Origin of the sequence: Neisseria perflava (assembly GCF_024170405.1) — a bacterium.
GTDB classification, from domain to species: Bacteria; Pseudomonadota; Gammaproteobacteria; order Burkholderiales; family Neisseriaceae; genus Neisseria; species Neisseria perflava_B.
Genome location: NZ_JALJYC010000015.1, coordinates 1 through 57,671, shown reverse-complemented (window position 1 = coordinate 57,671; position 57,671 = coordinate 1). Strand labels below are relative to the sequence as shown.

General features: G+C 53.6%; 50 protein-coding genes, 3 tRNA genes and 1 pseudogene (1 of these 54 running past the window's edge). 30 read left to right on the top strand and 24 right to left on the bottom strand.

All coding sequences use genetic code 11. From position 1 onward, the window contains the following. Positions 1–628 carry the beginning of an MFS transporter gene (locus J2T37_RS06900; protein ID WP_253354824.1) on the bottom strand. It extends 707 nt beyond the left edge of the window, so only the first 628 of its 1,335 coding nucleotides appear in the window; its start codon is at positions 626–628; its stop codon lies beyond the left edge, outside the window. 282 nt (positions 629–910) lie between these two features. Between J2T37_RS06900 and J2T37_RS06895 the strand changes: the two genes are divergently transcribed. The 4 genes from J2T37_RS06895 (at position 911) to J2T37_RS06880 (ending at position 6,499) form a co-directional block, all read left to right on the top strand. Then, positions 911–2,725, top strand: coding sequence for an FAD-dependent oxidoreductase (locus J2T37_RS06895; RefSeq protein WP_253354822.1), 1,815 nt, complete (start codon positions 911–913; stop codon positions 2,723–2,725). Positions 2,726–2,749: 24 nt separating this feature from the next. Continuing rightward, positions 2,750–3,538 carry a shikimate dehydrogenase family protein gene (locus J2T37_RS06890; RefSeq protein WP_253354820.1) on the top strand — a complete coding sequence of 263 codons (789 nt, stop codon included), beginning with the start codon at positions 2,750–2,752 and terminating at the stop codon, positions 3,536–3,538. Positions 3,539–3,655: 117 nt separating this feature from the next. Then, positions 3,656–5,350, top strand: coding sequence for an FAD-dependent oxidoreductase (locus tag J2T37_RS06885; RefSeq protein ID WP_253354818.1), 1,695 nt, complete (start codon positions 3,656–3,658; stop codon positions 5,348–5,350). A 336-nt stretch (positions 5,351–5,686) separates the two neighbouring features. Next, on the top strand, positions 5,687–6,499 hold the full coding sequence (locus tag J2T37_RS06880; RefSeq protein WP_253354816.1) for a sugar phosphate isomerase/epimerase family protein: 813 nt from the start codon (positions 5,687–5,689) through the stop codon (positions 6,497–6,499). Between the two features lie 164 nt (positions 6,500–6,663). Here J2T37_RS06880 and J2T37_RS06875 read toward each other — a convergent pair. From J2T37_RS06875 to J2T37_RS06865, 3 genes are all read right to left on the bottom strand, one after another. Then, a tRNA-Ser gene (locus J2T37_RS06875) sits at positions 6,664–6,754 on the bottom strand. Between the two features lie 54 nt (positions 6,755–6,808). After that, positions 6,809–6,895: transfer RNA gene (locus J2T37_RS06870), tRNA-Leu, on the bottom strand. 39 nt (positions 6,896–6,934) lie between these two features. Next, positions 6,935–7,021, bottom strand: a tRNA-Leu gene (locus J2T37_RS06865). A gap of 91 nt (positions 7,022–7,112) precedes the next feature. On the opposite strand from J2T37_RS06865, the gene rnr reads away from it, so the two are divergent. The 3 genes from rnr to J2T37_RS06850 all read left to right on the top strand — a co-directional run bounded on the left by rnr (position 7,113) and on the right by J2T37_RS06850 (position 11,039). Further along, the gene (gene rnr / locus J2T37_RS06860; RefSeq protein WP_253354814.1) at positions 7,113–9,710 is read left to right on the top strand and encodes a ribonuclease R; all 2,598 of its coding nucleotides are present in this window, start codon (positions 7,113–7,115) and stop codon (positions 9,708–9,710) included. A 134-nt stretch (positions 9,711–9,844) separates the two neighbouring features. Then, entirely contained in the window at positions 9,845–10,558 is a 714-nt protein-coding gene (trmB, locus tag J2T37_RS06855) for a tRNA (guanosine(46)-N7)-methyltransferase TrmB (protein ID WP_253354812.1), read from the top strand. 193 nt (positions 10,559–10,751) lie between these two features. After that, positions 10,752–11,039 (top strand): hypothetical protein, encoded by a 288-nt coding sequence (locus J2T37_RS06850; RefSeq protein ID WP_253354810.1) that lies wholly within the window; start codon positions 10,752–10,754, stop codon positions 11,037–11,039. A gap of 141 nt (positions 11,040–11,180) precedes the next feature. Here the strand turns inward: J2T37_RS06850 and J2T37_RS06845 are convergent, their stop codons facing one another. From J2T37_RS06845 to J2T37_RS06830, 4 genes are all read right to left on the bottom strand, one after another. Next, complete coding sequence (locus J2T37_RS06845; protein WP_253354808.1) at positions 11,181–11,684, bottom strand: RICIN domain-containing protein; 504 nt, start codon at positions 11,682–11,684, stop codon at positions 11,181–11,183. A 113-nt stretch (positions 11,685–11,797) separates the two neighbouring features. After that, positions 11,798–12,409, bottom strand: coding sequence for a recombination mediator RecR (gene recR, locus J2T37_RS06840; RefSeq protein ID WP_253354806.1), 612 nt, complete (start codon positions 12,407–12,409; stop codon positions 11,798–11,800). A 72-nt stretch (positions 12,410–12,481) separates the two neighbouring features. Then, complete coding sequence (locus J2T37_RS06835) at positions 12,482–14,311, bottom strand: SurA N-terminal domain-containing protein (protein WP_253354804.1); 1,830 nt, start codon at positions 14,309–14,311, stop codon at positions 12,482–12,484. Positions 14,312–14,429: 118 nt separating this feature from the next. Beyond that, complete coding sequence (locus tag J2T37_RS06830; RefSeq protein WP_253354802.1) at positions 14,430–14,780, bottom strand: Spx/MgsR family RNA polymerase-binding regulatory protein; 351 nt, start codon at positions 14,778–14,780, stop codon at positions 14,430–14,432. Positions 14,781–14,940: 160 nt separating this feature from the next. Between J2T37_RS06830 and J2T37_RS06825 the strand changes: the two genes are divergently transcribed. From J2T37_RS06825 to ubiE, 10 genes are all read left to right on the top strand, one after another. Then, the gene (locus J2T37_RS06825; protein WP_253354801.1) at positions 14,941–15,597 is read left to right on the top strand and encodes a hypothetical protein; all 657 of its coding nucleotides are present in this window, start codon (positions 14,941–14,943) and stop codon (positions 15,595–15,597) included. Positions 15,598–15,894: 297 nt separating this feature from the next. Further along, complete coding sequence (locus tag J2T37_RS06820; RefSeq protein WP_253354800.1) at positions 15,895–17,145, top strand: lipoprotein-releasing ABC transporter permease subunit; 1,251 nt, start codon at positions 15,895–15,897, stop codon at positions 17,143–17,145. Continuing rightward, on the top strand, positions 17,138–17,824 hold the full coding sequence (lolD, locus tag J2T37_RS06815; protein WP_253354798.1) for a lipoprotein-releasing ABC transporter ATP-binding protein LolD: 687 nt from the start codon (positions 17,138–17,140) through the stop codon (positions 17,822–17,824). Before J2T37_RS06820 ends, lolD begins: the two co-directional genes overlap by 8 nt. A 94-nt stretch (positions 17,825–17,918) precedes the next feature. Next, complete coding sequence (locus J2T37_RS06810) at positions 17,919–18,449, top strand: C40 family peptidase (protein WP_253354796.1); 531 nt, start codon at positions 17,919–17,921, stop codon at positions 18,447–18,449. A gap of 83 nt (positions 18,450–18,532) precedes the next feature. Then, positions 18,533–19,438 carry an oxygen-dependent coproporphyrinogen oxidase gene (gene hemF, locus J2T37_RS06805; RefSeq protein ID WP_253354794.1) on the top strand — a complete coding sequence of 302 codons (906 nt, stop codon included), beginning with the start codon at positions 18,533–18,535 and terminating at the stop codon, positions 19,436–19,438. A 254-nt stretch (positions 19,439–19,692) separates the two neighbouring features. Next, entirely contained in the window at positions 19,693–21,558 is a 1,866-nt protein-coding gene (gene ilvD, locus J2T37_RS06800; RefSeq protein WP_253354792.1) for a dihydroxy-acid dehydratase, read from the top strand. Positions 21,559–21,792: 234 nt separating this feature from the next. Further along, on the top strand, positions 21,793–23,094 hold the full coding sequence (locus J2T37_RS06795) for a CAP domain-containing protein (RefSeq protein ID WP_253354790.1): 1,302 nt from the start codon (positions 21,793–21,795) through the stop codon (positions 23,092–23,094). Positions 23,095–23,180: 86 nt separating this feature from the next. Beyond that, the gene (locus J2T37_RS06790; RefSeq protein WP_253354788.1) at positions 23,181–23,420 is read left to right on the top strand and encodes a cytochrome b6; all 240 of its coding nucleotides are present in this window, start codon (positions 23,181–23,183) and stop codon (positions 23,418–23,420) included. A 15-nt stretch (positions 23,421–23,435) separates the two neighbouring features. Continuing rightward, positions 23,436–23,867 (top strand): gamma-butyrobetaine hydroxylase-like domain-containing protein, encoded by a 432-nt coding sequence (locus J2T37_RS06785; protein WP_253354786.1) that lies wholly within the window; start codon positions 23,436–23,438, stop codon positions 23,865–23,867. A gap of 109 nt (positions 23,868–23,976) precedes the next feature. Continuing rightward, positions 23,977–24,714, top strand: coding sequence for a bifunctional demethylmenaquinone methyltransferase/2-methoxy-6-polyprenyl-1,4-benzoquinol methylase UbiE (gene ubiE, locus J2T37_RS06780; RefSeq protein ID WP_253354784.1), 738 nt, complete (start codon positions 23,977–23,979; stop codon positions 24,712–24,714). A 325-nt stretch (positions 24,715–25,039) separates the two neighbouring features. Here the strand turns inward: ubiE and J2T37_RS06775 are convergent, their stop codons facing one another. The 6 genes from J2T37_RS06775 to leuC all read right to left on the bottom strand — a co-directional run bounded on the left by J2T37_RS06775 (position 25,040) and on the right by leuC (position 30,116). Then, positions 25,040–25,603 carry a YceI family protein gene (locus J2T37_RS06775; RefSeq protein WP_253354782.1) on the bottom strand — a complete coding sequence of 188 codons (564 nt, stop codon included), beginning with the start codon at positions 25,601–25,603 and terminating at the stop codon, positions 25,040–25,042. A 180-nt stretch (positions 25,604–25,783) separates the two neighbouring features. Next, positions 25,784–26,854, bottom strand: coding sequence for a 3-isopropylmalate dehydrogenase (gene leuB, locus J2T37_RS06770; protein WP_253354780.1), 1,071 nt, complete (start codon positions 26,852–26,854; stop codon positions 25,784–25,786). Positions 26,855–26,934: 80 nt separating this feature from the next. Beyond that, positions 26,935–27,399: a YhcH/YjgK/YiaL family protein gene (locus tag J2T37_RS06765; RefSeq protein WP_253354778.1), complete on the bottom strand. Its 465-nt coding sequence runs from the start codon at positions 27,397–27,399 to the stop codon at positions 26,935–26,937. Positions 27,400–27,548: 149 nt separating this feature from the next. Beyond that, entirely contained in the window at positions 27,549–28,193 is a 645-nt protein-coding gene (gene leuD / locus J2T37_RS06760) for a 3-isopropylmalate dehydratase small subunit (protein WP_253354776.1), read from the bottom strand. Positions 28,194–28,296: 103 nt separating this feature from the next. Continuing rightward, the gene (locus J2T37_RS06755) at positions 28,297–28,671 is read right to left on the bottom strand and encodes a hypothetical protein (RefSeq protein ID WP_253354774.1); all 375 of its coding nucleotides are present in this window, start codon (positions 28,669–28,671) and stop codon (positions 28,297–28,299) included. Between the two features lie 35 nt (positions 28,672–28,706). Then, positions 28,707–30,116 carry a 3-isopropylmalate dehydratase large subunit gene (gene leuC, locus J2T37_RS06750; protein ID WP_253354772.1) on the bottom strand — a complete coding sequence of 470 codons (1,410 nt, stop codon included), beginning with the start codon at positions 30,114–30,116 and terminating at the stop codon, positions 28,707–28,709. A gap of 274 nt (positions 30,117–30,390) precedes the next feature. Between leuC and gshA the strand changes: the two genes are divergently transcribed. From gshA to J2T37_RS06735, 3 genes are all read left to right on the top strand, one after another. Further along, on the top strand, positions 30,391–31,743 hold the full coding sequence (gshA, locus tag J2T37_RS06745; RefSeq protein ID WP_253354770.1) for a glutamate--cysteine ligase: 1,353 nt from the start codon (positions 30,391–30,393) through the stop codon (positions 31,741–31,743). 149 nt (positions 31,744–31,892) lie between these two features. Next, positions 31,893–34,679, top strand: coding sequence for a DNA gyrase subunit A (gyrA, locus tag J2T37_RS06740; protein ID WP_253354768.1), 2,787 nt, complete (start codon positions 31,893–31,895; stop codon positions 34,677–34,679). Positions 34,680–34,928: 249 nt separating this feature from the next. Further along, positions 34,929–35,747, top strand: coding sequence for a GIY-YIG nuclease family protein (locus tag J2T37_RS06735; RefSeq protein WP_253354766.1), 819 nt, complete (start codon positions 34,929–34,931; stop codon positions 35,745–35,747). Positions 35,748–35,914: 167 nt separating this feature from the next. On the opposite strand, the gene purM is transcribed toward J2T37_RS06735, so the two are convergent. Next, a complete protein-coding gene (gene purM / locus J2T37_RS06730) occupies positions 35,915–36,949 on the bottom strand; it encodes a phosphoribosylformylglycinamidine cyclo-ligase (protein WP_253354764.1) in 1,035 nt (344 codons plus the stop codon). A 174-nt stretch (positions 36,950–37,123) separates the two neighbouring features. On the opposite strand from purM, the gene J2T37_RS06725 reads away from it, so the two are divergent. The 3 genes from J2T37_RS06725 (at position 37,124) to mog (ending at position 39,633) form a co-directional block, all read left to right on the top strand. Next, a complete protein-coding gene (locus tag J2T37_RS06725) occupies positions 37,124–38,197 on the top strand; it encodes an AI-2E family transporter (RefSeq protein WP_253354839.1) in 1,074 nt (357 codons plus the stop codon). A 46-nt stretch (positions 38,198–38,243) separates the two neighbouring features. Next, positions 38,244–38,957: an S-methyl-5'-thioinosine phosphorylase gene (locus J2T37_RS06720; protein ID WP_253354762.1), complete on the top strand. Its 714-nt coding sequence runs from the start codon at positions 38,244–38,246 to the stop codon at positions 38,955–38,957. A 97-nt stretch (positions 38,958–39,054) separates the two neighbouring features. Beyond that, the gene (gene mog / locus J2T37_RS06715; protein ID WP_253354761.1) at positions 39,055–39,633 is read left to right on the top strand and encodes a molybdopterin adenylyltransferase; all 579 of its coding nucleotides are present in this window, start codon (positions 39,055–39,057) and stop codon (positions 39,631–39,633) included. Positions 39,634–39,710: 77 nt separating this feature from the next. Here the strand turns inward: mog and fhuB are convergent, their stop codons facing one another. Genes fhuB through J2T37_RS06700 form a run of 3 tightly spaced genes read right to left on the bottom strand, consistent with a single transcriptional unit; the run spans position 39,711 to position 43,380 of the window. Beyond that, complete coding sequence (gene fhuB, locus J2T37_RS06710; protein WP_253354759.1) at positions 39,711–41,675, bottom strand: Fe(3+)-hydroxamate ABC transporter permease FhuB; 1,965 nt, start codon at positions 41,673–41,675, stop codon at positions 39,711–39,713. Further along, positions 41,669–42,607 carry an iron-siderophore ABC transporter substrate-binding protein gene (locus J2T37_RS06705; protein WP_253354757.1) on the bottom strand — a complete coding sequence of 313 codons (939 nt, stop codon included), beginning with the start codon at positions 42,605–42,607 and terminating at the stop codon, positions 41,669–41,671. Before J2T37_RS06705 ends, fhuB begins: the two co-directional genes overlap by 7 nt. Positions 42,608–42,615: 8 nt before the next feature. Beyond that, positions 42,616–43,380 carry an ABC transporter ATP-binding protein gene (locus tag J2T37_RS06700; RefSeq protein ID WP_253354755.1) on the bottom strand — a complete coding sequence of 255 codons (765 nt, stop codon included), beginning with the start codon at positions 43,378–43,380 and terminating at the stop codon, positions 42,616–42,618. Between the two features lie 134 nt (positions 43,381–43,514). Between J2T37_RS06700 and J2T37_RS06695 the strand changes: the two genes are divergently transcribed. The 6 genes from J2T37_RS06695 to J2T37_RS06670 all read left to right on the top strand — a co-directional run bounded on the left by J2T37_RS06695 (position 43,515) and on the right by J2T37_RS06670 (position 49,671). After that, positions 43,515–43,721, top strand: coding sequence for a hypothetical protein (locus J2T37_RS06695; protein WP_253354753.1), 207 nt, complete (start codon positions 43,515–43,517; stop codon positions 43,719–43,721). 3 nt (positions 43,722–43,724) lie between these two features. Next, complete coding sequence (locus tag J2T37_RS06690) at positions 43,725–44,231, top strand: (2Fe-2S)-binding protein (protein ID WP_253354751.1); 507 nt, start codon at positions 43,725–43,727, stop codon at positions 44,229–44,231. 503 nt (positions 44,232–44,734) lie between these two features. Further along, entirely contained in the window at positions 44,735–46,645 is a 1,911-nt protein-coding gene (locus tag J2T37_RS06685) for an amylosucrase (protein WP_253354749.1), read from the top strand. A gap of 116 nt (positions 46,646–46,761) precedes the next feature. Then, positions 46,762–48,678, top strand: a complete 1,917-nt coding sequence (locus J2T37_RS06680; RefSeq protein ID WP_253354747.1) for an ATP-binding cassette domain-containing protein — start codon at positions 46,762–46,764, stop codon at positions 48,676–48,678. Positions 48,679–48,750: 72 nt separating this feature from the next. Beyond that, entirely contained in the window at positions 48,751–49,104 is a 354-nt protein-coding gene (locus J2T37_RS06675) for a hypothetical protein (protein ID WP_253354745.1), read from the top strand. 45 nt (positions 49,105–49,149) lie between these two features. After that, positions 49,150–49,671, top strand: a complete 522-nt coding sequence (locus tag J2T37_RS06670; RefSeq protein ID WP_437179467.1) for a hypothetical protein — start codon at positions 49,150–49,152, stop codon at positions 49,669–49,671. Between the two features lie 133 nt (positions 49,672–49,804). On the opposite strand, the gene J2T37_RS06665 is transcribed toward J2T37_RS06670, so the two are convergent. The 5 genes from J2T37_RS06665 to J2T37_RS06645 all read right to left on the bottom strand — a co-directional run bounded on the left by J2T37_RS06665 (position 49,805) and on the right by J2T37_RS06645 (position 56,701). Further along, on the bottom strand, positions 49,805–51,808 hold the full coding sequence (locus tag J2T37_RS06665) for a site-specific recombinase (RefSeq protein ID WP_253354741.1): 2,004 nt from the start codon (positions 51,806–51,808) through the stop codon (positions 49,805–49,807). A gap of 183 nt (positions 51,809–51,991) precedes the next feature. Then, positions 51,992–52,939, bottom strand: a complete 948-nt coding sequence (gene trxB / locus J2T37_RS06660) for a thioredoxin-disulfide reductase (RefSeq protein ID WP_253354739.1) — start codon at positions 52,937–52,939, stop codon at positions 51,992–51,994. Positions 52,940–53,105: 166 nt separating this feature from the next. After that, complete coding sequence (locus tag J2T37_RS06655; RefSeq protein WP_253354737.1) at positions 53,106–53,744, bottom strand: hypothetical protein; 639 nt, start codon at positions 53,742–53,744, stop codon at positions 53,106–53,108. Between the two features lie 103 nt (positions 53,745–53,847). After that, positions 53,848–54,375, bottom strand: coding sequence for a hypothetical protein (locus tag J2T37_RS06650; protein ID WP_253354735.1), 528 nt, complete (start codon positions 54,373–54,375; stop codon positions 53,848–53,850). Positions 54,376–54,904: 529 nt separating this feature from the next. Next, positions 54,905–56,701 (bottom strand): assimilatory sulfite reductase (NADPH) flavoprotein subunit, encoded by a 1,797-nt coding sequence (locus tag J2T37_RS06645; RefSeq protein WP_253354734.1) that lies wholly within the window; start codon positions 56,699–56,701, stop codon positions 54,905–54,907. Positions 56,702–57,009: 308 nt separating this feature from the next. Between J2T37_RS06645 and yddG the strand changes: the two genes are divergently transcribed. Further along, on the top strand, positions 57,010–57,591 hold the full coding sequence (yddG, locus tag J2T37_RS06640; protein WP_253354733.1) for an aromatic amino acid DMT transporter YddG: 582 nt from the start codon (positions 57,010–57,012) through the stop codon (positions 57,589–57,591). A 4-nt stretch (positions 57,592–57,595) separates the two neighbouring features. On the opposite strand, the pseudogene J2T37_RS06635 reads toward yddG, so the two are convergent. Next, positions 57,596–57,671: pseudogene (locus tag J2T37_RS06635) on the bottom strand (IS1595 family transposase); the annotation flags it as partial.

Genomic DNA, 57,671 nt, shown 5'->3' with positions numbered 1-57,671 from the left:
TCACCACCATATAGGCGGCGGAACGCGGCAGCAGAAAAATCATGAAAAAACCCAAAATCAGCGGCAGCAGGCCGCACCACATCAGCGCGGTGCGCCAGCCGTAGGCGGGAATCAGCCACGAGGCGAAAAAACCGCCCGCTGCCGCGCCGACAGGAAAACCGCAATACATGGTGTTGACAATCAGCGAACGCTTTTTGTCGGGGCAATATTCGGCCAGCAGCGTGACTGCATTGGGCATGGCGGCACCCAAACCCAAACCGGTAATAAAGCGCAAAACGGTCATCTGCATCAGGTTTTCGGTAAAGGCGGAAGCCACGCAGGTGGCGGAAAACAGAATCCCGGAAAAGGTCAGCACCACTTTGCGGCCGATTTTGTCGGCCACCGGGCCGAACGATACCGCACCGATGGCCAGACCGAACAGTGCGGCGCTCAAGACCGGAGCGAGCTGTTTCTTTTCCAGACCCCAGTCGTCCAGCAGGCTGGGGGCGATGTAGCCGATGGCGGCGGTGTCCATGCCGTCGAAAAAGGCAATCAGAAAGCAGATGGCGAAGATCAGCCATTGGTATGGGGAGAATCGGTTTTGATTGAGAAAGTCCTGTACGTTCAGGGTACGGCCGGCGGTCTGCATGATAAAGCCTCCTTTGTAGTGATTGGAAACCCAATGATTTGTTTTGATGTTGATGATTATTCTGTATGGGTGTGTAAAGAAACAGCGTTTGTTTTGACTAACAGTTATGCCAAAAATGAATAGGTAAGGCCGTCTGAAGAGATAAGTAAGGTAAATTCAGACGGCCTTACGCCGTTTTATGCTTTGATAAAGTATAGGAGTTATAGCAAAAACACTATGGTACTTTCAGGCTGCTGTTCTAAAATAGCGCAAACTACATCATCCTACAAAAAAGGCAGTCCCATGCAGAACCAAACCCCTAATCCTGTTGCCGTGTGGCAGTGCGACGTATTGGTGGCCGGCAGCGGTGCCGGCGGTTTGGCGGCAGCGGTGACAGCCGCCCATCATGGTTTAAAGGTAATTGTGGCCGAACGCGCGGCCACCTGCGGCGGTGCAACCGCACGTTCGGGCGGTTGGGCATGGACACCGGGTAATCCGCTGGCCAAAGCCGACGGCGTAAACGAGCCCCGCGATGATTTCCGTGCGTATCTGCAAGCCGTCATCGGTGCGCAAAATTACGATGCCGAACGGGTGGAAATGTTTTTGGAAAACGCGCCGCATATGGTGGGCTTTTTTGAAAAACTGACCCCGCTGAAATTTACCCCGGGTACGAAAATCTGCGATATCTACGGCAATCTGCCGGGCGCGGGCACGGGACACCGCTCCGTTGCCGCCACGCCGTTTTACGCCAAATCTCTGCCGCAGCACCTGCTCAACATCCTGCCCGACCAATACAAAATGACCGCATTTTGGGGCATGGGCATTATGGCCGGGTCGGATTTGGGGCATTTTCTCAATGCCATGAAAAAGCCGCAGAGTTTTGCCTATGCCGCCCGCCGCTTTGCGATTCATGTTTGGGACAAAATCGTCTATAAACGCAATATGCAGATGGTCAACGGCCTGGCATTGATTGCGCGTCTGGTGCAGGCGGCGGACGAAAAAGGCGTGAGGATTGAAGTGAATACGGCGGTGAAGGCGCTGATAGAGGACGAGCACGGCAAAACCGTCGGCGCGTATCTGGATACGCCGCAAGGCGTGGTGCGCGTGGAAGCGGCTAAGGGTGTGATTTTGGCAACGGGCGGCTATCCGGCCAATACCGAACGGCGCAAAAATTTCCCGCGCAACCCCGACGGAAGGCAGCATTGGACGCTCGTGCCCGACGAAGCCGACGGCGCGGGTTTGGCTTTGGCCGAAAGTGCAGGCGGTTATCTGGACGAGCGCGGCCGCTCGCCTGCCGCGTGGTGTCCGGTGTCTGTCGTCAAATTTAAAGACGGCAGCGAAGGCGTGTTTCCGCACATCGCCGACCGCGCCAAGCCCGGTATTATCGGCGTGTTGAAAAACGGCAAGCGTTTTGTCAACGAGGCCAACGGCTATTACGACTATGTAACGGGTATGCTGCAAGCCGTGCCCGAGGGCGAAGCGGTGGAGTCTTGGCTGATTGGCGACAAACGTGCCGTGCGCAGCTATATGTTCGGCTTTGCCAAGCCGCGCCCGATTCCGCTGGCCATCTACACCAAGTATCTGCACTGTATCGAAGAAGCCGATACGCTGGATGAATTGGCGGAAAAATGCGGCATTGATTCCGTCGGCCTGATGACGACTGTGGCCGAGTTTAACCGAATGGCCAAACAGGGCAAAGACACCGATTTCGGGCGCGGCGATACCCCGTTTAACCGCTACGGCGGCGATGCCTCCACCGGTTATCCCAACCCCTCGCTCGCGCCTTTGGGCAAAGGGCCGTATTACGCAGTCAAAGTACAGGTCGGCTCGTTCGGCACGTTTGCCGGTATCGCGGTGGACGCTTTTTCCCGCGTCTTGCGGCAAGACGGCAGCGTTTCAGACGGCCTGTATGCCGTCGGCCTCGATCAAAAATCCGTCTTCGGCGGCAATTACCCCTGTGGCGGCATCAACATCGGCCCGGCGCTAACCTTCGGCTACGCCGCCGCGCGGCACATCGCCGGTGTGACGCGCTATGAAGACGACGGCAGCGTCAGCCCGTCGGCGGAGTATTTAGGCAAACTGTGGCAGCCGTTATCTGATATGGCAAAGGCCGTCTGAAAAACACTTAAAAAGGAGAAACTGATGGAACTGACTTTGAATGGCGAAACCCGCCTGTATTTTGTCGTGGGCGACCCGATTGCCCAAGTGAAATCGCCCGAGGGCATGACCGCCGCGTTTCAGGCGGCGGGTAAAAACGGCGTGTGTCTGCCCGCGCATGTCGCGCCTGAGGATTTGGCGGCATGGGCGGCGGGTATGCGCAAAATGAAAAACGTGGACGGGCTGATGATTACCGTGCCGCACAAAATCGCCTTTACCGGGTTGTGCGACGATATTTCCGATACGGCGCGTTTCCTGAATACCGTCAATGTGGTGAGATTTACCGCCGACGGTTGGAAAGGAGAAATGTTTGACGGCTGTGCGCAGGTAGAGGCATTGCTGAAAAACGGCGCGGTATTGCAGGGTAAAAAAGTGATACAGGCTGGCGCGGGCGGGGCGGGGACGGCGATTGCGCATGCGCTGGTGATGGCGGGTGTGGCCGAGCTGGCGATTGTCGAGACGGATGCAAACCGCCGCGACAATCTGATCGAACGCTTAAACAGCTTGGGCAAAGCCAAAGTGTATGCGGGCAGCAGCGATCCGACAGGCTTTGATGTGGTGGTCAACGCCACGCCTATGGGCATGAAAGCAGGCGATCCGCTGCCCTTTGACGCGGACAAACTCACTGCTGATATGTTTGTCGGCGATGTGGTGACCTACCCCGATACCGCTTGGATGAGCGCCGCCCGCGAACGCGGCTGCCGCGTTTCCACCGGTTTGGATATGTATGCCGCCGTGCGCGATTTGATGGCGGAATTTTTGTTGCGTGATTAAACAGATTTGCGGTCATATAACGTGAGTTTGGATACAGAGGGATATGACCTGCTGTTTTCAGACGGCCTTGTGTGAAAACAGGCCGTCTGAAAACAGCCGCAAACCGAAGGAGAAATAATGGATACCGCAAAAAGCGAACAGCATGTTGATTTACTGGTGATTGGCGGCGGCGCGGCCGGTATGACCGCTGCGTTGACGGCCAAGCTCGAAGGCTTGGATGTTTTATTGTGTGAAAAAGCGCCGTATGTGGGCGGCATTACCGCCACATCGGGCGGTACGACTTGGGTACCCGGCACGCATTTAAGCGTGAAAGCGGGTGTGCCCGATAGCGTAGATGCGGCACGCGAATTTCTCAGCCATGTGTGCAAAGACAAAAGCGGCGGTGATTTGCGCGAGGCCTTTTTGCGGTCCGGCCCGCAGATGATTCAGGAATTGGACGACAAAACCGAAGTCAAATTCGTGGCGGCGCAAGCCCATCCCGACTACATCGGCCCTTTGCCAGGCGAGGCCTACGGCGGTCGGGCGCTGGCGCCGGTCGCGTTTGACGGCAAGCTGCTGGGCGCGGATTTCGACCGCGTGCGCCCGCCGCGCCGCGAGTTTATGGGCTTGGGCGGCATGATGGTCAACCGCAGCGAATTGGGCGCACTGCTCAAGCCGTTTGCCTCGTTAGGCAATCTGAAAACCACTTTGGGCGTGGTGCTGCCGTATTTCAAAGATCGTTTGAGCTACAAACGCGGCACGCGGCTGGTGATGGGCAACGCGCTGGTCGGTCGCCTGTATTACAGCTTGAAGCAGGCGGGCGTGCCGGTGTGGTTTGAATCGTCGCTGCAAGAATTGTTGCTGGACAATGGCAAAGTTACCGGCGCGGTGGTGCGCCGAAACGGGCAGAATGTGCGCATTACCGCTTCTAAAGGCGTGGTCTTGGCCACCGGCGGGGCGGCTTGGAATCCATCGCTGCGGCAACGCTTTTTCCCCGAGGGTACGCCCGATTCGTTTGCGCCAAAAGAAAACAGCGGCGACGGCATTACCGCCGCCGAGCAAATCGGCGGCGCTTTGGACAATACCGATTTTCCCGCACTGTGGTTTCCGACTTCGTTTAAAACCGAAAGCGACGGCTACCGCGCCATGTGGCCGCACATTATTCTCGACCGCGCCAAGCCGGGTCTGTTTGCTGTGGCTTCAGACGGCAGGCGTTTTGCCAACGAAAGCAATTCCTACCACGACTTTTCCAGCGCCCAGCTCGCCCGCCACCGCGACACGCCCGCCTTGCCCGCCTATTTAATCGCCGACGAAGCCTTTGTCAAACAATACGGCTTGGGTTTTATCATGCCGGGCGGCAAAGGCTTGACAGGTTATGTACAACGAGGCTATGTGCAGCGCGGTCAGACTTGGACAGAGTTGGCGCAGAAAATCGGCGTTCCGGCGGAAAACCTGCAAGCGACCGCGCAGCGTTACAACGAATTGGCGGCAACAGGCGAAGACACTGATTTCGGGCGCGGCACCAGTGCCATGAACCGCTTTAACGGCGATGCGGCGGTCAAATCCAATCCCTGTCTGCGCCCGCTGGCCTCGCAAGGGCCGTATTACGCCTTGGCGGTGCGCTCGGCGGATTTGGCCGGCAGCGTCGGTCTGGCGTGCAATGCCGAAGGTCAGGTATTGCGCGAAAACGGCCAAGTGATAGACGGCCTGTTTGCCTGCGGCAACGATTTGGCCTCGATTTTCAAAGGCACTTACCCCGGCCCCGGCACTACCATCGGCCCGGGCATGGTGTTCGGCTGGCGCATTGCCAAATTTGCCGCAGGAAAATTGTAAACGGAACAGGCCGTCTGAAATGTTCAGACGGCCTGTGAGGCAGCAGGGCAGGTTGGCTTGCAAACCCGACATGATTTACTGAAAACTGTGTTGGGATTTCATCCCAAACTACATGTCCTAAACTTGAAACAAGGCCGTCTGAATCTGGCTTGAAAACGCAGCCCCGTAGGGTATGTTAGCCGCTTTAAGCGGCGTAACGTACCGTTTAGCGGCCGAGTGGCCTCTTTGGAAAATCCAAATGTCCGCTAATCAGTGCAATACGGTGTACCGCCTATTGCACCCTACATATTTTATTATATCGATTTCAAAAAATTTAAAAATTAAAGGAGAAACCTTATGACCCGTCAAATCGGCATTGCCCCTTTAAGCGTATTGGGTAACGAACCCGTCGATTTTATCAAAGCCGCCGCTGCGGTCGGCTACGATTTCGTCGGTCTGCGCACCCGCCCCGTAACTGCCACGGAAAAAGATTTGAACCTGCTGCCCGGCAGCGCACGCCTGAAAGAAGTGCAGGCCGTATTAAAAGATACCGGCATGAAAGTGGTGGACACCGAATTTATCGGTATGGGAGCAGACTGCAACCGCGACTTTTGGCTGCCCATGCTGGAATCCGCCGCTATGTTGGGTGCGAAAACCCTCACCGTGACACTCACCGACCCTGATTTGGCACGCGGTATGGCAACACTGAGCCGTTTGGTGGAAGATGCCAAACCGTTCGGCATTACCATTACGCTGGAGCCGATTTCCTATCAAACCGTGAAACAGCTGCAAGAAGGCGCGGTCGTTGCCAAAGAAATCGGCTGCAAGGTCTTGTTTGACACTCTGCATTTCCACCGCGCCTTGTGCGGATTAGAACAAATCACCGCCGCGCAGCCGTATTTAGCGAATATGATTCAGCTGTGCGACGGTATTATGGCCGACCGCGCCGCCACCCGCGAAGGCCTGATTGAAGAGTCGCGCAGCCTGCGCTATGTGCCGGGTGAGGGCGATTTCAAGTTGGCCGAATGCGTGGCCTTACTGCCTGAAGATATGCCCGTGAGCATAGAAGTGCCCAATCCGAAATTTGCCGAACTGGGCTTGGAAGGCTGGTTACGTTATCTGAAAAATGCGACGGAACAGGTGTTGGCTAAGGCGGAAAGTTTGCGTTGATTAAACACTAGATAGAACAAAATATGCCGTCTGAAACGAATGATTTGTTTCAGACGGCATAATTCAGTTCGAAAATAGATACCTTAAAAAATGCTATTTTATTTGGTATTTTAGCGTGCTGAAGTAAAAAATCCCTTTAAAAATCAAAGGGATTTTTTAAAATTTGGCAGAGAGGAAGGGATTCGAACCCTCGATACGCTATTCACGTATACACGCTTTCCAGGCGTGCGACTTCAACCACTCATCCACCTCTCTAGGTAGGGGTAAATCAGACAGCTTAACAAAAAATCCGGCGCTGACCGGATGATTTGGTGCCCAGGAGAAGACTCGAACTTCCACACCCGTGAGGATACTAGCACCTGAAGCTAGCGCGTCTACCAATTCCGCCACCTGGGCAATCTGATTTTAGTTTTAAAGCAAAGCAACCGTAAGATTTGGTGCCCAGGAGAAGACTCGAACTTCCACACCCGTGAGGATACTAGCACCTGAAGCTAGCGCGTCTACCAATTCCGCCACCTGGGCTTTGCTTTATTCTCCGTTTTGCGTTACAGTACACTGTCTCGCCAAAGAAGACGTTATTATATATTTCTAAGAAAGAATGTCAACTGTTAAAATGAAGAAAAATACTAAATCATTAAATTTAAGAGAGAAAGATCCGTATTTGGAGCGGGAGAAAAAACGCTATGAATCTCCTCTGCCTAGTCGTGAATGGGTAATCCAATTATTGGAAGAGCGCGGTGTGCCGCAAAAAATAGAAACATTGGCACGCGATTTGTCGATTACTGAGGATGAATACGAATTTTTCGAACGCCGTCTGAAAGCGATGGCGCGGGACGGGCAGGTATTGATCAACCGTCGCGGTGCGGTGTGTGCGGCAGACAAATTGGCCTTGGTCAAATGCCGTGTCGAGGCGCATAAAGACGGTTTCGGATTTGCCGTGCCGCTGGAGCCGACGGGCGAAGGCGATTTTGTTTTGTATGAAAAGCAAATGCGTGGAGTGATGCACGGCGATATTGTGACCGTGCGCCCGGCCGGGATTGACCGTCGCGGCCGCCGCGAAGGGACGGTATTGGATATTGTCGAGCGGGCGCAAACTCAGGTGGTTGGCCGTTTTTATGTGCAATACGGCGTGGCGATTTTGGAAGCGGAAGACAAACGTCTGATGCAGAGTATTGTGCTTGAGCCGGACAGCGTGGCGGCGTTTAAGCCGTCTGAAGGTCAGGTGGCGGTGGCCGAAATTGAAACTTATCCGGAGCTGAAACGTCCGGCAGTGGCGAAAATCATCGAGGTATTGGGCGATTATGCCGACAGCGGCATGGAAATCGAAATCGCTGTGCGCAAACACCATCTGCCGCACCAATTCAGCGCGGCTTGTGAGCAGGCGGCGAAAAAAATTCCCGATCATGTGCGCAAAAGCGACATGAAAGGCCGCGTGGATTTGCGCGAATTGCAGCTGGTGACGATTGACGGCGAAACGGCGCGTGATTTCGATGATGCGGTGTATGCCGAAAAAATCGGCCGCAATTACCGCTTGGTGGTGGCGATTGCCGATGTCAGCCATTATGTGCGCCCCGGCGATGCGATTGATACCGACGCGGTAGAACGCAGCACCAGCGTATATTTTCCGCGCCGCGTGATTCCGATGTTGCCGGAGAAATTGTCCAACGGCATTTGTTCGCTCAATCCTGATGTGGAACGTCTGTGTATGGTGTGCGATATGACCATTACTTACGCTGGCAATATCAAAGAATATAAATTCTATCCGGCGGTCATGCGCTCGCATGCGCGTTTGACGTATAACCAGGTTTGGGACTGGATTTCCGGCGGCGGCGATTATCCGCACAAAAAAGAGCTGGATACGCTGTACAGCCTGTATAAAGTGTTGCAGAAAAAGCGTTTGCAACGCGGTGCGGTGGAATTTGAAAGCGTGGAAACGCAGATGGTATTTGACGACAACGGTAAGATTGAAAAAATCGTGCCGGTGGTACGCAATGACGCGCACAAGCTGATTGAAGAATGTATGCTGGCAGCCAATGTGTGCGCGGCGGAATTTTTGTTGAAACACAAACATCCCGTGTTATTCCGTAACCACTTGGGCCCGACACTGGAAAAGCTGACTACCTTGCGTGAGCAGTTGGGCTTGCTCGGCCTGCAACTGGGCGGTGGCGACAGCCCGACGCCGAAAGATTACGCTCAACTGGCAGAGCAGTTTAAAGGCCGTCCTGATGCGGAACTGTTGCAGATTATGATGTTGCGCTCCATGCAGCAGGCGGTGTACGAGCCGGGCAATGAAGGCCATTTCGGCTTGGCTTATGAATCGTATGCCCACTTTACTTCGCCCATCCGCCGATATCCCGATTTGACCGTACACCGCGCGATTAAAGCCGTGTTGCAGGGTGAGCACTATAAGCCGGAAAAAACCTGGCAGGCCTTGGGCGTGCATACGTCGTTTTGCGAACGCCGTGCCGACGATGCCAGCCGCGACGTGGAAAACTGGCTGAAAACCTATTACATGCGTGATAAAGTCGGTGAGGTGTTCAACGGTAAAATTTCCGGCATGACCAGCTTCGGCATTTTTGTGACGCTGGATGATATTTTCATCGACGGTTTGGTGCACATCAGTGATTTGGGCGAGGATTATTTTAACTTCCGTCCGGAAATTATGGCGATTGAAGGCGAACGCAGCGGCGTGCGCTTCAGCATGGGCGACCGCGTGGTGGTGAAAGTGGCGCGTGCCGATTTGGACACCAGCAAAATCGACCTGACGCTGGTCAGCGGCGGCGAAAAAGGCAAGAAACGCAGCGGCAAAGCGAAAGCAGCCGCTACGTCGAAAAGCAAAGCCGCAAGCGCTCCGGCCAAGGGTAAAGGCAAAGCTTCTAAAGCAGCACTTCAGACGGCCTCTGAGGTTAAATCGGTAAAAACCAAAGCTGAGACGGATAAAACCGCCAAAAAAACGCGCAGTAGAAAACTATCTGCCAAAGAGGTGGATGAACAGATGAAAGCGGCCAAGTCTGCCGCCCCCCCATCCGCTAAAACCCAGCGTAAACAGAAGACCGTCAAGCCGGAGCTTATCGCGGCAGATAAGCCGAAACCGATTGGGCAGTTGTTGAAAAAGCAACCGACCGCAAAAGGTAAAGGCGTTACGGTTAAAGTAACTGCAACGGATGGTGTACAACCCAAACGCAAAGGGCGCAGCCGCACGAAATCTTGATTTTATCTGAGAAGGCCGTATGAAACGGCGTAATCAGGTATAATGCCGCCTGATGGTAAGGCCGTCTGAAATCATACAAATCATGTATTCAGACGGCCTTTTTGTAAAAATTTATTTATTGGCCGAAATTTCCCATGACAGATAGCATAAACAATCCTTCCGAAAACAATATTCCGCCCGAGCATGCCCGCTCCATCCGCAGCTTTGTGCTGCGTCAAGGCCATATGACAGCCGCACAACAGCGGGCGATTAATACTTTATGGCCGCAATTCGGCGTTGATTATCAGGCCGAACCATTGGATTTGAATGCACGGTTCGGGCGCGATAATCCGAAAGTATTGGAAATCGGGTTCGGCATGGGCGTGGCGACCGTCGAAATTGCCAAGCATCTGCCAGATACGGATTTTTTGGCGATTGACGTACACGGCCCGGGTGTCGGCAATATTTTGAAATTGATTGAAGAAGAGGGTGTCGGCAATATCCGCGTTATGCGGCATGACGCGGTGGAAGTGGTGGAAAATATGCTGGCCGACGCGTCGCTGGACGGTATCCATATTTTCTTCCCCGACCCGTGGCACAAAAAGCGCCACAATAAGCGCCGCTTGGTGCAAACCCCGTTTGTGGCCAAGCTGCTGCCAAAGCTGAAAAGCGGCGGTTATGTGCACATGGTGACCGACTGGGAAGAGTATGCGGTTCAAATGCTGGAGGTATTGGGCGGGTTTGGCGAATTGGAAAACACCGCCGCCGATTATGCGCCGACACCGGTCTACCGCCCGGAAACCAAGTTTGAAGCGCGCGGCAAGCGTTTGGGACACGGCGTGTGGGATTTGGTGTTCCGCAAACGCTAAGCGGATTGTTGGATGTATGGCTTGCTGGTGTTTTCTTGGGAAAACAATCAGTTGGCAAGTGGTGTGGGGTTGTGTAAAAACGCATAGACCTAAGGCCAAATCGGGTTAAATCTGCAGAAACGCTTGCATGAAGCGGCAATCACCCGTATTCTGTCCAAACGGTGTATCCGCACCATCAATAAGGAAATGATGAATGAACATAAAAAAATTCTTGGCTTTGTCAGCTGTGGCGGCCGGTTTGATTGCTAGCGCCAATGTATATGCAGCCAAGGAAATTAAAATCGGCAGCAACGGTACGCCTTACGCCGCTGCCGATGTACAAAAGCTGGCTGCTACTGCTGTGGGCATGGGTGTGCAAGAGCCGGTTAATTTGAGCCGCTCCGGTGGTTCGGTAACTGTATCCGGTGCCAATGCGACCAAGTGTACCTTCAAAGTCGGCGACGGTAATGCCTTGCAGATTCAAGGTGTCAGCTGTAAATAATTTTCGATGATGTATAGTCGTTTCAATTTAGATTGAGACAAGGCACAGCAACGCTGTATCAAGCTAACGGGACGACTAGAATAGAAAAGGCCGTCTGAAAACGTGGTAATTTTCGTTTTCAGACGGCCTTTGACATGCTGTTTATTTGGTGGACGGATAAAATTGCTGCCCGCTGCTGCCGTCGCAGGTTTGCAGGGTCAGGCGGTTGCCGTCTTTTTTACTGTCGAGACATTTGTCGTTCAAACGGCTGCGGATGGTTTTGCCAACGGCGTACCATTGCTGGTTGCTTTTGCCGTGGCAGGCGTAGGGAATGATTTTGGCACCGCTGTTGCCGTTTTCTGCGGCGACGTCGAGGCATTTGTTTTCCACGCGGATGGTGTCGCCGCTCAAATCAAAGCGTTGGTTGGCTTTGCCGTGGCAGGTGTAGGCAATGATGCCTTGGTAAGATGAGGCGCTGTTGTCGAGGCAGAGGCCGTCTGAAGTTTTCAGCAATACCTGTTGCTTTTGGGGAAGCGTGGCATTATCGCTTTGCACTTCGTAAATGCTGACCGACGGCATTTGCGGAACGCGGATATAAATGCAGGCATTAAGAGAAAGTGCGGTGGCGGCCAATAAAACGGCACGGTAAATCGGTAGGGCAGGCATTGCGGCGGCTCCTGAGTGAAAAGGAAAAGCATATAGGCAAATCAGATATTGCGCAATATTATGCGGCGTATGCGGTGGCTAAAAGCATGGAAATATCTGTATCTAATCTAGAATCAGTTGTGCTCTTTTAATGAGCGCCGCTCATACACAGCCTGCGCCAGCGTACCGGCATCGACATATTCCAGCTCGCCGCCCAGCGGAATGCCGCGTGAGAGGCGGCTGACTTTGTAAGGCAGGTTTTTAAACAGTTCGGCCAGTACATACGCGGTAGCGTCGCCTTCGGCAGTAAAATTAGTGGCGATGATGATTTCTTCCACTTCGCTGTTTTGCAGGCGTTCGACCAATTTATCCAAGGCGATGGCGGAAATATCCATGCCTTGCGCAGGATTGATTTGCCCCATCAAGACGAAATACAAACCGTCGTGGCAGTTGGCGGTTTCCATATTGGAGACGTCGGCGGGCATGTGCACAATCATCAGGCGGCGGGAATCGCGTGCGTCATCGCTGCAAATATCACACAATTCGTGTTCGCAAAAAGTGTTGCACAGCCGGCAATGGCGTACTAATTTCAAGGCGCTTTGCAGGGCGTCTACCAATTCTTGGGCTTCTTCGCGTTTGTATTGCAGCAGGTGGTACGCCATGCGCTGCGCGGATTTAGGGCCGATATTGGGCAGGGCTTTCAAGGCGTTGGCCAGGCGGGTAAAGGCGTCGGGGGTTTTGCTCATGGGAAAGAATGAAAGATAAATGGATAAAACGGCCGGGATAATCCCGACCGTTGTTTGCTTTTTCAGACGGCCTCAACTGCCTGAATCGACTTTTTGCGCACCTTGCTCTTGCTTGATGTTTTTGCTCAAGTATTGGAGCAGGTTATCGAATATGCTGGCGGTTTGCTGTTGCAGCATGGCCTGTTTCGCTACCGGCAGTTGGGCGGCAATGTCACTAGGCGCACTGATGGCCTGTACTTCGATAATTACCGGCGCCGGTAAGCCTTGCAGCAAGACATAGGCCGGTTTGCCCTCGGCCGGACGCGCTTTAATTAGCTCGGCATAGGCTTGCGGCGGCATAGACTGGCGTGCCTGCTGCGCGGTCAGCTGGGTAACCGGCGACCAAGGCAACTCGGTTTTGTGGCCGGTTTTCAAATCAGCCAATGTTTCTTGGGCTTTTTTCTCTGCGGCTTTGGTCGCCTCGCTACGCAGATAGCCCATGCGCACATCGTCTTTGATTTCGGCAAACGGTGCGGTTTTTTCCTCGCGCACTTCTTTGGCGCGGACAATCCAAACGGTATCGTCGTTGACGCTGACAGGCTCGGAATTGTGTTTTTTCTTCAATACGTCATCGCTGAAAATCGCATTGAGCAAATCGTCCGGCATGCCGGCGGCTTTACCGTTGGCGCGGGTCAGCCAATCTTCGGGGGCGGTGATTTTCAAGCCTAGAGATTTGGCGGCGGCCTCCAAGCTGTTTGGATTATTGAAGGCTTCCTCGGCCAGTTTTTCTTTGGCGCTGTTGAAGGCGGCGGCGGCTTTTTTCAGTTTCAATTCCGCTTCGATACGGGCTTTTTCCTGCTCGAAAACGGGTTTGTCCTGAATATCCAATACGCGGATGATATGGAAACCGGCTTGGGTCTGCACCAGATTGCTGGTTTCGCCTTTCTGCATGGAGAATGCGGTGTTTTCAAATTCGGGCAGCAAGCCGCCGTCTTTGGCCATCAAGCCCAAATTGCCGCCCTTTGCTGCGGAGGCGGGATCTTGCGAGTATTTTTTCGCCAAGGCTGCAAAATCGGCAGGTTTGGCCTGTACCTGCGCCAATACTTTTTCCGCTTCGGCTTTAACCGCATTGCGGGCATTGTCATCGGCGTTTTGTGCCACAGGGAAGAAGATATGCGCGATTTCGCGGCGCGGCGTAGCGCTGGCGGCCTGTTCGTCAAAAGCTTTGCGCACTTCTTCCGCGCTGACGGTTTGTTTCTCCGCCAAATCTGCGGCGCTTAATGCCACGTATTCGATTTTCACGCCTTGTGGAATGACGTAATCTTTTTTGTGCGCATCATAATAGCGTTGCAGTGAGCCATCGTCGGTTTTGATGTTGGCGGCGAAGGCTTCGGGGCTGAAGGTAATCGAACGGATGGTGCGTGTCGATTGGGTCAGTTTCACCAGTTGCTCGGCTTGTGCGTCGCTGATAATTGAGCCGTTTTGCACCAAGTTCAACAGGTTTTGCAGGGCAAATTGTTCGCGGATTTCTTCCACAAACTGGTCTTCGGTCATGTTGCGCTGGCTCAGGTATTGGGTAAGCAGCGCCTGCTCGAATTTGCCGCTTGCATTATGGAAATTCGGGTCGTCAACAATAATCTGCTTGATTTGCTCTTGCGATACGGCAATGCCCATCATTTTCGCGCCCTGGGTCAGGTAGGCGCGCTGCACCAATGCTTGCAAAACGGCGTCGCGCGGCTGGCCTTGGGTGTTTTGCGCAGCAGTATTCAATTCGTGTTCGCTGATTTTTTCATCACCGACTTTGACGATGTAGTCGGAACCCGGCGAGGCAACGGTGCTGACGCCGAAACCGACAAAAGTCAAGGCAATCAAGCCCAGCAGGATTTGGGCGGGGGTTTTGTATTTTTCTACGGCATGGAACATGGGAATTCAAACCAAGTATAGTGTGGATGGCAAACGCGCATTGTAACGCGTTTTTGTTTATTCTGCACATTATTCAGACGGCCTTGAGGCCGTCTGAAAAGAGAAGGAAGCCCAATGCTTAAGCAGCAAAAATTTCTGCATAGCTGTCGGCAGAAAAACCGGCATAAAAACGGCCGTCTTTAACCAATATCGGGCGTTTAATCAGGCTGGTGTGTGTACACATCAGATTAATGGCTCCGGCAGTGTCGGCCGCTTGCGCTTGGGCAGCTACTTCCAGCTTACGCCAAGTGGTGCCGCGCTTGTTGAGCAGGGTATCCAAAGGAATCTGCGCCAGCCATTCATTGAGCTGTTCGGCTGTCGGCGCGTTTTTCTTGAAATCAACAAACTCATAGTCGATATGGTTGCCGCTTAACCATTGGCGGGCTTTTTTGACGGTGTCGCAATTCGGAATACCATAAAGATAAATCATGGGCGCTCTCTTTCGATGATGTTATTTATTTTTACAATCGTATATTCTACGGAACGTCTGCCAAATTTACCATAAAATACGTTAAAATAGCCGAATCTCATTAAGCCGGTCAAAACCGGTACGCCCATAACAAAACTTTCCATGATTACGGAGTTTCTTCATGATGAAAAAAGCCCTTGCCGTGACGTGCGCCGCTTTGCTGCTGGCTGCCTGTTCCGACAGTGAAAAGCCGAGCAATGCTTTATTTGAAAAGACCATCAACCAATTTTCGGCGGAAGACAAAATCTGCCTGCCGGTGGTGATAAACGTGCAAAATCCGCGCACCCGCGATACCTTCAGCCAAATTCCCGTCGGTCAGCCGGAAATTCAGGTGGCGCTGATAGACAGCAAAGGCAACCGGATTAATCAGACGGCCTTGGCGCAGTTGGATTTGTTGGAAGACGAAGATTATTACGACAAATCCAAAACCAAAATGCTGCCTTCGCCAAAGAGTACGTCAACCGTAGATGTGGCTGTTTATACCCTGACCGATAAGGGTAAAGAGCAAAGCCGTGCGGTGCCGAAAGCCATGCCGCATTTCTGTATCGGCCATCAAAAAGTCGAAAAAATTAATTGGTACACTGAGCCGAGTCCGTCTAATGGCATGACGGTGTCGCGCGTATCGTATGAGGCGCGTTTTGTGCCGGAAGAGTGGTTGGAAAAATTATTGAAAGAGGGCGGCGGTAACGGCAAACTGCCGGTGGATGAAGTGCGTTCGGAAACCACTTCTTTGGTGAAAACCAGCGAAGGCTGGAAAGATTCGCGCGAATTGAAATAAGATTTTTGTTTGGCAAGATGATTAAAAAAGCAGCGTTGCCCGTATAGGCGGCAACGCTGCTTTTTGTTTTTACGGGTCAGGCAAGACGAATAAATAAAGTTGAAACAATCGCCTGTCGGGCAATGCCGTTGCCGCGTTAGGCCGTCTGAAAACAGTGGTAACAATTTTATCCGCAGCCGTTTCCTTTATATCTTTACATTAGGCAGGATTTCTACCGCTTTGTATTGGCTGCATTTCAGACGGCCTGCCGGATTTACGGTACAATAGCCGCTTTAGTTTAACGTGAGAGGCAGCTTGATGGCTTCTTTAGAAACGTGGATCGGCCTGCGCTATCTGCGGGCGAAAAAGCGTAACGGCTTTATGTCGTTTATCACCCTGATTTCCATCGCCGGTATTGCGCTGGGCGTAACCGCGCTGATTGTGGTGCTGTCGGTGATGAACGGCTTTCAGAAAGAAATTCGCGGGCAGCTTTTGAATGTCGCGCCGCATGCGGAAATCGGTTACTATGACAACGGCAGCAGCGAAAGCTGGCAGGATTTGCGCAAGTATGTCAAAGGCAAAAAAGAGGTGTTGGCCACTGCGCCGTATGTCTCCGATCAGGCGCTGCTGGCGAATGCGGGCGAAGTGCGCGGCGTGCAGATTCGCGGCATTTTGCCGTCTGAAGAAAAAAACGTGGTCGATTACGGCAAAGACATGCCGGCGGGCAGTTTCGACGATTTGAAGCCGGGCGAGTTTGACATTATTTTGGGCGAAGGTTTGGCGCAGGCTTTGGGCGCGGAAACGGGCGGCAAAGTGACCGTGATTACGCCGGAGGGCAATGTGACCCCTGCCGGTGTCGTGCCGCGTTTGAAACAGTTTAACGTGGTCGGAATTGTGAAGACCGGCGTGTACGAAGTGGATAATTCGCTGGCGATGACCCACCTGCAAGACGCGCAGGTATTGTACCGCTTGGGCGACGGCGTAGGCGGTTTGCGCTTGAAACTGGCCGACCCGCAAAGCGCGCCGTCGTTTATCGAAAAACTGATTCCCACAGCGGATAAAGATAAAGTATGGGTACGCGATTGGACCTTTAGCAACCGTAGCTATTTTGAAGCGGTGGAGCTGGAAAAACGCATGATGTTCATCATCTTAACCCTGATTATCGCCGTGGCTGCGTTTAATCTGGTATCTTCTTTGGTGATGGCGGTCACTGAAAAACAAGCCGACATCGCCATTTTGCGCACGCTGGGCTTGGCGCCCTCGGGTGTGATGAAGATTTTTATGGTGCAAGGGGCGTTTGCCGGCTTTTTCGGCACGCTGATTGGCGTGGTGTGCGGCGTGTTGCTCGGCTGGAACGTCGGCAAAATCGTGGCCTTTTTTGAAAACCTATTCGACGTGCACCTCATCAATTCGCAGGTGTATTTTATCGACTACCTGCCCAGCGATGTCAACGCACGCGATGTGGCTGTGATTGCCTGCATTTCTTTGGTTCTGGCCTTTATCGCCACGCTCTACCCGAGCTGGCGCGCATCGAAAACCCAACCGGCGGAGGCTTTGCGTTATGAGTAATATCGTCTTGCAGTGCGAAAATGTCAGCAAAGATTACAACGACGGCGCTTTGAACGTACAAGTCTTGCGCGGCTTGAATTTTGCCGTGGCGCAGGGTCAGAGCGTCAGTATTATCGGCTCTTCCGGCAGCGGCAAATCCACGCTGCTGCACATTCTCGGCGGTTTGGATATGCCGTCTGAAGGCAAAGTAACGCTGATGGGTAACGACTTGGGGCAGATGAGCCAGAAGCAGTTAGGCAATTTGCGCAACCAATATCTCGGTTTTGTGTATCAGTTTCACCATCTGCTGCCCGAATTTTCCGCTTTGGAAAACGTGATGATGCCGCTTTTAATCGGTAAAAAGCCAAAAGCCGAGGCGGAAGCGCAGGCGGCGCAAATGCTGGAGAAAGTCGGCCTGAAACAGCGTATGCTGCACCGCCCGAGCGAGCTTTCCGGCGGCGAGCGCCAACGCGCCGCCATCGCCCGCGCCTTGGTCACGCGCCCCGCCTGCCTGCTGGCTGACGAGCCGACCGGCAATCTCGACCGCAAAAATGCGCAAAACGTGTTAGACATGATGTTGGATTTGAAAACCGAATTGGGCACCAGCCTGATAGTCGTCACCCACGATGACGAGTTGGCCGTCCGCTTCGATCGCGTGATGACCATGCATGACGGGCGTTTGCAGGAGAAAAGCGCGTAGGCAGATTATGGTCTGAAGGTTGAGCCATACCATATTGGGCGGGGCGGCTTACAGGCCGTCTGAAACGGGATGGTTTCAGTTGAAAGGAGACATGATGAACACTTTGTTCAAAGCGGCCGTTTTGGGCATAATCGCAGTCGGCTTGGCCTCTTGCGGAACCGCATCAAAAAAATCTTCCGGCAAACGCAGCCATACTGTGCGCAAAGTCCAGCCGGTACGCATTACCCATATCGACCACGAGCAAGGTTCGCAGGAATTGATGTTGCACAGCATGAGCCTGATTGGAACGCCTTATAAATGGGGCGGCAGCAGCACAGAAGCAGGATTCGATTGCAGCGGCATGATTCAATATGTCTATAAAAATGCCCTCGGCGTAAACCTGCCGCGTACTGCCCGCGACATGGCCGCCGCGTCGCGCAAAATTCCCGACCGAAAGCTCAAGGCTGGCGATTTGGTTTTCTTTCATACCGGCGGCAGACACAAATATTCCCATGTCGGTTTGTACATCGGCAACGGCGAGTTTATCCATGCGCCCAGCAGCGGCAAAACCGTGCAGACGGAAAAACTGTCCAAGCCGTATTACGCCAAGCATTACTTGGGTGCACATACGTTTTTTGCCAATTAAGGCCGACGCTTATCAGGCCGTCTGAAAATGATTTTGCCTATTTTCAGACGGCCTGAATTTTATGATTTTAAAAAGGAAATGTCATGCACACAGAATCCGTATTATCCTTGCTGAAAAACCTGCAAAACCATATCTGCGCTGCGCTGGAAGCCGAAGACGGCGGCGCGGTGTTTGTGTCCGACCAATGGCAGAGCCGTTTGGGGACGGGCGAGAGCCGCGTGTTGAAACAAGGCGCAGTATTTGAGCAGGCAGGGGTAAATTTTTCCCATGTCAAAGGCGACAAAATGCCCGCTTCGGCTACGGCGCACCGCCCTGAATTGGAAGGTGCGCGTTTTGAAGCGATGGGCGTGTCGCTGGTGATTCACCCGAAAAATCCATATGTGCCGACCAGCCATGCCAACGTGCGCTTTTTCATTGCCTATCCCGAAACAGGCGAGCCGGTATGGTGGTTTGGCGGCGGTTTTGATTTGACGCCGTTTTATCCGTTTGAAGAGGATATTCTGCACTGGCATACTGTGGCGAAAAATTTGTGCGATCCGTTTGGCGAAGAAGTGTATCCTGAATACAAAAAATGGTGCGACGATTATTTTTATCTGAAACATCGGGGCGAAACGCGCGGCGTGGGCGGCCTGTTTTTCGACGACCTCAACCGCTGGGATTTCGATATCTGCCGCCGCTTTATCCAAGCCGTTGGCGAGGGCTATATCCAAGCTTACCGGCCGATTGTCGCCAAACGCAAAAATACGCCTTACAGCGAGCGTGAACGCGATTTCCAACTCTACCGCCGAGGCCGCTATGTAGAATTTAATCTGGTGTGGGACAGGGGCACGCTGTTCGGTCTGCAAAGCGGCGGCCGCACGGAAAGCATTTTGATGTCGATGCCGCCTTTGGTACGCTTCGAATACCGTTACGAACCGGAAGAGGGCAGCGCCGAGGCGCATTTGCAGGAATTTTTAACACAGCGTGATTGGTTGGTGGAGTTGGGTTGAATAAGCGGACGGGAGGTCGTCTGAAAATCTGCATGGTTTTCAGACGGCCTTTTTTCGGAATCCATCCAATAATAAAAAGAGGTAAATACAGGTGTAGCAAACACCGTATTTTATTACCAACCATCATGCTTGAATTTGGTATAAAATAACACAAAATCCCGTATTAAATCAGGCCGTCTGAAAGATGGTTACTATTTTCATTTGATTTTCGGCATACCGTTTGGTTTGGGTGTGCCGCTTAAAGGAACATAAAAATGCCAGACTACCGCTCCAAAACCTCCACCCACGGCCGCAATATGGCGGGCGCACGCGCATTGTGGCGTGCCACCGGCGTAGCCGACTCCGATTTCGGCAAGCCGATTATTGCCATTGCCAACTCGTTCACCCAATTCGTGCCGGGCCATGTGCACCTGCACAATATGGGTCAGCTCGTCGCCCGCGAGATTGAAAAAGCCGGTGCGATTGCTAAAGAATTCAATACCATCGCCGTGGACGACGGCATTGCCATGGGTCACAGCGGCATGCTGTATTCCCTGCCCAGCCGCGATTTGATTGCCGATTCGATTGAGTACATGGTCAACGCCCACTGCGCCGACGCGCTGGTGTGCATTTCCAACTGCGACAAAATCACTCCGGGCATGCTGATGGCCTCCATGCGCCTGAACATTCCGACCATTTTCGTTTCCGGCGGCCCGATGGAAGCGGGCAAGGTCATCGGTGCGATTAATATCCAAGACGAGCGCCGTTTGGACTTAATCGACGCGATGATTGAAGCCGCCGATGATAATGTTTCCGACAAGCAAATCGCCGAAGTCGAGCAAAACGCCTGCCCGACCTGCGGCTCTTGTTCCGGCATGTTTACCGCTAATTCGATGAACTGTCTGACCGAGGCGCTGGGCTTGTCGCTGCCGGGCAACGGCTCGTATCTGGCGACTCATGCAGGGCGCAAAGATTTGTTCCTCGAAGCAGGCCGTCTGATTGTCGAAATTACCCGCCGCTATTACGAGCAAAACGACGAGAGCGTGTTGCCGCGCAGCATTGCCACCAAAGCCGCTTTTGAAAACGCCATGACCATGGACATCGCCATGGGCGGCTCCACCAACACCATTTTGCACCTGTTGGCCGTGGCCAACGAAGCGGGCGTGGATTTCAAAATGGCCGACATCGACCGCTTAAGCCGAGTGGTGCCGTGTATCTGCAAAACCGCGCCCAATAACCACGACTACTATATGGAAGACGTGCACCGCGCCGGCGGCATCTTCGCCATCCTGAAAGAGCTGGACAAAGCGGGCAAACTGCATACCGACGTTTCCACCATCCATGCGCCGACCCTGAAAGAAGCCATCGCCAAATGGGACGTGACCAATCCTGACAACACCGTCGCCATCGAGCGTTACAAAGCCGCGCCCGGCGGCGTGCGCACCACCGAAGCCTTCTCGCAAAACCGCATGTGGAAAACCTTGGATTTGGATCGTGAAAAAGGCTGTATCCGCGATGTGGAACACGCTTACTCGCAAGACGGTGGCTTGGCCGTATTGTTCGGCAACATCGCCGAACGCGGCTGCGTGGTAAAAACCGCCGGTGTCGATGACAGCATTTTGGTGTTTACCGGCCGCGCGCGCGTGTTTGAAAGCCAGGAAGCTGCTGTTGAGGGCATTTTGGCCAATGAAATCGTGGCCGGTGACATCGTGATTATCCGTTATGAAGGCCCCAAAGGCGGCCCGGGCATGCAGGAAATGCTGTACCCGACCTCCTACCTGAAATCCAAAGGCTTGGGCAAAGCCTGTGCGCTCTTGACCGACGGCCGTTTCTCCGGCGGTACTTCCGGCCTCTCCATCGGCCACGCCTCGCCCGAAGCGGCAGAGGGAGGCGCGATTGGCTTGGTGAAAGAGGGCGATACCGTGCACATCGACATCCCCAACCGCAGCATCAACCTGATGGTGTCCGACGAAGAACTGGCCGCCCGCCGTGCCGAAATGGAATCGCGCGGTGCGCAAGCGTGGAAACCGGTCAACCGCGACCGCTACGTTTCCCAAGCCCTGTGCGCCTACGGCCTGATGGCGACTTCCGCCGACAAAGGCGCGGTGCGCGATGTGTCGCAGATTGAGCGTAAAGACTAATCTGTTTGGATAAAAAGGCCGTCTGAAAAGCAAAGTTGCGGAATACTGCCGGATTTTGCGTTTCAGACGGCCTTTTCAGAATCCGCCACACAGGGGGCTTCGGTTCTGCTTGACTGGCGTAAACAGGCATTGCGGGTAGCATGAATGTTTTATGAAAATAAAGACCGAATGGCTGTCTGAAAAAGCTAAGGCCGGTTTTCAGACGGTCATTTGTCGGCAAAGGGGCAATCTACGATGAGAATTATTCTTTTGTGGCTGGCGATGTTGGCCATTGTATTCGGCGTTTTCAAATTTCAGCAGGAGCGCAAAATGACGCCGGAAAACTTGGTGCAGCCGCAAGCGGCGCAAGACCGTTCGGCGGTGGCCGGGGCGGATGGTTTGGCGTATATCAATTTTCTGCGCACCCAAGCCGGTTTGAACCAGCTCGCTTATTCGCCGGAATTGGAGAAAGCGGCAGAAAACCACGCGCAATATTTGACCGAGCACCACGACGAAGGCCATGACGAGCGTGATACCGCCAGCCCGCTGTTTACCGGCGTGAAACCGGCCGACCGCGCGGCGCATGCCGGGTATCTGTATAAAGGCGTGCATGAAAACGTCAGCACCAGCAACCGCCACCGCGATGTAGACCAAAGCGAGGATTTTTATACCCGCCAACAAATCGACGGCTTGATGACCGCCATTTACCACCGCTTTTCTTTGTTGGAGCAAAATATCAACGAAGCGGGCGTGACGTTGGCGGATAACGGCCAATACACGGCGGTAGTGGTCAATCAGGGCAACAGCCGTTTCAACCGCCTCTGCGCTGTAGGCCGTCTGAAAGCAGAACCGGGGAGACCGTATTACAAAGACGTTTGTTTTAATGGTGCGGTGGTTTATGAGGCGGAAGCCTACAATCCGAGCGCGCGCGCTTATGTGGTGTATCCGGTCGGCAATACGGCTTTGCCGGATTTTCACAGCGAACGCCCCGATCCCGTGCCGGATTATGATGTGACCGGCAATCCGGTCAGCATCGCTTTTGCCAAAGAAGCCGATAAAGTGCAAATGCGTTCATTCAAGTTGTATCAAGGGGATACGGAAATTTCGCCGGTGCGCGTGTTAACGCAGGCCAACGATCCCAATCATGAGTTGAACGAGCGCCAGTTTGCCTTGTTCCCCTTGCAGCCTTTGGAATACGACACGGCCTATCGCGCGGTGTTTGATTATGTGCAAAGCGGCAAAACGCAGCAGGCGGAATGGACGTTCCGTACCAAAAAACCGGATTGTCCCTATTTTCTGGTAAACGGCGGCGAGCGTTTGGCGTTGACGGCAGGAGACGAATATTTCATCCATTGGCAAAACCGCTGGTGTCTGACGGATTGCCCGAAATTGGTGTATCAGCAGCGCGGTGGGGCAAAATTGGAAGTATTGGCGCGGTCAGCGGGCGGCGTGGTGGTGCGGGTAAACGGCACGCACGGCGGAGATGTGCGGCTGATGTTTGAAAACGATGAAAAAAGTGCGGTTATGCTGTATCTGACCGAAGCGGCGGCAGAATAGGTATGTGCCGACAAATTCAGACGGCCTGTGTCGAAATCCGCACGCAAAGCTGTTAGAATAATACTTTGCGCAAAGTTAGCTGTCTTATGAATGCGAATGCCGACCTGAAAATCCGTGCCAATACCCGCTATGCCTTTTCCGCCATTGCCCTGATGTTGCTGGCGTTTTTGGTGTTTGTGGTGGTAACGCTGGTACCGTTTGGCTTAAACGGTATGCAGAAGCTCAGTGTTATCCGCTTTGCTCTGTATGCGCTGGTCTTGTTTGCCGTATTGGGCGGATTTTTTTCCGTCCGCGTTGCGGCCTTGCGCAAAAAAGCCGGAAAATAAAATCAGAAAGACATCATGAACACGCCCATCCCAGAAGAAATCCGTTTGCAACACGGCCGTAGTGCGCTGACCTTGGTTTATGACGGCGTACACAAAAGCCTGCCCGCCGAATTTTTGCGCGTTTATTCGCCCAGCGCGGAAGTGCGCGGCCATGCGCCGGGGCAGGAAGTTTTGCAAACCGGCAAAGCCGAAGTGACCATCCGAGGCTTGGAGCCGGTCGGCCAATATGCCCTGAAAATTACGTTTTCAGACGGCCACAACAGCGGTTTGTACGATTGGGCGTATCTGCACAAGCTGGCGTATGAATACGACGGCTTATGGGCGGATTATCTGCGCCGCATGGAGGCGGCAGGCGCATCGCGTATTCCGACGGCAGCCGATTTGCTGCAAGCGAAAACGGCCGGACATTCATGCGGCAGCGGCGGTTGCGGCGGCGGTTGCCATTAGGCCGTCTGAATGTTTGGCGGCAAGAAGAAACATGACGAAACGGCGGATTCCCTGTCTGTTTCCCTGATGAGACGGGCTGTTCCCGAAACCCTACGAGAAAGTTATCACCATGAGCGACCATAAAACCCACTTCGGTTTTTCTACCGTTGACGAAAATGAAAAAGCAGGCAAAGTAGCCGAAGTGTTCCATTCGGTAGCCAAAAATTACGACATCATGAACGATGTCATGTCCGGCGGTTTGCACCGCATGTGGAAGCATTTCACCATCACCACCGCGCCGCTGAAAAAAGGCGATAAGGTATTGGACATTGCCGGTGGTACAGGCGATTTGTCGCGCGGTTGGGCAAAACGCGTGGGTAAAGAAGGCGAAGTTTGGCTGACAGACATCAACTCGTCTATGCTGACGGTCGGCCGCGACCGCCTGTTGAACGAAGGCTTGATTCTGCCCGTATCTCTGGCAGATGCGGAAAAGCTGCCGTTCCCCGACAATTATTTCAACTTGGTTTCCGTGGCTTTCGGTCTGCGCAACATGACCCATAAAGACGCAGCCTTGAAAGAAATGTACCGCGTGTTGAAACCGGGCGGCACGCTGCTGGTGTTGGAATTTTCCAAAGTGTATAAACCGCTCTCCGGCATGTATGATTTGTATTCGTTCAAATTGTTGCCGTTGATGGGCAAGCTGATTGCCAAAGATGCCGATAGTTATGAATACTTGGTCGAATCCATCCGCATGCACCCGGATCAGGAAACTTTGAAACAAATGATGTTGGACTCGGGCTTCGATGCCGTGGATTACCACAATATGAGCGCAGGCATTGTGGCGCTGCATAAAGGTGTGAAATATTAAGCGTTTTTGATGCTAGGGCGTTTTCATTTATAGTCGGAGAAAGTAAGTTTTGGTACAAGGCGGCGAGCCGCAGACAGTACAAGTAGTATGGGTCGGCTGACTTGCTGCTTCAGCAGCGTAGTCAAGCCCCCTCTTTGAGCAAGGCGAATCAACGCTGTAACAGAACTTAATTTCTCCGACTATAATTCGAGAGAAGGCTGAAAGGCTTGTGTCGAATTAAATTGGAAACGGCTATATAAAAAGCGAGGCCGTCTGAAAAATATTCAGACGGCCTCGCTTTTTATTTAGCCACTACCGATATTCCAATCGGCAGCGTATAGAACGCTTACTGTTTCACGGCTTCGATTTGGATATCCAAGCGGACATTTTTGGTCATGCCGCTGTCAACCAAGTAATTCAAGCCCCATTTGGTGCGGTCGATGATGGTAGAGAAGTCGCCGCCGCAAACTTCGGCTTTTGCCATCGGGCTGTTGTAGCAGTTGAATTTTTCTGCTTTCAGTTTGATTGGATTAGTCTGACCCAGCATAGTCAGATTGCCTTCAACGGAAACCAGTTTTTTACCGACATAGTGGAAGCGGGTGGAAACGAAGCGGGCTTCGGGGTATTTGTCGGCGTTAAACAAATCGGCAGACAGCAGGTGGTTGGTGAATTGGGTAGAGCCGGTTTGCAAATTTTTAACCGGAATCACCAAATTAACGCTGCCGTTGCGTTTGGCTTTGTCAAATTCAACTGTACCGTTCAGGCCGTAAAAGCCGCCAACGTTAGTGCTGGTGGCAAAGTGGTCAATGGCGAAACGGGCGTTGGTGTGGGTCGGGTCGATTTTGTAAGTCGCAGCTGAAGCGCTTGCGGCAGCCGTAGCCAGTAATGCGGCAATAATCATTTTTTTCATAACGGGTTCCTTTTTCAGGTGTATGGAAAAACCGGCCGGACTCGGGCGGTCGGGGAAACTGCTCTTTCATTATACTACCACAAAATATAAAAATGATTATTTCTCAATGGTTAAAGGAGCGTTTTCCGATAGAAAAAATGCGCGGCAATCAGCCGCGCATTGGATTGTTTTCAGACGGCCTTACAGCGCCGCCAATACCGCATCGCCCATGCCGGAGCAGGACACCAGGGTTGTACCTTCTTCGTAGATGTCTCCGGTACGGAAGCCTTGTTGCAACACTTTTTGTACCGCATTTTCCACTTGTTTGGCACGTGCTTCGTCGTTCAGGCTGTAACGCAGCAGCATGGCCAATGACAAGATGGTCGCCAACGGGTTGGCTTTGTCCTGACCGGCGATGTCGGGGGCAGAACCGTGCGACGGCTCGTACAGACCTTTGTTGTTTTCGTCCAAAGAAGCCGACGGCAGCATGCCGATAGAGCCGGTAAGCATGGAGGCTTCGTCGCTCAAAATATCGCCGAAGATGTTGCCGGTGGCGATGACGTCAAATTGTTTGGGCGCGCGCACCAGCTGCATGGCGGCGTTATCGACATACATATGGCTCAATTCTACATCGGGGTATTGTTTGGCGATGTCGTCAAACAGCTCGCGCCACAGCTCGGTGGTTTCCAAAACATTGGCTTTGCCGACGGAGCAGACTTTTTTACCGCGTTTTTGCGCCGCTTGGAAGGCAACGTGGGCAATGCGCTTGATTTCGGTTTCATTGTATTTCATGGTGTTGAAACCTTCGCGCTCGCCGTTTTCCAACACGCGGATACCGCGCGGTTCGCCGAAATAGATGTCGCCGGTCAGCTCGCGCACAATCAGAATATCCAAGCCGGCCACGATTTCCGGTTTCAGCGTTGAAGCATTGGCCAATTCGGGATACAGAATCGCCGGACGCAGGTTGGCAAACAGGTTCAAATCCTTGCGAATCGCCAACAGGCCGCGCTCCGGGCGCAAGGGGCGGTCGAGATTGTCATACTCCGGGCTGCCGACCGCGCCAAGCAAAACCGCATCGGCTTTACGACACAGGGTCTGCGTGGCCTCCGGATAGGGCGAGCCGTATTGGTCGTAGGCTTCGCCGCCCAAGGGGGCGTATTCGTAAGATACGTCCAAGCCTTGCTCAATCAGTTTGTCCAATACGCGCACGGTTTCGCGCACGATTTCCGGGCCGATGCCGTCACCGCGTAAGATGGCGATTTGTTTGGTCATTTGAGGTTTCCTTGTGAGGGAGAGGTTGAGGATTTTAAAGGATTTCAGACGGCATAAGGCGTAAAGGCCGTCTGAAAAAATTATTCGATGCGCGTTTCTTGCGTGCGGATTTTAAATACCGCTTTACGCATATTCGGCGCAGTGCCGACTAAAGGCGCATGGCCGTCATTGGGGAAGAAAATCACAAATTCCTGCGGTGTCACATCAATCCAGGTTTCCGCAGTGTCGTCGAAAAATTCGATGTCGTGTTTGTCGTCATAGCCCAAACCGTTTTTCAGACGGCCTCGCTCTGCCCAGCCGAAAGTTTCCGTACCGCTGATGGGGACTTGGATGTCGATATGGGTTTGATGGGCTTCGGGTTGCGCCGTTTCTTTGCTGCGCATGGCGTTGTCGCTGACAAACAGGCGGATATTGGGGTTGCCGGTCGGTGTTTCGCCGCTGGGCAGATTGGCAAAATCTAAGGTTTGCAACAGCTTAACGGCATCGGCAAAATCGGGGTGCAGGTCGGCGTAACGGCCTGCGTTGGCTAGGGTATCGGTAATCATGGTTTCCACTTTCTTATTTTTAAATTTTGAGAACCTGCGTATCAATGCTGATGGAGGCACGGCCTCGGCAGCTTTCAATGCGTATCCAATAATATATGCATGAGGCCGTCTGAAAAATGTAGGATATTTTTCAGACGGCCTTTGAGGGATTAAACGCTGTTAAACAGCCAAGGTTGCGCGGCTTTGCGTTTGTCTTCAAAGGCATGGATTTCATCGGCATGTTGCAGGGTCAGACCGATTTCATCAAGGCCGTTGAGGAGGCAGTGTTTGCGGTGTTCGGTGATGTCGAAGTGGAACACTTCGCCGCTCGGCGTAGTCACGCTTTGTTGTTCCAAATCAATGGTCAGGCTGTAACCTTCGTTGGCCTCAACCTCTTTGAATAACTGGTCAACCTGCTCTTCGCTCAAGACAATCGGCAGCAGGCCGTTTTTGTAGCAGTTGTTGAAGAAAATATCGGCAAACGAAGGCGCAATCACGGCGCGGAAGCCATAATCATCCAACGCCCACGGCGCGTGTTCGCGGGATGAGCCGCAGCCGAAGTTTTTACGGGTCAAGAGAATATTCGCGCCCTGATAACGCGGAAAATTCAACGGAAATTCAGGATTGAGTGGACGCTTGCTGTTGTCCATACCCGGTTCGCCGTGGTCGAGGTAGCGCCATTCGTCAAAGGCATTCGGGCCGAAACCGCTGCGCTTGATGGATTTTAAAAATTGTTTCGGAATAATGGCATCGGTATCTACATTGCTGCGGTCGAGCGGGGCGACGAGGGCGGTGATTTTGGTAAAGGATTTCATGTGGCGTTCCAAGCGACAAGGAGGAATCCTGATGTCGTAATTTTATTGTGTTAGTTTGGGCAACCAAGCCGCCTAGCTTTAGTAAGCGGCTTGGCAATCAGGCTTAGTTGCTGCTAGTAGCTTCTTTGCCGGTTACGGTTTCTTTGGTTTTGTCCCATACTTTGCTTGTGGTGCTTTTGGTTTTGTTCCAACCGCGTTTTGTGGCACCTTTGGTTTTGTCCCAAGCATTTTCAGTAGCGTTTCCGGTTTTGTCAGCTACGTTTTCAGTAGTGTCTTTGGTTTTATCCCAGCCACGCTCAGTAGCGTCTTTGGTTTTGTCCCAGCCACGTTCAGTAGCATTTTTGGTTTTATCCCAGCCGCGTTCGGTGGCTTGGGCAGCATTGTGGCTGTCTTCTTTTACGCCATGCCAAGTATTGGCACAAGCAGACAGGCCTACGGCCACAGTAGCGGCCAATAAGATAGAGGCAAATTTTTTCATAAGTCAGTTCCTAATCAGGATAAAAAATTAGTAAGTCAGGCAATTTCGCGTACATCGACAAAATGACCGCTTACCGCTGCGGCCGCCGCCATAGACGGGCTGACCAGATGGGTGCGTCCGCCGTTACCTTGGCGGCCTTCGAAGTTGCGGTTGGAAGTGGAAGCGCAGCGTTGGCCGGGTGTCAGTCGGTCGGCGTTCATGGCCAGACACATCGAGCAACCCGGTTCGCGCCATTCAAAACCGGCTTCGATAAAGATTTTGTCCAAACCTTCTTCTTCCGCCTGCGCTTTGACCAGACCTGAGCCGGGTACGATTAAAACGCGCTGTACATTGTCCGCTTTGCGGCGGCCTTTGGCAACGGCGGCGGCTTCGCGCAAATCTTCAATGCGGCTGTTGGTGCAGGAGCCGATAAAGACGATGTCAACGGGAATTTCGTTCAACGGTGTACCGGCTTGCAAGCCCATGTATTCGAGGGCGCGTTCCATGCCGCTGCGTTTGACAGGGTCTTGTTCGTCAGCAGGATTCGGCACTTTGCCGTCCACACCCAGCACCATTTCGGGAGAAGTACCCCAAGTAACTTGCGGCTCGATGTCGGCGGCGTCAAATTCAAATACGCTGTCAAAGTGTGCGCCTTCGTCAGACACCAGCGTGCGCCAGTAGGCGACGGCTTTGTCCCAATCTTCACCTTTGGGTGCCAGCGGTTTGCCTTTGACGTAATCAATGGTGGTTTGATCGACAGCCACCAAGCCGGAACGCGCGCCCGCTTCAATCGCCATGTTGCACAGGGTCATGCGGCCTTCCATAGACAGGCTTTGAATCGCTTCGCCGCCGAACTCGATGGCGTAGCCCGTGCCCCCGGCGGTGCCGATTTTGCCGATGATGTAGAGTGCCACGTCTTTGGCGGTTACGCCGTCTTTCAGACGGCCGTTGACTTTAATCAGCATGGATTTGGATTTTTTGGCGGTGATACATTGGGTCGCCATGGTGTGTTCGACTTCGGAGGTGCCGATACCGTGTGCCAGCGCGCCGAATGCGCCGTGGGTAGAGGTGTGCGAGTCGCCGCAGACCACAGTCATGCCCGGCAGGGTTGCGCCTTGTTCCGGCCCCATGACGTGTACAATGCCTTGGCCTTTGTCCATAAACGGGAAATAGGCCAATGCGCCGAATTCGTGGATGTTTTTATCCAGCGTATCCACTTGCAGCTTGGAAATCGGGTCTTGAATGCCTTTGTCCCAATCGCCGGTCGGGGTATTGTGGTCGGCAGTGGACACCACGCTGTCGATACGCCATAATTTGCGGCCGGCCATTTTCAGGCCTTCAAAGGCTTGCGGGCTGGTGACTTCGTGTACCAGATGGCGGTCGATATAGAGCAGCACCGTGCCGTCTTCTTCTTCGCGGACGATGTGGCTGTTCCAAAGTTTGTCGTAAAGGGTCTGTGCGCTCATGATTTATGCTTTATAAGATAGGGTGGTTTGATGTAGGAATATTAGACGGATTACCGCGTTATTGCAACTGCTTTTGTCTAATTTTTGCTGTAATGTTGTTTTGCTGACAATATCACCTCAATAATTTAGACATTTTGTAGAATTTCAAGAGGTGGCACTCAACAATTAAGATTGAAAAGAATACTTGGCGTATCTTGAAAAAACGCATTATTATGCTTATCTACATTATTATGCTTATCTACATCCATCCGCACAGCTTAAAGGATCAATAAACATGAAATTACCGTCGATTGCCACCGAACATCTCGCCCAATTACAGGATTTCGAGCGCACCATTTTGCGCAACCATGCCAAAATCGAAGCCTGGTTCCGCGCCCAATGGCAGGCACACAAGCCGCCGTTTTACGGCTCGGTGGATTTGCGCAATGCGGGTTATAAAATTTCATCTATTGACATGAATCTGTTTCCCGGCGGTTTCAATAATCTGAATCCGAACTTTATCCCGCTGGCGGCAGTGGCGGCGCAAGACGCGGTAGAGCGCGCCTGCGAGAGCGCCAAATCGGTGTTGATTATTCCGGAAAACCATACCCGCAATACCTTTTACCTGCAAAACGTGTATGCCTTAAGCGAGATTCTGCGCTCGGCCGGCTTTGAAGTGCGCTTGGGCAGTTTGAATCCCGAAGTGACCGAGCCGACCGAATTTCAGACGGCCTTGGGCAATACCGTTTTGCTCGAGCCCTTGTTGCGCACCCGCGAGCGCGTGCATTTGGCCGACGGCTTTTCGCCTTGCGTGGTGTTGTTAAATAATGACCTTTCGGCGGGCGTACCCGATATTCTGAAAGATATTAACCAAACCCTGCTGCCGCCGCTGAATGCCGGTTGGACAACCCGCCGCAAAACCACCCATTTTGCCGCTTACGACAAAGTAGCCGCCGATTTCGCGCAATTATTGGACATCGACGAGTGGCAGATTAACCCGTATTTTGAAAAAGTCAGCGGTTTGGATTTCCAAGAACACGAAGGCGAAGATGTACTGGCGGCGGCGGTAGAGCGCGTGTTGGTGAAAATCCAAGCCAAATACGATGAAAAAGGCATCAGCGATACGCCGTTTGTGATTGTCAAGGCCGATGCGGGCACTTACGGCATGGGCGTAATGAGCGTTAAATCGGCCGATGAAGTGCGCGGCCTCAACCGCAAAAACCGTAACAAAATGGCCAAGGTCAAAGAAGGCTTGGAAGTGACCGAAGTCATCGTGCAGGAAGGTATTTACACCTATGAAACCATGAACGGCGCGGTATGCGAGCCGGTGGTGTATATGATGGATCGCTTTGTCATCGGCGGTTTTTTCCGCGTACACGAAGGCCGTGGCGCGGATGAAAATCTGAATGCAGGCGGCATGGTGTTTGTGCCGTTGTCCAACAGCATTCCGACCGGCAACGGCGACGATACGCCGGAAGCGCCGGAAGCCTGCAAGCGCGTATTTGAGCAATGGGATTTGCTGGGTATGCCGCGAGAAGGCAAAGACTGCGACATCGACAACGAACACAACCGCCTGTATGTTTACAGCGTGATGGCGCGCCTGTCGTTGTTGGCCGCGTCGCTGGAATTGGAAGAAAGCGCCGCTTAAACATCGAAGCGTAAAACATAGCCAATGCCGTCTGAAAATCTGTTTTCAGACGGCATTTTGTTTGCCCGAATCCTACCGCCGCATGGCCCGAACAGGCGGATTTGTGCTAGAATTACGGCTACTTTTGCATTGAGAAAAACGAAAATACCATGACCGACGCAACCGTTCGCAACGACCATAAATTCGCACTCGAAACCATCCCCGTCAGCCTTGAAGACGAAATGCGCAAGAGCTACCTTGATTACGCCATGAGCGTGATTGTCGGCCGTGCGCTGCCCGATGTGCGCGACGGTTTGAAGCCTGTGCACCGCCGCTCGCTCTATACCATGCACGAGTTGAAAAACAACTGGAACTCGTCCTATAAAAAATCCGCGCGTATCGTCGGCGATGTGATGGGTAAATACCACCCGCACGGCGACAGCGCGATTTACGACACCATCGTGCGCATGGCGCAGCCGTTTTCCATGCGTTATGTCTTGGTAGATGGTCAGGGCAACTTCGGCTCGGTTGACGGTGACGGCGCGGCGGCCATGCGTTATACCGAAATCCGCATGGCGCGGATTGCCCATGAAATGCTGGCGGATATCGAAGAAGAAACCGTCAATTTCGGCCCCAACTACGACGGCAGCGAGCATGAGCCGCTGGTGTTGCCGACCCGTTTCCCCGCATTGCTGATTAACGGTTCGTCCGGTATCGCCGTGGGCATGGCAACGAATATCCCGCCGCACAACCTCACCGACACCATCAATGCCTGTTTGCAGCTTCTGGATGAGCCGCAAACCGATATCGACGCGCTGATTAATATCATCAAAGCGCCCGACTTCCCCACCGGCGCCACCATTTACGGCTTGAGCGGCGTGCGCGAAGGTTATAAAACCGGCCGTGGCCGCGTGATTATCCGTGGCAAAACCCATATCGAACCCATCGGTAAAAACGGCGACCGCGAAGCCATCGTCATTGACGAAATCCCGTATCAGGTCAATAAAGCCAAACTGGTGGAGAAAATCGGCGATTTGGTGCGTGACAAAGCGCTGGAAGGCATTTCCGATTTGCGCGACGAATCCGATAAATCGGGCATGCGCGTGGTCATCGAGCTTAAGCGCAATGAAAATGCTGAAGTGATTTTGAACCAGCTGTATAAAATGACCCAGCTGCAGGACAGCTTCGGCATCAATATGGTGGCTTTGGTGGACGGCCAACCGCGCTTGTTAAATCTCAAGCAGATTCTGAGTGAATTTTTGCGCCACCGCCGCGAAGTCGTCACCCGCCGCACCTTGTTCCGCTTGAAAAAAGCGCGTCATGAAGGCCATATCGCCGAAGGTAAAGCGGTTGCTTTGTCCAACATCGACGAGATGATTCAGCTGATTAAAGAATCCACCGACGCGCCCGAAGCTAAAGGCAAAATGTTGGCGCGCGCTTGGCACAGTGCTTTGGTGGAAGACATGCTCGGCCGTACCGATTTGGACATGCAGCTGGCGCGTCCGGAAAGCGTGCGCGAAGGTTTGGGCTTGCAGGCCGACGGTTATTATTTGAGCGAATTGCAGGCCGACGCCATTTTGCGCATGAGCCTGCGCAACCTGACCGGTTTGGATCAGGAAGAAATCGTCAACGATTATAAAAACATCATGGCGAAAATCATCGACTTCTTGGATATTTTGGCCAAACCGGAGCGTATTACCCAAATCATCCGTGAAGAATTGGAAGAAATGCGCACGGTGTTCGGTGACGAGCGCCGCAGCGACATTAATCCGTTCGGCGGTGATATTGCCGATGAAGATTTGATTCCGCAACGCGATATGGTGGTAACGCTGACCCATGATGGTTACATCAAAACCCAGCCGACCACCGATTACCACGCCCAGCGTCGCGGCGGGCGTGGCAAACAGGCGGCGGCCACCAAAGACGAAGACACCATCGAATCGCTGTTTGTCGCCAATACTCATGATTACCTGATGTGTTTCACCAATCTAGGTAAATGCCACTGGATTAAAGTGTACAAACTGCCCGAAGGCGGGCGCAACAGCCGTGGCCGCCCGATTAACAATGTCATCCAGCTGGAAGAAGGCGAAAAAGTCAGCACCATTTTAGCGACACGCGATTTCCCTGAAGACCAGTATGTTTTCTTTGCTACCGCGCAAGGCATGGTGAAAAAAGTGCAGATGTCGGCGTTTAAAAACGTGCGTGTGCAAGGTATTAAAGCGATTGCGCTGAAAGAAGGCGACTACTTGGTCGGCGTGGCGCAAACCGGCGGTATGGACGACATCATGCTGTTCTCCAACCTTGGCAAAGCCATCCGCTTTAATGAATATTGGGAAAAATCCGGCAGCGATGAGGCGGATGAAGACATCGAGCAAGACGACAGCACCGATGTTTCAGACGGCCAAGACGACGAGCAGCTTGACGGCGGCGAAAGCGCACCGATTAGCGGCAAACACGGCGTGCGTCCGAGCGGTCGCGGTAGCGGCGGTTTGCGCGGTATGCGCCTGCCGGAAGACGGTAAAATCGTCAGCCTGATTACCTTTGCGCCCGAGTGTCAAGAAAGCGATTTGCAAGTGTTGACCGCTACCGCCAACGGCTACGGCAAACGTACTCCGATTGCCGATTACAGCCGTAAAAACAAAGGCGGTCAGGGCAATATCGCCATCAACACCGGCGAGCGTAACGGCGATTTGGTGGCCGCAACCTTGGTCAGCGAAAGCGATGATCTGATGCTGATTACCAGCGGCGGCGTACTCATCCGCACCAAAGTCGATCAAATCCGCGAAACCGGCCGCGCCGCCGCCGGCGTGAAACTGATTAATTTGGACGAAGGCGAAACACTGGTCAGCTTGGAGCGCGTGGCGGAAGAGCCGGAAGACGAGCAGGCTGATGTGGAAGTCGAAGGCGAAGTTGCAGAAGGTGTTGCAAGCGAAGCGGAAGATAACGGCGAAGCATAAGCCTGACGTTAAACAGTAAGGCAGAGGCCGTCTGAAAACCTATTTTTCAGACGGCCTTTTTTAAGTCATGCCACGCTAATGTATGGCTTATAAAAAAGAAATGCTATTTTGCATACAGGTGGCTGAGCGTAGTCGAAGCCCTGCTTGCGGCTTCGACTACGCTCAGCTACCTACCTGATACTTATATGCATTTCAAAGTTTATTAGCCATAGCTGTAAATTTCACCCCACAATAAAAAAGGAACACATCTTGAAGCAGGGTTGGGTCTATATCTTAACCAATCAGGGTATGCCCGGTTTGATTAAAATCGGCTACACCAAACATCCGCCGCATGAGCGCGCCCGAGAGTTATACGGTACCGGCGTAGCCTTTCCGTTTGAAGTGGCATATCAGGCGCGTTGCCATCAGTATCAGGTGGTGGAGCAGGCGGTGCATGATGAGTTGGATGCAATGCGGGTCAATGACGGGCGCGAATTTTTCGCGTGCAGCGTGGCGCAAGGAATTGAAGCAGTGCGTCGCTGTGCAGGCAGCCGCTTGATTGGCGAGCAGAATCTTGCCCGTGGCGAAGACTATCGGGTTGTCAACGCGCATACGGCTTTTGGCGGCAGTGTTACCCAAGCCGCAGGCCGTCTGAAAATCCGGCATCTGCTGCTGGGTGCTTTGGTATTTGCTGCCTTGATTGCGGCCGCTTGGTGGTTTTTAGGTAAGCATAATCCGGCAACGCACATCAGCGAAACCCAAAAAATCGCGGGCTATACCGCAGCCCAAATCGGCAAAGAAGACATCAATATGCGCACCTGTTCTTCTACCGATTGCAGCGTGATTGCCGTCTTACCCGCCGACAAACCGCTGCTGATTCGTCCGGGTAGCCAAACCGATAAGGCATGGGTGTATGCCGAATTTACCGGCGATGTCTGCTACCCGCAGCATTATGTGCGCGACGAAGGGTGTACGCAGTGGGCGCAGAATAATATTGTCGAAGATTGGGTGTATGCGCCGAATCTGGCGGATGGGCAGCTTACGCCAACGAAGCAGGGGGACGGGTCGGTGTTGGATGCATTGTTTTAGTGTATAAATTACCAATCCATCATGATGGAGAATAAATAAAAAAACAGGAAGCGGAAGTATTCAATATCTTGATTATGCTTAGTTTCCAATATTTACGCCCATGCAAAAGGCCGTCTGAAAACATGAAAGTTTCAGACGGCCTTGCTGTTTAATATGCTTTCAAATGCTTAAGCTACTTGCGTTTGGTGTTCGTCGCCGTTGCGCTCGCGGATTTCGCCCAAGCGGTAAACGGTTTCGCCTTGTTCGGCCAAGAATGCTTGTACCGCATCGGCATCTTCTTTGGCGATGATAACCACCATGCCAATACCGCAGTTGAAGGTGCGGTACATTTCCTGCACTTCGACGTTACCGGCCTGTTGCAGCCATTGGAACAGTTTGGGCAATGCCCAGGCTTTGGCGTCGATTTGCGCCACAGTATTTTGCGGCAATACGCGCGGCACGTTTTCGGTAATGCCGCCGCCGGTGATGTGCGCCATGCCTTTGATGGTGAATTTTTCCAGCGCAGCCAGAATCGGTTTCACATACAGGCGGGTCGGGGCGATGATGGCTTCGCGCAGGGTTTTGCCGTTGTCAAATTCGGCATCCAAATCGGGATTGTCGCGCTCGATGATCTTGCGCACCAGCGAGTAGCCGTTGGAATGCGCTCCGTTGGAGGCCAAGCCCAATACCACGTCGCCCGCTACGATGGAGCGGCCGTTGATGACGTTTTCTTTTTCCACCACGCCGACGGCAAAGCCGGCCAAGTCGTATTCGCCCACCGGATACATGCCCGGCATTTCGGCGGTTTCGCCACCGATTAGGGCGCAGCCGGATTCTTCGCAACCTTGCGCAATGCCTTTGATTACATCGGTAGCGCGGGCAACATCAAGCTTGCCGCAAGCGAAGTAATCCAAGAAAAACAGCGGCTCCGCGCCTTGCACCAGAATATCGTTGACGCTCATGGCGACTAAGTCGATACCCACGGTGTCGTGTTTGTCCCAATCAAAGGCCAGTTTCAATTTGGTGCCCACGCCGTCGGTGCCGGATACCAACACGGGATTTTTGTATTTTTTGCTGATTTCGACCAGTGCGCCGAAGCCGCCCAAATCACCCAACACTTCGGGGCGCATGGTGCGTTTGGCAAAGGGTTTGATGTTTTCAACCAGTTGGTCGCCGGCGTCGATATCGACACCTGCGTCGCTGTAGCTTAATGAAGTGCTCATGCGGGTGATTCCTCGTGAGAAAATGGGGTGACAGAAACAATGGGCATTATTTTACCTTATTTTGCGCGAATCGGCTTGGGAATTGTGGCAAATATCAAGCATGCGTTTTCAGACGGCCTGACGCGGTTGTCTGCTATACTTAGGCCGTCTGAAAATCCGAATAAGCCAACGATTATGTATCAGAAAAAAACGCGCGGCGCAGTCAAGCCGTGGATTATCATGGCGGGCGTGGTGGCCGCTTTTATCTGGCTGCTGTATGCGCTGGGCAATATTCTGACGCCGTTTGTGGTGGCGGCGGTGTTGGCCTATGTGTTGAACCCGCTGGTGAAAAAGCTCCAGCGGCGGCGTTTCAAACGCGGCATGGCCTCGATGATGGTGATGGTGTTTTCGTTGGTGGTATTGCTGGCGCTGGCGGTGATTATCGTGCCGATGTTGATTAACCAGTTTAACAATCTGGTCGGACGGCTGCCGCAGATGATTGATTTTGTACAAACCAAGCTGCTGCCGTGGCTGGAGCGTGTCGGCGGCGGTTATATCGAATTGGATGCCGCGACGATTGTGGCTTGGCTGCAATCGCATGCGGGCGCGTTGAGCAATGCGGCCAAGGCGATGATGCCGACATTGATGAAGCAGGGTACTAATGTGCTTGCGGGCGTGAGCAATTTTTTGCTGCTGCCGTTTTTGCTGTATTACTTTTTGCTCGATTGGCAGCGCTGGTCAAGCGGGATTAAAGCATTGGTACCGCGCCGCTTTCTCGAAACCTATTCGCGCATTACCGGCAATATGGACGATATTTTGGGCGAATTTTTGCGCGGACAGCTTTTGGTCATGCTGATTATGGGCTTAGTCTATGGCATGGGGTTGATGTTGACCGGCTTGGATTCGGGTTTTGCCATCGGCATGATTGCGGGGATTTTAGTGTTTGTGCCGTATTTGGGTGCGTTTACCGGCCTCTTGCTGGCGACGCTGGCGGCAGTGTTGCAGTTCGGCTCGTGGCCGGGCGTGCTGACGGTGTGGGCGGTGTTTGCCGTCGGCCAATTCTTGGAAAGTTTTATCGTTACGCCGAAAATTGTCGGCGACCGTATCGGCCTGTCGCCGTTTTGGGTGATTTTTTCCCTGATGGCGTTCGGCCAACTAATGGGTTTTGTCGGTATGCTGGCGGGCTTGCCACTGGCGGCGGTGACGCTGGTATTGCTGCGCGAAGGCGTGTCGGCGTATTTCGGCAGCCGTTTTTACCGGCATAAATAACGGCTTTTTGTTAAGGCCGTCTGAAAACAAAAAACAGGAGGATACTATGCTTGCAATCATCGGCGGCAGCGGTTTTACCCGCCTGCCCGAACTTCACATCACCGACCGCCGTATCGTGCGCACGCCATACGGCCTGACCAGCAGCCCGATTTTGAGCGGCAAACTGGGCAGCCACGAGATTGTGTTCCTGGCTCGCCACGGCTTCGGCCATACGGTTGCGCCGCACGAAATCAACTACCGCGCCAATATTTGGGCGCTGCATGCCATTGGCGCGGAAAACATCATCGCCGTTTCATCGGTGACCGCCATCAATGAAGCATTGGAAAACGGCGGCTTGGTCATGCCGCATGATTTGATTGACTACACTTTCGGCCGTCACGCCACGTTTTTTGAAGGGCAGGAAAAACCGGTGGTGCACACCGATTTTCTCGAACCGTATTCCGCCGAACTGCGCCGTAATCTGCTCCGGCACGCCCAATCGTACGATACGCCGGTGTATGACCGCGCTGTGTACGGCTGCTTGCAAGGCCCGCGCTGGCCGACACGTGCCGAAATCCGGCGCTACCGCAACGACGGTGTCGATGTCTTGGGCATGACCGGCATGCCCGAAGCAATTTTGGCGCGGGAGCTGGGCATGGCCTATGCCCATTTTTGCGGCATTGTCGGCATGCGCTGTATCGGCGAGGGCAGCGAAACCGTGTGCGCTACCGAAAGCGGGCTGACCATTGCCAAAATCCGGCAATTATTGGTTGATTTGTAGGCTTTTGATTGAGATAAGGCCGTCTGAAAAGCCGTTGACCGTACCCGTTTTCAGACGGCCTTACCGTTTTTGTTTGTTTGACGTGAAAGAATCCAAAATGAATCCTTTAGATACCGTAACCATCGGCTTGGTCTCCACCAGCGACCGCGCCAGTAGCGGCGTATATGCCGACGAGGGCATTCCGTCTTTAAAAGCCTGGCTGCAAAGCGCCGTGAAAAATCCCATCCGCTTTGTCGAAGCGCTGATTCCTGACGAGCAGGCAGTGATTGAGCAGAATTTGAAAAATATGGCCGACAAAGAAGGCTGCGATGTGGTTTTCACCACCGGCGGCACCGGCCCAGCCTTGCGCGATGTAACCCCCGAAGCCACCCTAAACGTCGTCGATAAAGAAATGCCCGGTTTCGGCGAGCAAATGCGCCAAATCAGCCTGTATTATGTGCCGACGGCGATTTTGTCGCGCCAAACAGCAGGCATACGCGGCAAATGTTTAATCGTCAACCTGCCCGGCCGCCCCAAAGCCATCGCCGAAACGCTCGGCGGCGTGCGCGGCGAAAACGGCGAGATTAAAGTACACGGCTTATTCAGCGCGATTCCGTATTGCGTGGACTTAATCGGTGGAGCATACATCGAAACCGATGAAAACGTGAGCAAAGCGTTCCGACCGAAACAGAAATAAAGCAGCAGCTGAAAAAAGGCCGTCTGAAACGATAGCGTTTAATCGTTTCAGACGGCCTTGCCGTATGTATCCGTCAGTTACATGCGCCGCATCATCAGCATAAAATACGCGCCGCCGAGCAGGGTGGCCATCAGGCCGGCCGGTACTTCAAAGGGGAACATTACCTGCCGCCCCAGCCAGTCGGCCAGCACCATCACTATTGCGCCGAGCAGGGCGGCGGCGATTAACTGCTGCTTGGGCAGGCGCGCGCCGAGCATGTTGGCCAAATGCGGCGCGAGCAGGCCGACAAAGCTCAAGGGGCCGATTAGCAGGGTGGAGAGGGCGGTCAATACCGCGCTCAATACAATCAACACCAGCCGTGCCGTCGGTACATTCACACCCACCGCCTGCGCAACCGTGGCGTTCAGGCTCAATAAGCCCAGCCAGCGTTGCAGCGGCAATACGGTAAACAGCAAGACCGCCGCCAAGACCGACACCACCAAAGCCGATTCGGGCGTGGCCTGATAGGTCGAGCCGGACATCCAAATCAACATTTGCTGCACGCGGAAATCGCCGCTGGCCGTCCATACCCGAATCGCCGCGTCCGCCAGCGCCGCCATCGCCATGCCGGTGAGCAAGACTTTTTCCGGCGCGAGGCCGTTTTTGCGGTTGAGCAGCATTAACAGCCCCAGCGTCAGCAGTGCCGATACCAATCCGGCCAGCCAAAACCAGCCGCTGCCGGAGGTAATGTTGAACAGCAACACCGCCGCCATCGCACCGAAAGCCGTACCCGAGCTGATGCCGAGCAGTTCGGGGCTGGCCATCGGGTTTTGCGTCAGGCGTTGCAGCATTACGCCGGTCAGCGCCAGCATGGTGCCGGTAGCGGCGGCGAGCAGGACGCGCGGATAGCGGAAGGGGAAGTATTGCAGGTCAACCGTCGGCCACAGGCTGTCGGCGCGGCCGACAAACAACGCCAACACCAGCGCAGCCAATGCAATCAGCGGCAGACGGCGCAGCAGTGGCGAAGTGTGCAGACGGGCGACGGGTTGGTCGGAGGCCGTCTGAAAAACAGGGCGTGTCGGTGCTTTCATCATCAGCCACAACAATAAGGGCGCGCCAATCAGCGCCGTAACCGCGCCGGCGGGTAAGTCGATTTGCCGGTAATGTTTGAGCAACATCAGGCAGTTGTCGGTCAGCATCAAAATCAGGCCGCCGAATATAAAGGAGGCAATCAGGCGCATGGGCAGCGTGCGCACGCCGCTTTGCCGCACCAGCGTGGCCGCCGCCAGGCCAACAAAGCCCATCATGCCGACAAAGGCCACCACGTTCGCACTCAAAAACGCCGCCGCTGCCAATGAGAGCAGGCGGATTTTTTTCACCGGTATGCCGATGGATTCGGCTTGGGTGTCGCTCAGGCTCATAATCGCCAGCGGTTTGAGCAACACAGCGATGACAACGGCGGCCAAACCCGCACGCCAGAGGAGTTGCAGGGTGTCGTGCCAACTGTCCTGCACCAGCGAGCCGCTGCCCCATTGCATTACGCCGCGCGTTTCTTCGCTGAAAAACAGCATGATAATGCCGGTGACCGAGCCGAGATAGAGGCTGACCACCAAGCCGGACAAAATCACCGTCAGCGGCATAAGTTCTTTACGGATAGAAAGCCACAGCACCGCGCCCAGTGCCGCCGCTGCGCCGATAAAGGCCACAGCCGATGTGCCGTAGAGCAGCAGCGAGGGCGCGAAGACGGTAGCGACCACCAGCGCGGTTTGTGCGCCGCTGCTGACCGCCAGCGTGCTGTCGGAAGCAAGCGGATTGCGCATAAGCTGCTGCATGAGCATGGTGGCGGCCGCCACGCAGCCGCCCGCCAGCAGCGCCATCGCCATGCGCGGCAGGGTGTTGTTCTGCACCATCAGCGCGTCCAGCGGCAGAGTGGCGGGGTCGGCCAGTAGTTGCGCCCACGGCCGCGTCCATTCCAAATCCAAGACCCAAAACGCGCTTGCGCCGCACAACAGCGCCAGCACAAGTGCCAGCCAAATCACAGGCCGTCTGAATAACATTACCATGCGGCCTCCTTTTCAGACGGCAGTCTGGCCGCCAGCTGCAAGGCAAAATGCTGCATGGAGGGCAGTGCGCCGTAAGTCCATGAAGCGTCGAGTACGCGGCGGTTGGCGGGTTTGCTGTACGGCAGGCGCTGCCACAGCGTGCTGTTGTTTAAGGTGGCACGGGTGTTTTGCGGGTGCGGTTTGACGATAATCATCAGCGTATCCGGCGGCAGTTTGGCCAAATCGACCAGAGTAATGTTTTCAAAACCCCAAGCGTTGCTGTTGCCCGTCCAAGCGTTTTTAAAGCCGAGTTTGTCTAAAACCACTTGAAACATGGAGGTTTTGCCGTAAATGCGTAGGTTGCGGCCGTCTGAAAACTGCACCACCGCCAGCGGCCGCTTGGTGTATCGGGACAAGGCGGTTTTTTCGCGGGCAAGGAGGGCGTCGGTGTCGCGAATCAGTTTTTCGGCGGCGGCAGAGTCGCCAATGAGTTTGCCCAAGGCGCGGGTGGTGTTGACGGTGTGGGTGTAGTTGATGCCGCTGTCGGTACCGAAACTCAATTCATAGACCGGCGCGACTTTTTCAAACTGCGGTTTGGCGGCGGTGTAAAAATTGGATTGCACGAAAAAGTCGGGCTTGATTTGGTACAGCCGTTCCAAATTCGGCTGGAAGCGCAAACCGGCTTCTTTCACGCTTTTGGGCAGCGGCGGGTAGTTGACCCACACATCGTAAGAACGGCGGTCGGCCACGCTGACGGGGGTATGTCCCATCGCGGTCAGGGTTTCGGCGATGGTCCAGTCGGAAGTGGTGATACGCGGTTTGGCTGAGGCGGCTGGCGCGGATAAGAATAAGGTCAAAATCAGCAGCAAAGCGGCTTTCAGGCCGTACCACGGGCAGGCTGCGCACGCTGAAAACGCGCCGCGCAGTCGGGAGAAGGTCAATATCGTGTGCATGGCAGACCTCACGGCAGGGCAACGGGGCGGCCGTTGTCGGGGTGGGTGATGATGTTCATATCGACGTTGTAAATGTCTTTCAACACCTCGGCGGTCATGATTTCAGACGGCACGCCGGTTTTCAGCAGACGGCCTTGCTTGAGCGCGACCAATTCGTCGCAGTATTGCGCCGCCAGATTGATGTCGTGAATCACGATGATAATGCCCATGCCGAGGCTGCGCGACAGGCTGCGAATCAGCGCCATCACATCGATTTGGTGGGCGATGTCCAAAGGTGCCAGCGGCTCGTCCAACAAAAGATAACGGCTTTGCTGCGCCAGACACATGGCAATCCAAATGCGCGAACGCTCACCGCCGGATAGGGTATCGACCACTTGATCGGCGAATTTTTCGGTATGCGTGAGCTTGAATGCCTCGGCAATCGCGTCGCGGTCGGCCTGATTGGTGCGCCCCAAGAGGCCGCTCCAAGCGTAGCGCCCCATGGTGACGAGTTCGCGCGCGGTGAGGGCGGTAGCGGCGGGCAGCTGCTGCGGCAGGTAGGCCACCTGTTTGGCGTATTCGCGGGTGGAATAATCCTGAATATTCTTGCCGTCGAGCAGAATCTGCCCGCCCGCCAAGGCGTATTGCCGCGTCAGGAGTTTGAGCAGGGTGGATTTGCCTGAACCGTTGTGACCGATTAAGCCGTAGACTTTATTGGTATCGAAGCTCAGGTTGATGTCGGAGAGCAGCGTGCGCTCGGGCACGGCATAGCTGGCATTTTGGATTTGAAACACGTTCAGACGGCCTTTTGATATGGTGGGTAACAGGCGCGGCGGCGGAATTGTTTGGCCGTTGCACCTGTTTATAAACTATAATAATTCTTATTCTAAGATAAAGAGAAACGCGCGATTATATCATGACGGCGCACATGCATACTGATTCTTTACAGGATATTCTGGACTTTTGCGCTCAAAGATTGCCCGCGCTGGCGGGGCGGGTAAGGCTGTCTGAAAATGATTTTTCATCGGACGCACCTGCGCAGATGGCAGGCATATTCACGCGCCTGTCTGCGGCTTATCCGGAAGCCGGCGCGGTGTATTGGGCTTGCCGAACATGGCAGCTGTGGCTGTGGTAGCCGGTGTTTGTCGGCGTTTGGGCGGCCTCGGTGAAGCAGGTCTGTTTGGATTTCAGCGGTTTTCAGCACCGCATGGGGGAAGTGTTTACCGAAAGTTTTACTTTGGCGGAACAGCCTGTGGTTGTGAGGCCGTCTGAAAAAATTGTTTTTCAGACGGCCTCACATTTGAAAACATGGGCGTTGCGCGAATTGCACCTGATTCAGGTGCATTACCCGCTTTCGGAAAAGCTGGCGCTGTATTTCTTGGGCGACAGCGTGTTAAAAGCCTTGGCCGCCGCGCACCGCGTGGGCTTGCTCGGGCGTGTGCAAACCGAAGATTTGGCGGCGCAATGGCAGCAGGCTTTGGCGCTGCGCTGCAACGGCCGCTTGATGTGGCAAAACGACGCGCAGGAATTTCTGGTGGAAATGGTCGGCTGCTGCCAGCATTTTCGGCGTAAAGACGCGGATTATTGCGCCGGTTGCCCGAAAACGCGCAAGAAGTGTGGCTGTATGCCGTCTGAAAAAATATGATTTGGGTGAAGTCGTACCATGTTGTTGCTTTTATGTAATTTGCATTTTAAATAGGACGTTTCTCTTTTGATGTTTATCAAACAAACTACATTTCTTTACGCCCCAAAACCGGGCAACCAGGCTTGTGCAGCCAAGCCGAATCAAGGTTTCCGTTAACTTTGTTATTATGATTTACAAAATCAATTTACGCTTTGCGGCATATTTATGCGTTAAATAAATCAGTTCGCAATATTTAATGCCGGTATGTGATGGGAAAAGGGCGCGTTGTGATGAAAATTGATTTGGCTGTTTGCACAATAGGCATTCGCGGCCAAGGTTTGGTTGGGGTTTGCAACTGTCTGATAATCAGTAGAAAACCGCTGCGGCCGTACTATGCACAAAACCTTTCTTCCAGTATGATAATCGCTAACATCCGGTAGGCGTTCCGCCTTGCGGATGGTCTGCCAATCAGACGAAAACTCAATAAAATTACCTCACCTAAATAAAAAATCGGAGTAAGTATTATGTTGACGCAAACGCAACAGGTCGATCTGACCCTGCATCATTTAAAAGAGCATACACTGGCGTCATTTACGCCTAAGGAGCGTGAAAACATTGAAAAATCGGAAGATTGGCAGAAATTTAGCGAACGCTTGGAAACGCATTTTCCCAAATTGATGTATGAATTGGATAATGTGTACGGCAGCAACGAAGCCGTTTTGCCGATGTTGGAGCAGTTGATTGCCAATTCTTGGGCAAGCTACGCCAAACGTGATAAAGCCTTGAAAAAAACCGATGCCGAGCGCGAAGCCGATCCCGATTGGATTTTGTCCAACAAACAAGTCGGCGGTGTCTGCTATGTGGATTTGTTTGCCGGCGATTTGCAGGGTTTGAAAGCCAAAATTCCGTATTTCCAAGAATTGGGTCTGACTTATCTGCACTTAATGCCGCTCTTCAAATGTCCGGAAGGTAAGAGCGACGGCGGTTATGCCGTGAGCAGCTACCGTGATGTGAATCCGGCCTTGGGTACGATTGACGATTTGCAGGATGTGATTGCCGCGCTGCATGAAGCCGGTATTTCCGCCGTGGTGGATTTCATCTTCAACCATACTTCCAATGAGCACAAATGGGCGGTGGAATGCGCTGCGGGTAATCCCGAATACGACAATTTCTACTACATCTTCCCCGACCGCTGGATGCCCGACCAATACGACCGCACCCTGCGCGAAATCTTCCCTGACCAACATCCGGGCGGTTTCTCCCAGTTGGAAGACGGCCGTTGGGTATGGACGACCTTCAATTCCTTCCAATGGGACTTGAATTACAGCAACCCGTGGGTATTCAACGCCATGGCGGGCGAAATGATGTTCCTCGCCAATTTGGGCGTGGACATTCTGCGCATGGACGCGGTGGCCTTTATTTGGAAACAGATGGGCACGACCTGTGAGAGCCTGCCGCAGGCGCACGCTTTGATTCGCGCGTTTAATGCGGTAATGCGCATTGCGTCTCCGGCTGTGTTCTTCAAATCCGAAGCCATTGTCCATCCGGACGAGGTGGTGCAATACATCCATCAAGACGAATGCCAGATGGGTTACAACCCCTTGCAGATGGCCTTGTTGTGGAACACGCTGGCGACCCGCGAAGTCAACCTGCTCAATCAGGCGCTGACCTACCGCCACAACCTGCCGGAGCATACCGCTTGGGTAAATTACGTGCGCAGTCATGACGACATCGGCTGGACGTTTGCCGACGAAGATGCCGGTTATTTCGGTATCCACGGCTACAACCACCGCCAATTCCTCAACCGTTTCTTTGTGAACCAGTTTGACGGCAGCTTCGCCAACGGCGTACCGTTCCAATACAACCCGAACACCGGCGACTGCCGCGTGTGCGGTACGGCGGCGGCCTTGGTTGGCTTAGGTCACAACGATCCCTTCGGCGTTGACCGCATCAAACTGCTGTACAGCATTGCCCTGAGTACCGGCGGCCTGCCGCTGATTTATCTGGGCGACGAAGTCGGCACGTTGAACGATGAGGACTGGTACAAAGACAGCAATAAGAGCGACGACAGCCGCTGGGCGCACCGTCCGAAATACGATGCCGAGCTGTATGCGCAGCGCAACGATTTGACCACTACCGCCGGTCAAATCTACCAAGGTTTGCGCCATATGATTCAAGTGCGCAAAACCAATGAGCGTTTTGACGGCGGCCGTTTGGTAACCTTCAATACCAACAACAAACACATCGTCGGCTACATCCGCAACAATGCTTTGCTGGCATTCGGCAATTTCAGCGAATTCCCGCAAACCATTACTGCGGATACCCTGCAAGCCATGCCGGTGCAGGCCAAAGATTTGATTAGCGGCAAAACCGTGAAATTGAATGAAGATTTGGAATTGCAACCGTATCAAGTGTTGTGGTTGGAAATCGCCTGATTAACCTGATTGAGTAGGATGTAAGAGGCCGTCTGAAACCGAAACCGGTTTCAGACGGCCTTTTTGTATCAAAATCAGGTAAAATACCGCCTTTTGCACCGTACCGAGTTTCTCCCATGATTGAATTGAAAAACCTGACCCTGCAACGCGGCTTGAAAGTATTGCTGGACAAAGCCTCAGCCACCATCAATCCCGGGCAGCGCGTCGGCTTAATCGGTAAAAACGGTACGGGCAAATCCAGCCTGTTTGCGCTGATTAAAGGAGAAATCACACAGGACGGCGGCGATATTCTGATTCCGAAAAACTGGCGTTTGGCAGCGGTATCGCAGGAAACGCCCGCATTGGATGTCAGCGCCTTGGATTATGTATTGCAGGGCGACCAAGAATTGCAGGCTTTTCAGACGGCCTTGCAGGAAGCCGAAGCGCAAAACGACGGCATGAAGCAGGCCGAATACCATGCCAAGCTGGACGAAATCGACGCCTATACCGCTCCGGCGCGTGCGGCCAAGTTATTGAGCGGTTTGGGATTTTTGCAGGAAGAGCATGCCCGTCCGGTCAAGTCTTTTTCCGGCGGCTGGCGCATGCGTCTGAATCTGGCGCAGGCGCTGATGTGCCGCGCAGATTTACTGCTTTTGGACGAACCGACCAACCACTTGGATTTGGAAACGGTATTGTGGCTGGAAAATCATTTGGCTAATCTGCCCTGTACGCAAATCATCATTTCGCACGACCGCGATTTTCTGAATGCCACCACCACGCAAACCATTGAATTGTCCCAGCAAAAGCTCACCCAATACGGCGGCAATTACGATTTCTACCAAACCGAACGCGCCCAGCGCTTGGCGCAGCAGCAAGCGGCCTATGTCAAGCAGCAGACGCAAATCAAGCATTTGCAGTCGTTTATCGACCGATTCAAAGCCAAAGCCACCAAAGCCACTCAAGCGCAGAGCCGCATGAAGGCGCTGGCGAAGTTGGAGCGTATCGCCCCCGCCCATCTGGACAGCGAATTTTCATTTGAATTCGAGCAACCCGCCCACCTGCCCAATCCCTTGCTGAAATTGGATCAGGCCGATTTGGGCTACGGCGAACACATTGTTTTGCACGGCCTGAGCCTGTCGTTGGAAAGCGGTGCGCGGTATGGTTTATTGGGGGTCAACGGCAGCGGTAAATCTACTTTTATCAAAGCTTTGGCGGGCGAACTGGATTTGCTGGCAGGGCAAATCGTCAAGTCCGACAAGCTCAATATCGGTTATTTTGCGCAACACCAGCTCGATACCCTGCGCAGCGACCAAAGCCCGATATGGCACATCCAGCAGCTCTCGCCGCAAGTGCGCGAACAAGACATCCGCAATTTCCTCGGCGGCTTCAATTTTGTCGGCGATATGGCCTTGCAAAAAATCGAGCCCTTTAGCGGCGGCGAAAAAGCACGCTTGGCGCTGGCGATGATTGTGTGGCAGAAACCCAACCTGCTGCTCTTAGATGAACCGACCAACCATTTGGATTTGGACATGCGCCACGCGCTGACCGTGGCTTTGCAGAGCTTTCAAGGCGCATTGATTGTGGTATCGCACGACCGCAGCCTGCTGGAAGCCACCACCGACAGCTTTTTGCTGATTGATAAGGGCAAATTGCAGCCGTTTGACGGCGATTTGAACGATTACTGCCAATGGCGTTTGGCGCAGGACAATGCCGCCGTCGCACCTGCCGCTTCCGCGCAGAGCCAAAGCCGTAAAGACACCAAACGCATTGAAGCGCAAATCCGTCAGGAAAAAGCCAAACGCAGCAAACCGTTGCAACAGAAAATTGACAAGGCGGAAAAAGAAATTGCTGCTTTAAACGAGATTCAGACGGCCTGTGAAGCATTTTGGGCACAAGAAGACGCTTATTCGGATGACAACAAAGCCAAATTGCAGCAAACCCTCGCCCAACTGACAGAAACTAAAGTAAAATTAAACGAGTTGGAAGAAAATTGGCTGCTGTGGCAGGAAGAGTTGGAGCAAGTCTTGGCGGCAGTAGAGGCAGAGTTTGCCTGACAGGTCATTTTTCTTCCGGATAATAATAGCTCAAGGCCATCTGAATGGCCGGCACTAATTACGGAAAATAAAATGTCTTTTACCTTGAAAACAGGGATTTCTTTGGCCTCGGCCGCCGTTCTATTGGGATTGGGCGGGCTTGCCTGCGCCAATCCTGTTTATACCTGCGTTTCGCCGTCCGGCCAAAAAACCTATACTTCCGAACCGACACCGGTTTGCAAAAATGAGCGCTTGCCGGGTGTCGACAGCTATCCCGGCGGCGTATATAAACTGAAAACCGCCCAAGCGAAACTGGCTCGGGAGCAGGAAAGAGCCAAATCCGAAAACAAAAAGCGCCGTAAAAAATCTTCGCAAGCGCCCCGCAATAAAAACCGCCGTGAAAAGGGCAGTAATGGTTTGGGCAGCTTTCCGGTCACTACCCGATAACACGTCATGAAATCTATTTTTTATCCGGCCGCCGCTTCGGTGGTCATGTTTCTTTCTGCCATGCCCGTCAGCGCGGCCAGCAAAATCTACACCTGCGAAACCGGCGGCGTGGTGGTATACACTTCGCGTCCGTCGGCCAGTTGCCGTTCTGCCGATTTGCCGTCTATCGGCAGTTACAGCAGCAGCCGCTATGATGAATATATGCCGTCGGTCAGCCAAACACAGCCGCAGCCGTCGTCCAAAAAGCGGGCAGCCAAATCTTCCCATGCCAAAAAAGGGCAGGCGAAAAGCGGCAGCACCAAAACATCTGCGCCGCGTGCGCCGGTGGTTGCCGCGCCCATTGCCACTGCGCCGCGAGCCCCGGCAAACAATAGCCGCCGTGCGATTTTGGAAAGCGAATTGAGCAACGAGCGCCGTGCGCTGGCTCAAGCGCAGAAGGCATTGGCGCAGGCGCGTACGGCGAAGGGCGGCAGCGTTAATCAAGAGCAGGTCAATGCGTTGCAAGCCACGGTGTCCGATCGTCAGCAAAATATCCAAGCTTTGCAGCGCGAATTGGGGCGGATGTAGCTTTAGCTTGCGCGGAAATGATAAATGACTGAGGATGGGTTTCAGACGGCATTTTCCGATTTGCAAAGGTTCAGGCCGTCTGAAAAGTAAAAGCCGATACGGTAAAACGTATCGGCTTTTCATTGCATGCTTGTTAACCTTTATGCTGCTCCGAAGCGCTTTTGGTTTCGGCCGTCTGAACCGGATACACCAGCAGCAAAGGATTGCTTTTGACCCGAACCCAGACGCTGTTGAGCAGATTGCGGATGCTGCTGATTTTTGTCCCGCGCGAGCGCAGGGCGACGTACAGGGCAAGGGTGAAGCTGACCAACAGATTCACCAAACCGATGGCCAATACGCCTATTATCCCGTAGATAAACATCCCGGCGCTGACCGATCCGCTGACGGTGGCGTAGCCGAGATTGGCCGATGAAAAGGCAACATGGCGGATGTCGAGCGGCAAATGCAGCAAGTGGCCGACCCAGCCGGTCATGCCCAGCAGCATACCGAAGATAAAATTACTCATCAGCGAGCCGTAATGCCGGTGCATATAGGCGGCAAAGCGCTGGCGGATTTTATCCGGCATGATTCGGCGTAGCAGCGGGTTGACGGTGAGGCGGCGTTTCAAATCCAAATAGTCGGCGCGGTTATCAAAGAATCCGGCGATAATACCCGAGCAGAACAGCCAGACACCGGCAATGGCGGCATACCATAAGGTCGGTTTGGTTAGGATATCAACCGATTTGAATTGGTAGGCAACGCTCTCTTCGCTTAATAAGGGTTCGCCGGAATGGAAAAAATGGAAAGCGGCGATGAGGCCGGCCAGCAAAATGGCGATGGCGACATTACCGAACACGGCCACGCTCTGCGAGCGGCATACGTCAATCAGCAGGTTGGCTAATTTATTGTCCACTGCACGGCCGCGCTCGTTGAGCTCGACCTGTTCGGCAAAACTGGCGGCGGTCATGGCGGGCTGCTTGGTGGCGACGGTGCAGTGCAGCATGTGAATCAGCATAAAGCCGATGCCGTAGTTCAATCCGGCCAGCAGCGAAGTGGCAAATTCGCCCAAACCCAATGAGGTAATATGGATTTTATGCAGCGCCAACAGCGCGATAATCACGCCGCCGCCTGCTGCGGAATAAAACATATGCAAATATTCGCGGCGGTTGGTGGTGATGTAGTGCTCGCCGTGGTTGCTGGTGTTTTCGGTAATGCTTTTGGCCAGCATGCGCACGCTGCTTTTGCGCAGATAGCGGGTGCTGTATTGCTCAACGGCGGCGTAAATCATGGAATTAAGCAGATTGACGGCCAGGCGGTTGCGGTTGTCGCTTTGGGTCTGCATATCGACCAGCAGTTTCAGACGGCCTAGGGTCTGCTGCAAACGCTCCAGCAAATGCGCCACCTGTACCGAAGAGCCGGAACCTGCGCCCGTTCCTTTGCGGCGCAGCGTGTCCACCAGCTTGTGGCATTGGTCGAACATCACTTCCAAATGGCCGGTATCGTAATCGGTTTGACCGCTGCGGTAAGATTCCACCAGCTTGGCGGTTTCCCGTTGCAGGGCGACAAAGGCGGAGTCGGCATCCAAAAGGCGCGGTGTCAGACGGATAAATTCGGGTTGCAGCGCTTCGGAAGCCACCCAAATCGACAGCATTTCCATGGCACGCAAACGCGCATCTTCCAGTTGGCGCGAGGCCGTCTGAAGCAGGGCGGTATCGGTATGGCGCTGTACCAGCTCATACAGGTTCAGCCATTGGCGCAGGCTGATGGTTTGCAGCCAGCGCTCGTCATTTTCCGAGTGAAACAGATACAGGAAAACTTCCAGCAGATTGCTCAGGTCTTTATAGGACGGGCTGAAGCGCTCGTAAATGCGGCTGGTAATTTCGCGGGCAAAGCTGTTGCGCGAAAAAATGCCCAGTTTGATTAAAGCGGGGTAAACATGGATTTGCGCCAGCCAGGTATAGAAGCTGTTACCGAAACGGCGACATAAGGCTTCGTCTTGCTTGAACAGGTTGAGGATTTGGTCGAAGCGCTCGGCGGCATTTTTTTTGCCGCCGCTGCGCAGAAATTGGATGAGTGCGTTGAGAATGGAAACGAAATCGGCTTGACCGGTACGTTCGTTTAAAACGTCGTATAAATTTTGCGGCGTAAGTTTTTTCATTGCGGCATTATTTCACAGAATGGGCAATCAGGCAAAGAAAGTAGCCGTATAACGCTTTGTTTTTGGCAGAATTTACGCGATAAAAACGTATGACAACAGAAAGGCCGTCTGAAAAAGGGAAACGGGATTGCCCTTTTTCAGACGGCCTTTGCGGGTCGCTGTCCTGCTAATAAAACGCAGCGTTTACGCTTGGCTGTCCAACCAACGCTCGGCATCCAGAGCGGCTTGGCAGCCGGACGCAGCGCTGGTGATGGCTTGGCGGTAGGTGTGGTCTTTGACGTCGCCCGCCGCCCAAATGCCTTCGATATTGGTCAGGCCAACATTGTCGCCGCTGCCGCCTTTGGTTTTCAGGTAGCCGGTTTCGTCCATATCCAACTGGCCTTTGAAAATATCGGTGTTCGGCTTGTGGCCGATGGCGATAAATACGCCTTTGACTTCGATGTTTTCAGTTGTGCCATCGTTGTTTTTCAAGCGTGCGCCGGTTACGCCGCTGTCGTCGCCCAAGACTTCATCCAGCGCGGCATTCAGTTTCAGAATGATTTTGCCTTCTTCCACGCGTTTCATCAGTTTATCGACCATGATTTTTTCGGCGCGGAAACTGTCGCGGCGGTGAATCAGGGTAACGGTATCGGCGATGTTGGCCAGATACAGGGCTTCTTCCACAGCGGTATTGCCGCCGCCAACCACGGCCACAGCTTGTTTTTTGTAGAAGAAACCGTCGCAGGTGGCGCAGGCGGACACACCTTTACCGGCAAACGCTTCTTCGCTGGGCAAACCCAGATATTTGGCGGAAGCGCCGGTGGCGATAATCAAGGCGTCGCAGGTGTATTCGCCCATGTCGCCGATGAGTTTGAACGGACGCTGTTGCAGCTCGGCGGTATGGATTTGGTCGAAAATCATTTCAGTGCCGAAACGCTCGGCGTGCGCTTGGAAACGCGCCATCAATTCAGGGCCTTGTACGCCGTCGGCATCGGCCGGCCAGTTGTCCACTTCGGTGGTGGTCATCAGCTGGCCGCCTTGCTCCACGCCGGTGATGATGACGGGATTCAGATTGGCGCGTGCGGCATACACGGCGGCGGTATAACCGGCAGGGCCGGAACCCAGGATAATCAGTTTGTGATGTTGGCTCATGAGGTTTCCTTTATACGGTATGGCTTTTCAGACGGCCTGATTTTACTGCAAAGCAAGGCCGTCTGAAACGGAGAAAACGGTTTGATTGAAACAAATGATGGGGGTTATAAAGGCCGTCTGAAAACGCGGGATTTTCAGACGGCCTGTTATGCCTGCCTACATCCGATTAACGGCGGCGGCCGAAACCACGGCGCATCGGCGTAGAACGGCGGTAGTTGGGTTGCGCGGCTTGGGTCGGGCGGTAATTCGGTGTGGTTGCGCTATTTCGTTGCTGCGTACCTGTGGTGGCAGCATTACGCTGTTGTTGCGTACCGGTAGCTGCATTGCGTTGCTGCGCGGGCAGGCTGCGGGTGTTCAGCTGGCGGCTGGTGCGCGTGTTTGGGCGGGCGGTTTGGTAATAGCTGGTGCGGGCGCGTTGGGCAACGGGGCTGTTTTGGTTGGTGGCTTTGGTAAATTTGTTGGCCAACATATTGCCGATAAACGCACCGGCAGCCGCACCGACCAGACTTTGCAGCAGCCATGAGCCGGTGGATTGGTCATAGATGTATTGCTGGCCGTCGGTACCGGTTACGGCTTGGCCGTTGCCTTTGTTGGCGATGGCTTCGGCAGGGATGGTTTCCTGCACGGCGCTGGCGGCCAATTCATACACGGTGTTGTCGGCTTGGGCATCGCTGTTTTGCTGGCTCAACTGTTGTTGCAGCGCTTCGATTTGTTTTTGCTGCTGCTCGAGTTTGGCTTGGGTTCCGTCTTTGCAGGCGGTAAGGGCAACGGCGGACAAGACGGCTAAGGCAATTAATTTTTTCATTGTTGTTCCTGTGAAAAAGGAGGATTTATGTCTGAGCCGAACCAAGTGTCGGCCTGCCTAATATAGTGTAAATCCAAGATTTATCAAGCCCGGTTGCGGTTTTTTACACAGATAAAACGGGCAGTTTGGCGGCAAAAGCCAAGTTGTTGGCAATCAGACTACCGCAAGGTTCGGCCTCATGCTCGGTTTCGATAATCAATAGGTTGGCCGGACGGTCTGCGTGCAGGCTCATGCGCATTTGCGCGGGGGTAAACGGCAGCTTGTGTATACAGGCAAAGGCGGCGGCGCGTTGGTTGGCGATTTTCAGCATGGGCAATAGGGTAACGTCGAGATGAAAACGGCGCACGCCCAAGACCAAAATACGTGCAGCGAAGAAATCGGCTTCTTCGGTAAACACATCGGGGCTGCGGCGGCTGAAATCGTGGCGGGAGGCGGCAATCAGGGTGGCGACGGTGCGGATTTGCGGCAGTAGGGCTTCGCTGATGAGGTTTTCGGGGGCTGCGGGCAGAGTGCCGTTGCTCAAATCGGGGCGGTGGGCATTACCGTCGGTAATCAGGTGGCAGCGGTGCAGGGCGGCTGCTTGAGGGGCAGTATGATGGGCGGGATGTCGGTTTGGGGATACGGCTGGCATGATGGGCTCCTTAAATCGTGTGATGAATCCGATTCAGGCGGCAAATCAAAAATGCAGCAATAAAAAAACCGCCCGAATAATGGCGGTAGGCTTTTGCGACTGCTTTCCGTTCAGACAAGCGCAAAAAAGTACCGCACGTTGGTGCAGTACCAATAATAGTAAGCGTTGGAACGGATGGCCGGTTGCATAAGGAAAAATATTATCAAGTAAATGAATTGGGCTTAGTTTAAAACAAAAAGTCGAGCAATTTCAATATCCAATGCACAAAAGCAATCAGTAATTCGATAAGTTGTTGTAATCCTTCCAATTTATTTTGCCTTTGCGCGATTGGGTAACGGTTGGGAGAATTATACAGGAAAAGGCCGTCTGAAAAACGGGTTGGGCAAGGAGGGAGGGGATTTTTGCAACAGTGATAGCCCAAGCCGATACCGCGTGGGTTAAGACCGATTTATTGAATGAATGTCGTAAAGAAAATGCCGTCTGAAACCTTGTCGGTTTTCAGACGGCATTTTGCTTTATCGGACGCTAATCAATATACGTCGCGTTGGTAGCGTTTGTCTTCGCGCAAATCGTTGAGGTAGTCTTCGGCTTCGTCGCGGCTGAGTTTGCCCTGGTCGGCAATCACGGTCAGCAAGGCCTCTTCTACGTCTCGCGCCATGCGGGTGGCGTCGCCGCAGACATAAATATGCGCGCCTTGTTGCAACCATTCCCAAATCGCGGTGGCCTCTTCTGCAATGCGGTGTTGCACATAGACTTTATGCTCACCTTGGCGGCTCCAGGCAAAATCGTAACGGGTGAGCAAACCGTCTTTACGGAAGCCTTGCCATTCGGTTTGGTACAGGAAATCATCGGTAAAGCGCTGGTTGCCGAAAATCAGCCAGTTTTTGCCCTCATCGCCGTTGGCGCTGCGCTGCTGCATAAAGGAGCGGAACGGTGCGACGCCGGTGCCTGCGCCAATCATAATCACAGGCGTATTGCCGTCTTGCGGCAGGCGGAAATGCGGGTTGCTTTCCACGAATACGCGTACTTCCTGACCTTCTTCCAAGCGTTCGCCCAAAAAGCCGGAGGCAGCGCCGGTGTAGGTGTGCTCGTGATGGTTGAAACGCACCACGCCCACGGTCAGATGCACTTCTTCGCCCACTTCGTCTTGCGCCGAGGCGATGGAATACAGGCGCGGGGTTTGCGCACGGAACAGGCCGAACAGGGTTTGCGCGTCCAATACATGAGGATAGGCGGCCAATACGCCGACAGGCGGGTTAACGGCCAAGAATGCGTCCAGCGTTTCGGCGTTGTCGGCAACGGCTTTCAAATCATCGCTGCCGGAGAGTTCGGCATATTGCTGCACAAAAGCGGGGGTGATCTGGGTCAGGTCGGCATATTCGGTCAAGGCCGTCTTAATATCGCTGGTTTTGCCGTCGTGTAAGGTGACGCTTTCGCTGCCGTTCAAACCGTTCAAATCCAAAATTTCCTGAACCAAATCCGGCGCGTTCAGCGGCCATACGCCCAGCGCGTCGCCGGCCTGATAGCGGATACCCGAGCCGCTCAAGTCGATTTCGATGTGTTCCACGTCTTTTTCTGCGCGGCGCGAAGTAATTTTTTGGCGCACAGACAAGGTGGCGGTAAAAGGCTGCTCTTTGGTGTAAACCGTGCCGCTGTCGGCGCTAGGTGCGGCGGAGGCGGCAGACGGTGCGGCTGCTGCGCTTGATTGGGCGCACAGTTCGGCCACTTTCGGCACAACGGCATCCACCCACGCATCGGCAGTGGCTTGGAAATCCAAGTCGCACACGCCCAAATCATTCAGACGGCCTGCGCCCAATTCGGCCAGCTTCGCGTCAAAATCACGTCCGGCCTGACAGAATTTTGGATAGGAAGAATCGCCCAAACCCAACACGGCAAAGGTCAGCGCGTCCAATTTCGGCGCTTTTTTGCCAAACAGGAATTTGTGCAGCGGCAGGGCTTCTTCCGGCGGTTCGCCTTCGCCTTGGGTTGAAGTGACTAACAAGACAATGTCTTCGTCGGGCAGGGTTTTGCTCTTGAAATCGCCCACGCCGGTCAAGCGTGCTTCGACACCGGCGGCTTGTAGTTTGGCATGTAAAGATTCGGCCACGCGGCGGGCATTGCCGGTTTGCGAGGCGGACAATACGGTAACGTGGCGGGCAACGGCGGCCGGTGCTGCGGCTTCGGCGGCAAAAGCGGTCGGCGCTGCCGTTGCGCTTGAGCCTTGGCTTTGCGCCCAACAATAGCCGGACAGCCAAGCCAGCTGGGTCGGTGAAAGGGCGGATAGCTGCGATGAAAGTTCAACAGGTAGGGGATTGGCTTGGGTCATAAAAAGTTCCTTTGTCGGCGCAGCGGCCTTATTTGTCATTTTGGGCAGATTCGCATCAATGCGTTGCCGGATGGGGCGGGCAGGAAAAGCGTGTAGAATAACGGGTTTTCCGCGCCCATAATCCGGCAGTTTGTCGAACCGTACTTTAATACAGGCCGTCTGAAGAACGGAAAGAATGGTTTGTTTGTTGTTAATGCGATTTTGTTATATCAGCGCGGCACGGGAATTTCTGAGCGTTGTATGGCGGTTTATATACTTTCAGACGGCCTATCTCTTCAGGCAAAACATCAAGAAAGCTATTTTTAAGTATGGATAAGAATAAAGCAACTTTTATCGGTTTTTCCGCCATTTTGCTGTGGAGCGCGGTCATCAGCCTGATTCATATCCTCAGCGGCTATTTCGGCGCAGTTGGCGGCGCGGCGGTAATGTACAGCGTGGCAACGGTGGTGTTGCTGCTGACCGGCGGTGTGCCGAGAATTCATACTTTCCCGCGTGCTTACCTGCTGTGGGGCGGTTTGCTGTTTGTGGCTTACGAGCTGTGCTTGTCGCTGTCGGTGGGCTATGCGCAAAACGCTCGGCAAGCGGTGGAAGTGGGGATGGTGAATTATTTGTGGCCGGCGCTGACGGTCATGGCGAGCATTTTGTTTAACGGGCAAAAAGCCAAATGGTGGGTGGTATTCGGTCTGATGATGTCGTTTGCCGGTATCGCTTGGGTATTGGGCGGCGAACAGGGCTTGGATTGGCGCAGCATTGCGCACAATATCTCGATAAACCCCGCCAGCTATCTGTTGGCGCTTCTGGGGGCGTTTATTTGGGCGGCTTATTGTGTGATAACGGTAAGGATTCAAGGTAAGAAAAATGCAGTTACTTTTTTCTTGGGGCTGTACTAGATAATTAGAGCAAATTACCTTTTACTAACTGTTTCAAAATAGAAATTTGAGATTTTATTTCACTGTTGTTAAAACGCCAT

Coding starts and splice junctions, on each gene's coding strand:
- J2T37_RS06895 (WP_253354822.1), top strand. CDS start 911: ATGCAGAACCAAACCCCTAATCCTGTTGCCGTGTGGCAGTGCGACGTA.
- J2T37_RS06890 (WP_253354820.1), top strand. CDS start 2,750: ATGGAACTGACTTTGAATGGCGAAACCCGCCTGTATTTTGTCGTGGGC.
- J2T37_RS06885 (WP_253354818.1), top strand. CDS start 3,656: ATGGATACCGCAAAAAGCGAACAGCATGTTGATTTACTGGTGATTGGC.
- J2T37_RS06880 (WP_253354816.1), top strand. CDS start 5,687: ATGACCCGTCAAATCGGCATTGCCCCTTTAAGCGTATTGGGTAACGAA.
- rnr (WP_253354814.1), top strand. CDS start 7,113: ATGAAGAAAAATACTAAATCATTAAATTTAAGAGAGAAAGATCCGTAT.
- trmB (WP_253354812.1), top strand. CDS start 9,845: ATGACAGATAGCATAAACAATCCTTCCGAAAACAATATTCCGCCCGAG.
- J2T37_RS06850 (WP_253354810.1), top strand. CDS start 10,752: ATGAACATAAAAAAATTCTTGGCTTTGTCAGCTGTGGCGGCCGGTTTG.
- J2T37_RS06845 (WP_253354808.1), bottom strand. CDS start 11,684: ATGCCTGCCCTACCGATTTACCGTGCCGTTTTATTGGCCGCCACCGCA.
- recR (WP_253354806.1), bottom strand. CDS start 12,409: ATGAGCAAAACCCCCGACGCCTTTACCCGCCTGGCCAACGCCTTGAAA.
- J2T37_RS06835 (WP_253354804.1), bottom strand. CDS start 14,311: ATGTTCCATGCCGTAGAAAAATACAAAACCCCCGCCCAAATCCTGCTG.
- J2T37_RS06830 (WP_253354802.1), bottom strand. CDS start 14,780: ATGATTTATCTTTATGGTATTCCGAATTGCGACACCGTCAAAAAAGCC.
- J2T37_RS06825 (WP_253354801.1), top strand. CDS start 14,941: ATGATGAAAAAAGCCCTTGCCGTGACGTGCGCCGCTTTGCTGCTGGCT.
- J2T37_RS06820 (WP_253354800.1), top strand. CDS start 15,895: ATGGCTTCTTTAGAAACGTGGATCGGCCTGCGCTATCTGCGGGCGAAA.
- lolD (WP_253354798.1), top strand. CDS start 17,138: ATGAGTAATATCGTCTTGCAGTGCGAAAATGTCAGCAAAGATTACAAC.
- J2T37_RS06810 (WP_253354796.1), top strand. CDS start 17,919: ATGAACACTTTGTTCAAAGCGGCCGTTTTGGGCATAATCGCAGTCGGC.
- hemF (WP_253354794.1), top strand. CDS start 18,533: ATGCACACAGAATCCGTATTATCCTTGCTGAAAAACCTGCAAAACCAT.
- ilvD (WP_253354792.1), top strand. CDS start 19,693: ATGCCAGACTACCGCTCCAAAACCTCCACCCACGGCCGCAATATGGCG.
- J2T37_RS06795 (WP_253354790.1), top strand. CDS start 21,793: ATGAGAATTATTCTTTTGTGGCTGGCGATGTTGGCCATTGTATTCGGC.
- J2T37_RS06790 (WP_253354788.1), top strand. CDS start 23,181: ATGAATGCGAATGCCGACCTGAAAATCCGTGCCAATACCCGCTATGCC.
- J2T37_RS06785 (WP_253354786.1), top strand. CDS start 23,436: ATGAACACGCCCATCCCAGAAGAAATCCGTTTGCAACACGGCCGTAGT.
- ubiE (WP_253354784.1), top strand. CDS start 23,977: ATGAGCGACCATAAAACCCACTTCGGTTTTTCTACCGTTGACGAAAAT.
- J2T37_RS06775 (WP_253354782.1), bottom strand. CDS start 25,603: ATGAAAAAAATGATTATTGCCGCATTACTGGCTACGGCTGCCGCAAGC.
- leuB (WP_253354780.1), bottom strand. CDS start 26,854: ATGACCAAACAAATCGCCATCTTACGCGGTGACGGCATCGGCCCGGAA.
- J2T37_RS06765 (WP_253354778.1), bottom strand. CDS start 27,399: ATGATTACCGATACCCTAGCCAACGCAGGCCGTTACGCCGACCTGCAC.
- leuD (WP_253354776.1), bottom strand. CDS start 28,193: ATGAAATCCTTTACCAAAATCACCGCCCTCGTCGCCCCGCTCGACCGC.
- J2T37_RS06755 (WP_253354774.1), bottom strand. CDS start 28,671: ATGAAAAAATTTGCCTCTATCTTATTGGCCGCTACTGTGGCCGTAGGC.
- leuC (WP_253354772.1), bottom strand. CDS start 30,116: ATGAGCGCACAGACCCTTTACGACAAACTTTGGAACAGCCACATCGTC.
- gshA (WP_253354770.1), top strand. CDS start 30,391: ATGAAATTACCGTCGATTGCCACCGAACATCTCGCCCAATTACAGGAT.
- gyrA (WP_253354768.1), top strand. CDS start 31,893: ATGACCGACGCAACCGTTCGCAACGACCATAAATTCGCACTCGAAACC.
- purM (WP_253354764.1), bottom strand. CDS start 36,949: ATGAGCACTTCATTAAGCTACAGCGACGCAGGTGTCGATATCGACGCC.
- J2T37_RS06725 (WP_253354839.1), top strand. CDS start 37,124: ATGTATCAGAAAAAAACGCGCGGCGCAGTCAAGCCGTGGATTATCATG.
- J2T37_RS06720 (WP_253354762.1), top strand. CDS start 38,244: ATGCTTGCAATCATCGGCGGCAGCGGTTTTACCCGCCTGCCCGAACTT.
- mog (WP_253354761.1), top strand. CDS start 39,055: ATGAATCCTTTAGATACCGTAACCATCGGCTTGGTCTCCACCAGCGAC.
- fhuB (WP_253354759.1), bottom strand. CDS start 41,675: ATGGTAATGTTATTCAGACGGCCTGTGATTTGGCTGGCACTTGTGCTG.
- J2T37_RS06705 (WP_253354757.1), bottom strand. CDS start 42,607: ATGCACACGATATTGACCTTCTCCCGACTGCGCGGCGCGTTTTCAGCG.
- J2T37_RS06695 (WP_253354753.1), top strand. CDS start 43,515: ATGCATACTGATTCTTTACAGGATATTCTGGACTTTTGCGCTCAAAGA.
- J2T37_RS06685 (WP_253354749.1), top strand. CDS start 44,735: ATGTTGACGCAAACGCAACAGGTCGATCTGACCCTGCATCATTTAAAA.
- J2T37_RS06680 (WP_253354747.1), top strand. CDS start 46,762: ATGATTGAATTGAAAAACCTGACCCTGCAACGCGGCTTGAAAGTATTG.
- J2T37_RS06675 (WP_253354745.1), top strand. CDS start 48,751: ATGTCTTTTACCTTGAAAACAGGGATTTCTTTGGCCTCGGCCGCCGTT.
- J2T37_RS06670 (WP_437179467.1), top strand. CDS start 49,150: ATGTTTCTTTCTGCCATGCCCGTCAGCGCGGCCAGCAAAATCTACACC.
- J2T37_RS06665 (WP_253354741.1), bottom strand. CDS start 51,808: ATGAAAAAACTTACGCCGCAAAATTTATACGACGTTTTAAACGAACGT.
- trxB (WP_253354739.1), bottom strand. CDS start 52,939: ATGAGCCAACATCACAAACTGATTATCCTGGGTTCCGGCCCTGCCGGT.
- J2T37_RS06655 (WP_253354737.1), bottom strand. CDS start 53,744: ATGAAAAAATTAATTGCCTTAGCCGTCTTGTCCGCCGTTGCCCTTACC.
- J2T37_RS06650 (WP_253354735.1), bottom strand. CDS start 54,375: ATGCCAGCCGTATCCCCAAACCGACATCCCGCCCATCATACTGCCCCT.
- J2T37_RS06645 (WP_253354734.1), bottom strand. CDS start 56,701: ATGACCCAAGCCAATCCCCTACCTGTTGAACTTTCATCGCAGCTATCC.
- yddG (WP_253354733.1), top strand. CDS start 57,010: ATGGATAAGAATAAAGCAACTTTTATCGGTTTTTCCGCCATTTTGCTG.